The organism is Blastococcus sp. VKM Ac-2987, assembly GCF_026967805.1.
In the GTDB taxonomy this organism is placed as follows: Bacteria; Actinomycetota; Actinomycetes; order Mycobacteriales; family Geodermatophilaceae; genus Blastococcus.
In genome coordinates this window covers 455,547-512,303 of the sequence record NZ_JAPVBG010000003.1, presented here as the reverse complement: position 1 = coordinate 512,303, position 56,757 = coordinate 455,547, and the positions used below count along the sequence as shown (strand labels likewise).

At 75.5% G+C, this 56,757-nt stretch carries 52 protein-coding genes and 1 pseudogene (2 of these 53 running past the window's edge); 17 read left to right on the top strand and 36 right to left on the bottom strand.

Annotated elements, in window-relative coordinates; translation table 11 throughout:
* A protein-coding gene (locus O2W17_RS17685; RefSeq protein ID WP_269193758.1) for a GntP family permease crosses the window boundary here: on the bottom strand, nt 1-544 show its beginning. Its footprint begins 914 nt before the window's first position; the window shows 544 of its 1,458 coding nt (coding positions 1-544); its start codon is at nt 542-544; the stop codon falls past the left edge of the window.
* A gap of 15 nt (nt 545-559) precedes the next feature.
* Nucleotides 560-2,113: a gluconokinase gene (locus O2W17_RS17680; protein WP_269193757.1), complete on the bottom strand. Its 1,554-nt coding sequence runs from the start codon at nt 2,111-2,113 to the stop codon at nt 560-562.
* 134 nt (nt 2,114-2,247) lie between these two features.
* Between O2W17_RS17680 and O2W17_RS17675 the strand changes: the two genes are divergently transcribed.
* The gene (locus tag O2W17_RS17675; protein ID WP_269193756.1) at nt 2,248-2,970 is read left to right on the top strand and encodes a class I SAM-dependent methyltransferase; all 723 of its coding nucleotides are present in this window, start codon (nt 2,248-2,250) and stop codon (nt 2,968-2,970) included.
* Between the two features lie 4 nt (nt 2,971-2,974).
* Here the strand turns inward: O2W17_RS17675 and O2W17_RS17670 are convergent, their stop codons facing one another.
* Complete coding sequence (locus O2W17_RS17670; RefSeq protein ID WP_269193755.1) at nt 2,975-4,300, bottom strand: MFS transporter; 1,326 nt, start codon at nt 4,298-4,300, stop codon at nt 2,975-2,977.
* 97 nt (nt 4,301-4,397) lie between these two features.
* Here O2W17_RS17670 and O2W17_RS17665 point away from each other — a divergent pair, with 97 nt between their 5' ends.
* Complete coding sequence (locus O2W17_RS17665; protein ID WP_269193754.1) at nt 4,398-5,027, top strand: TetR/AcrR family transcriptional regulator; 630 nt, start codon at nt 4,398-4,400, stop codon at nt 5,025-5,027.
* Between the two features lie 22 nt (nt 5,028-5,049).
* On the opposite strand, the gene O2W17_RS17660 is transcribed toward O2W17_RS17665, so the two are convergent.
* Complete coding sequence (locus O2W17_RS17660) at nt 5,050-5,850, bottom strand: class I SAM-dependent methyltransferase (protein ID WP_269193753.1); 801 nt, start codon at nt 5,848-5,850, stop codon at nt 5,050-5,052.
* Entirely contained in the window at nt 5,847-6,587 is a 741-nt protein-coding gene (locus O2W17_RS17655; protein WP_269193752.1) for a class I SAM-dependent methyltransferase, read from the bottom strand. Before O2W17_RS17655 ends, O2W17_RS17660 begins: the two co-directional genes overlap by 4 nt.
* A gap of 142 nt (nt 6,588-6,729) precedes the next feature.
* Between O2W17_RS17655 and O2W17_RS17650 the strand changes: the two genes are divergently transcribed.
* Nucleotides 6,730-7,974 carry an acyltransferase family protein gene (locus tag O2W17_RS17650; protein WP_269193751.1) on the top strand — a complete coding sequence of 415 codons (1,245 nt, stop codon included), beginning with the start codon at nt 6,730-6,732 and terminating at the stop codon, nt 7,972-7,974.
* Nucleotides 7,975-8,894: 920 nt separating this feature from the next.
* On the opposite strand, the pseudogene O2W17_RS17645 reads toward O2W17_RS17650, so the two are convergent.
* Nucleotides 8,895-12,113 (bottom strand): annotated as a pseudogene (locus O2W17_RS17645) (alpha-(1->3)-arabinofuranosyltransferase domain-containing protein); the annotation flags it as partial.
* Nucleotides 12,114-12,156: 43 nt separating this feature from the next.
* A complete protein-coding gene (locus O2W17_RS17640) occupies nt 12,157-13,140 on the bottom strand; it encodes a DUF3068 domain-containing protein (RefSeq protein WP_269193750.1) in 984 nt (327 codons plus the stop codon).
* 415 nt (nt 13,141-13,555) lie between these two features.
* On the opposite strand from O2W17_RS17640, the gene O2W17_RS17635 reads away from it, so the two are divergent.
* Nucleotides 13,556-14,926, top strand: coding sequence for a glycosyltransferase family 4 protein (locus tag O2W17_RS17635; protein WP_269193749.1), 1,371 nt, complete (start codon nt 13,556-13,558; stop codon nt 14,924-14,926).
* On the opposite strand, the gene O2W17_RS17630 is transcribed toward O2W17_RS17635, so the two are convergent.
* Entirely contained in the window at nt 14,818-16,581 is a 1,764-nt protein-coding gene (locus O2W17_RS17630) for a hypothetical protein (RefSeq protein WP_269193748.1), read from the bottom strand. The two genes, O2W17_RS17635 and O2W17_RS17630, sit on opposite strands and share 109 nt — an antisense overlap.
* A gap of 65 nt (nt 16,582-16,646) precedes the next feature.
* Here O2W17_RS17630 and O2W17_RS17625 point away from each other — a divergent pair, with 65 nt between their 5' ends.
* The 5 genes from O2W17_RS17625 to O2W17_RS17605 all read left to right on the top strand — a co-directional run bounded on the left by O2W17_RS17625 (nt 16,647) and on the right by O2W17_RS17605 (nt 23,112).
* Complete coding sequence (locus tag O2W17_RS17625; RefSeq protein ID WP_269193747.1) at nt 16,647-17,933, top strand: hypothetical protein; 1,287 nt, start codon at nt 16,647-16,649, stop codon at nt 17,931-17,933.
* Between the two features lie 129 nt (nt 17,934-18,062).
* On the top strand, nt 18,063-18,464 hold the full coding sequence (locus tag O2W17_RS17620) for a cupin domain-containing protein (protein ID WP_269193746.1): 402 nt from the start codon (nt 18,063-18,065) through the stop codon (nt 18,462-18,464).
* A gap of 110 nt (nt 18,465-18,574) precedes the next feature.
* The gene (locus O2W17_RS17615; RefSeq protein WP_269193745.1) at nt 18,575-21,427 is read left to right on the top strand and encodes an FAD-binding and (Fe-S)-binding domain-containing protein; all 2,853 of its coding nucleotides are present in this window, start codon (nt 18,575-18,577) and stop codon (nt 21,425-21,427) included.
* A gap of 25 nt (nt 21,428-21,452) precedes the next feature.
* On the top strand, nt 21,453-21,938 hold the full coding sequence (locus O2W17_RS17610; RefSeq protein WP_163202673.1) for a cation:proton antiporter regulatory subunit: 486 nt from the start codon (nt 21,453-21,455) through the stop codon (nt 21,936-21,938).
* Between the two features lie 7 nt (nt 21,939-21,945).
* On the top strand, nt 21,946-23,112 hold the full coding sequence (locus tag O2W17_RS17605) for a cation:proton antiporter (RefSeq protein ID WP_269193744.1): 1,167 nt from the start codon (nt 21,946-21,948) through the stop codon (nt 23,110-23,112).
* Nucleotides 23,113-23,116: 4 nt separating this feature from the next.
* Here the strand turns inward: O2W17_RS17605 and O2W17_RS17600 are convergent, their stop codons facing one another.
* From O2W17_RS17600 to O2W17_RS17540, 13 genes are all read right to left on the bottom strand, one after another.
* Complete coding sequence (locus tag O2W17_RS17600; protein WP_269193743.1) at nt 23,117-23,740, bottom strand: GDSL-type esterase/lipase family protein; 624 nt, start codon at nt 23,738-23,740, stop codon at nt 23,117-23,119.
* Nucleotides 23,741-23,787: 47 nt separating this feature from the next.
* Nucleotides 23,788-25,371 (bottom strand): MDR family MFS transporter, encoded by a 1,584-nt coding sequence (locus tag O2W17_RS17595; protein ID WP_269193742.1) that lies wholly within the window; start codon nt 25,369-25,371, stop codon nt 23,788-23,790.
* Nucleotides 25,372-25,430: 59 nt separating this feature from the next.
* Nucleotides 25,431-26,039: an acyl-CoA-like ligand-binding transcription factor gene (locus tag O2W17_RS17590; RefSeq protein ID WP_269193741.1), complete on the bottom strand. Its 609-nt coding sequence runs from the start codon at nt 26,037-26,039 to the stop codon at nt 25,431-25,433.
* Nucleotides 26,040-26,104: 65 nt separating this feature from the next.
* Nucleotides 26,105-26,878 (bottom strand): crotonase/enoyl-CoA hydratase family protein, encoded by a 774-nt coding sequence (locus O2W17_RS17585; RefSeq protein ID WP_269193740.1) that lies wholly within the window; start codon nt 26,876-26,878, stop codon nt 26,105-26,107.
* A 98-nt stretch (nt 26,879-26,976) separates the two neighbouring features.
* A complete protein-coding gene (gene fabG / locus O2W17_RS17580) occupies nt 26,977-27,750 on the bottom strand; it encodes a 3-oxoacyl-ACP reductase FabG (RefSeq protein WP_269193739.1) in 774 nt (257 codons plus the stop codon).
* Nucleotides 27,751-28,092: 342 nt separating this feature from the next.
* Nucleotides 28,093-29,529, bottom strand: a complete 1,437-nt coding sequence (locus O2W17_RS17575) for an AI-2E family transporter (RefSeq protein ID WP_269193738.1) — start codon at nt 29,527-29,529, stop codon at nt 28,093-28,095.
* 57 nt (nt 29,530-29,586) lie between these two features.
* Nucleotides 29,587-29,985 carry an ankyrin repeat domain-containing protein gene (locus O2W17_RS17570; protein WP_269193737.1) on the bottom strand — a complete coding sequence of 133 codons (399 nt, stop codon included), beginning with the start codon at nt 29,983-29,985 and terminating at the stop codon, nt 29,587-29,589.
* Nucleotides 29,986-30,055: 70 nt separating this feature from the next.
* The gene (locus O2W17_RS17565; RefSeq protein WP_269193736.1) at nt 30,056-30,547 is read right to left on the bottom strand and encodes a GNAT family N-acetyltransferase; all 492 of its coding nucleotides are present in this window, start codon (nt 30,545-30,547) and stop codon (nt 30,056-30,058) included.
* A complete protein-coding gene (locus O2W17_RS17560; protein ID WP_269193735.1) occupies nt 30,540-31,253 on the bottom strand; it encodes a dienelactone hydrolase family protein in 714 nt (237 codons plus the stop codon). The genes O2W17_RS17565 and O2W17_RS17560 overlap by 8 nt, the downstream gene beginning before the upstream one ends.
* A 67-nt stretch (nt 31,254-31,320) precedes the next feature.
* On the bottom strand, nt 31,321-31,866 hold the full coding sequence (locus tag O2W17_RS17555) for a hypothetical protein (protein ID WP_269193734.1): 546 nt from the start codon (nt 31,864-31,866) through the stop codon (nt 31,321-31,323).
* 73 nt (nt 31,867-31,939) lie between these two features.
* Nucleotides 31,940-32,464: a hypothetical protein gene (locus tag O2W17_RS17550; RefSeq protein WP_269193733.1), complete on the bottom strand. Its 525-nt coding sequence runs from the start codon at nt 32,462-32,464 to the stop codon at nt 31,940-31,942.
* The gene (locus O2W17_RS17545) at nt 32,461-33,048 is read right to left on the bottom strand and encodes a hypothetical protein (RefSeq protein WP_269193732.1); all 588 of its coding nucleotides are present in this window, start codon (nt 33,046-33,048) and stop codon (nt 32,461-32,463) included. The genes O2W17_RS17550 and O2W17_RS17545 overlap by 4 nt, the downstream gene beginning before the upstream one ends.
* Before the next feature lie 38 nt (nt 33,049-33,086).
* A complete protein-coding gene (locus tag O2W17_RS17540) occupies nt 33,087-33,554 on the bottom strand; it encodes a PPOX class F420-dependent oxidoreductase (protein WP_269193731.1) in 468 nt (155 codons plus the stop codon).
* Nucleotides 33,555-33,631: 77 nt separating this feature from the next.
* On the opposite strand from O2W17_RS17540, the gene O2W17_RS17535 reads away from it, so the two are divergent.
* On the top strand, nt 33,632-34,951 hold the full coding sequence (locus O2W17_RS17535; RefSeq protein WP_269193730.1) for an AI-2E family transporter: 1,320 nt from the start codon (nt 33,632-33,634) through the stop codon (nt 34,949-34,951).
* A gap of 114 nt (nt 34,952-35,065) precedes the next feature.
* Entirely contained in the window at nt 35,066-36,019 is a 954-nt protein-coding gene (locus O2W17_RS17530) for a proteasome assembly chaperone family protein (RefSeq protein ID WP_269193729.1), read from the top strand.
* 288 nt (nt 36,020-36,307) lie between these two features.
* Here the strand turns inward: O2W17_RS17530 and O2W17_RS17525 are convergent, their stop codons facing one another.
* From O2W17_RS17525 to O2W17_RS17495, 7 genes are all read right to left on the bottom strand, one after another.
* On the bottom strand, nt 36,308-37,972 hold the full coding sequence (locus O2W17_RS17525; RefSeq protein WP_269193728.1) for a catalase: 1,665 nt from the start codon (nt 37,970-37,972) through the stop codon (nt 36,308-36,310).
* Nucleotides 37,969-38,442 (bottom strand): Fur family transcriptional regulator, encoded by a 474-nt coding sequence (locus tag O2W17_RS17520; RefSeq protein ID WP_269193727.1) that lies wholly within the window; start codon nt 38,440-38,442, stop codon nt 37,969-37,971. The genes O2W17_RS17525 and O2W17_RS17520 overlap by 4 nt, the downstream gene beginning before the upstream one ends.
* Nucleotides 38,443-38,545: 103 nt before the next feature.
* Complete coding sequence (gene purU, locus O2W17_RS17515; protein ID WP_269193726.1) at nt 38,546-39,427, bottom strand: formyltetrahydrofolate deformylase; 882 nt, start codon at nt 39,425-39,427, stop codon at nt 38,546-38,548.
* 64 nt (nt 39,428-39,491) lie between these two features.
* Nucleotides 39,492-40,424 carry a non-homologous end-joining DNA ligase gene (gene ligD, locus O2W17_RS17510; RefSeq protein ID WP_269193725.1) on the bottom strand — a complete coding sequence of 311 codons (933 nt, stop codon included), beginning with the start codon at nt 40,422-40,424 and terminating at the stop codon, nt 39,492-39,494.
* Between the two features lie 40 nt (nt 40,425-40,464).
* On the bottom strand, nt 40,465-41,949 hold the full coding sequence (gene ligD, locus O2W17_RS17505) for a non-homologous end-joining DNA ligase (protein WP_269193724.1): 1,485 nt from the start codon (nt 41,947-41,949) through the stop codon (nt 40,465-40,467).
* Between the two features lies 1 nt (nt 41,950).
* A complete protein-coding gene (gene ku, locus O2W17_RS17500; RefSeq protein WP_269193723.1) occupies nt 41,951-42,976 on the bottom strand; it encodes a non-homologous end joining protein Ku in 1,026 nt (341 codons plus the stop codon).
* 137 nt (nt 42,977-43,113) lie between these two features.
* A complete protein-coding gene (locus O2W17_RS17495; protein WP_269193722.1) occupies nt 43,114-43,701 on the bottom strand; it encodes a DUF1360 domain-containing protein in 588 nt (195 codons plus the stop codon).
* A gap of 191 nt (nt 43,702-43,892) precedes the next feature.
* Between O2W17_RS17495 and O2W17_RS17490 the strand changes: the two genes are divergently transcribed.
* Nucleotides 43,893-44,306 carry a hypothetical protein gene (locus O2W17_RS17490; protein ID WP_269193721.1) on the top strand — a complete coding sequence of 138 codons (414 nt, stop codon included), beginning with the start codon at nt 43,893-43,895 and terminating at the stop codon, nt 44,304-44,306.
* 261 nt (nt 44,307-44,567) lie between these two features.
* Nucleotides 44,568-44,966: an STAS domain-containing protein gene (locus tag O2W17_RS17485; protein WP_269193720.1), complete on the top strand. Its 399-nt coding sequence runs from the start codon at nt 44,568-44,570 to the stop codon at nt 44,964-44,966.
* A gap of 79 nt (nt 44,967-45,045) precedes the next feature.
* Here O2W17_RS17485 and O2W17_RS17480 read toward each other — a convergent pair whose 3' ends face one another.
* A complete protein-coding gene (locus tag O2W17_RS17480; protein WP_269193719.1) occupies nt 45,046-46,053 on the bottom strand; it encodes a DNA topoisomerase IB in 1,008 nt (335 codons plus the stop codon).
* A 58-nt stretch (nt 46,054-46,111) separates the two neighbouring features.
* Nucleotides 46,112-47,929: a SpoIIE family protein phosphatase gene (locus O2W17_RS17475; protein ID WP_269193718.1), complete on the bottom strand. Its 1,818-nt coding sequence runs from the start codon at nt 47,927-47,929 to the stop codon at nt 46,112-46,114.
* Nucleotides 47,930-48,154: 225 nt separating this feature from the next.
* Here O2W17_RS17475 and O2W17_RS17470 point away from each other — a divergent pair, with 225 nt between their 5' ends.
* On the top strand, nt 48,155-48,652 hold the full coding sequence (locus O2W17_RS17470; RefSeq protein WP_269193717.1) for an ATP-binding protein: 498 nt from the start codon (nt 48,155-48,157) through the stop codon (nt 48,650-48,652).
* Entirely contained in the window at nt 48,649-49,593 is a 945-nt protein-coding gene (locus O2W17_RS17465; RefSeq protein ID WP_269193716.1) for an RNA polymerase sigma factor SigF, read from the top strand. The genes O2W17_RS17470 and O2W17_RS17465 overlap by 4 nt, the downstream gene beginning before the upstream one ends.
* A gap of 83 nt (nt 49,594-49,676) precedes the next feature.
* Here O2W17_RS17465 and O2W17_RS17460 read toward each other — a convergent pair whose 3' ends face one another.
* Entirely contained in the window at nt 49,677-50,891 is a 1,215-nt protein-coding gene (locus O2W17_RS17460) for an SPFH domain-containing protein (protein WP_269193715.1), read from the bottom strand.
* A gap of 78 nt (nt 50,892-50,969) precedes the next feature.
* Nucleotides 50,970-51,407 (bottom strand): NfeD family protein, encoded by a 438-nt coding sequence (locus O2W17_RS17455; RefSeq protein ID WP_269193714.1) that lies wholly within the window; start codon nt 51,405-51,407, stop codon nt 50,970-50,972.
* A gap of 74 nt (nt 51,408-51,481) precedes the next feature.
* On the opposite strand from O2W17_RS17455, the gene O2W17_RS17450 reads away from it, so the two are divergent.
* Complete coding sequence (locus O2W17_RS17450) at nt 51,482-52,216, top strand: hypothetical protein (RefSeq protein WP_269193713.1); 735 nt, start codon at nt 51,482-51,484, stop codon at nt 52,214-52,216.
* 104 nt (nt 52,217-52,320) lie between these two features.
* On the opposite strand, the gene O2W17_RS17445 is transcribed toward O2W17_RS17450, so the two are convergent.
* The 4 genes from O2W17_RS17445 to O2W17_RS17430 form a co-directional block, all read right to left on the bottom strand.
* Nucleotides 52,321-53,469, bottom strand: a complete 1,149-nt coding sequence (locus tag O2W17_RS17445) for a ferrochelatase (RefSeq protein ID WP_269193712.1) — start codon at nt 53,467-53,469, stop codon at nt 52,321-52,323.
* Nucleotides 53,470-53,538: 69 nt separating this feature from the next.
* The gene (fabI, locus tag O2W17_RS17440; protein ID WP_269193711.1) at nt 53,539-54,312 is read right to left on the bottom strand and encodes an enoyl-ACP reductase FabI; all 774 of its coding nucleotides are present in this window, start codon (nt 54,310-54,312) and stop codon (nt 53,539-53,541) included.
* Nucleotides 54,312-55,016 carry a beta-ketoacyl-ACP reductase gene (fabG, locus tag O2W17_RS17435; protein ID WP_269193710.1) on the bottom strand — a complete coding sequence of 235 codons (705 nt, stop codon included), beginning with the start codon at nt 55,014-55,016 and terminating at the stop codon, nt 54,312-54,314. The genes fabI and fabG (O2W17_RS17435) overlap by 1 nt, the downstream gene beginning before the upstream one ends.
* Nucleotides 55,017-55,083: 67 nt before the next feature.
* A complete protein-coding gene (locus O2W17_RS17430) occupies nt 55,084-56,037 on the bottom strand; it encodes a diacylglycerol/lipid kinase family protein (protein WP_269193709.1) in 954 nt (317 codons plus the stop codon).
* 247 nt (nt 56,038-56,284) lie between these two features.
* On the opposite strand from O2W17_RS17430, the gene O2W17_RS17425 reads away from it, so the two are divergent.
* Nucleotides 56,285-56,757: the beginning of a SpoIIE family protein phosphatase gene (locus O2W17_RS17425; RefSeq protein WP_269193708.1), read on the top strand. It continues 1,282 nt past the right edge of the window; 473 of the gene's 1,755 nt are visible here — the first part of the coding sequence; the start codon lies at nt 56,285-56,287; its stop codon lies beyond the right edge, outside the window.

The window sequence follows — 56,757 nt, the reverse complement described above, 5'->3', positions numbered from 1 at the left end:
TGTCGGCACCGATCAGCCCGGCCGCCGCGACCGGCCCCGGGTGCGGCGGCACGAACGCATGCATGACGGCGAACGCGCCGGCCACCGGCAGCCCGTAGGTCAGCAGCGAGCCGCCCAGCCGGCGGGCCACGGTGAACACGATGGGCAGGAAGACGACGAGCCCGGCGTCGAAGAAGATCGGGAAGCCGAAGAGCAGCGCGGCGATGCCCAGGGCGAGCGGCGCCCGCTGCTCGCCGAAGCGCCCGATCAGGCTGTCGGCGAGCACCTGGGCGCCACCGCTGTGCTCGAACAGCCGGCCGAGCATCGCCCCGATGCCCACCAGCAGCGCGACACTGGCCAACGTCGCGCCGAAGCCGGTGGTCATCACCTCCACCACGTCCTCGAGCGGCACCCGTGCCGCCAGGGCCACCGCCAGGCTGACCAGGACCAGCGCCAGGAAGGCGTGCAGCTTCACCTTCATGATCAGGAAGAGCAGGACGCCGACCGCGGCCGCGGCGATCAGCAGCAGCGGTCCGGCACCCAGCGCCGGTTCGACGTCCGTCATGGCTCCTCCAGGAGGTCAGGTGGGTCGGGTCGGGGTGTCGTCCAGGGCGTCGAGGGTGGTGAGGACGTCGACCAGCGCCTCGGTGGACCGGTCGACGAGCGGGCGCAGCCGCCGGTAGACCGCCACGGCGTCGGGGTTGGGCAGCACGGGGTCGTGCACGGCGACCAGCGAGGTGGCGGCGTCCAGGTCGGGCAGCTCGCCGAGGGCGTGCCAGCCCAGCAGGCAGGCGCCGAGCCCGGTGCCCTCCGGGGACTCGGCGACGCGCACCGGCAGGTCGAGGGCGGCCGCCAGGGTCCGGATCCACAGCGGCGAGGCGACCGCGCCCCCGGTGGCCCGCACCTCCCGCACCGGCACGTCGGTGGCGTCGAAGGCGTCCCGCACCAGCGCCAGCTGCTGGCAGACCCCCTCCACCGCGGCCCGGACCAGGTGCGGGCGCCCGTGCTCGCGGCGCAGCCCGAGGTAGGCCCCGCGCATCCCCGACCGCCACCAGGGCGCCCGCTCGCCCAGCAGGTAGGGCAGGCAGATCAGCCCGGAGCTGCCCACCGGCACGGACCCGGCCTCGGCCAGCAGCCGGGCGTCGAGCTCGTCGGCCGCCTCCCCCTCGGGGGCGGGTGCGCCGTCCAGCCCGGCGGCCAGCGCCTGCGCTGCCCACCGCACGACCGATCCGCCGTTGTTGATCGCGCCGCCCACCACCCAGGCGTCGTCGGTGAGCGCGTAGCAGAACAGCCGGCGGCCGGGGTCCACCGTCGGGGCCGGGACGACGACGCGCATCGCCCCGCTCGTGCCGAGGGAGACCGCGGCGACGTCGGAGCGCACCGCGCCGATGCCGAGGTTGGCCAGCACCCCGTCGGAGGCGCCGATGACCACGGGCAGCCCGGCCGGCAGCCCGGTGGCCGCCGCCACCTCCGGCAGCAGCCCCGGCAGCACCGCCGTCGTCGGCAGCACCTCCCCCAGCTGACCGGCACGCACGCCGGCGATCTGCATCGCCTCCTCGTCCCAGCGGCCGGCCCGGATGTCGTACAGCCCGGTCGCGGACGCGCAGGAGCGGTCGACCAGGTGCGGCCCGCCGCACAGCGTCGCCACCACCAGCTCCTTGACCCCGCCCCAGCGCGGCACCGCGGCCAGCCGGTCGGCGTCCTGCGCCCGCTCCCACGACAGCTTCACCAGCGGCGACATCGCGTGCACCGGGGTGCCCGTCCGGGCGTGCAGATCCGGCGCCCGGCCGTCGGCGACCAGCGCCTGGGCCCACTGCGCGGCCCGGTCGTCGGCCCAGGTGACGAGTGGCCCCAGCGGGCGCCCCTCCCGGTCGAGGGGGACCAGGCCGTGCATGGCGGCGCACAGGGTGACCGCGACGACGGTGTCGCCGCGCTCCCGGGCGCAGGCGGTGATCTCGGCGAGCGCCGTCACGGCCGCGGACGCCAGGGCCTCGGACTCCAGCTCCGCCCGGCCGGGCGCCGGCACGAGCAGCGGGTAGGCCACGCTGACGACGTCGCGGACCCGCCCGTCGGACCCGGCCGTCACCGCCTTCGTCGCCGTCGTCCCGGAGTCGAGACCGACCACGACGTCCACAGCACCCCTCTCGACCGGCTCTTCGCGCTGGCCGCATCGTGCCCGCCCCCGGAGGTGGGCGGCAACCGCTCGGCGCACGACCGCGACGGCGGCTCCCGCGGCCGCGGTGGCCGGTGCCCCTAGACTGCGCCGCCGTGCAGCTCTCCACGATCACCGGTCGCGTCGTCCGGCACGCGCGTACCCGCGGCGCGGGCCCCGTCCTGGCCGACTGCGCGAGCTGGGGGGCCCGGTGGCTGGCCGGGCGGGCGCGGGCCGGGCGGCCGTCGACGGCGACCTTCGAGGTCGACGGCACCGCCCACGCCTACCTGCGGCACCCCTACAACTACACCTGGCTCAACGAGCGCGCGGTGGAGGTCCCGCTGGCCGCGGCGGTGCTCGCCGGCGCCGGGCCGGGTGCACGGGTGCTCGAGGTCGGCAACGTGCTCGCCCACTACCGGCCGGTGGACCACGCCGTCGTCGACAAGTACGAGCGCGCACCGGGCGTGCGCAACGTCGACGTCGTCGACATCGACCTGCCGGGGCCCTTCGACCTGGTCCTGGCCGTGAGCACGCTGGAGCACGTCGGCCTCGACGAGGCGGTGCAGGACCCGGGGAAGCCGGCCCGGGCCATCGCGCACCTGCGCTCCCTGCTGGCGCCCGGCGGGCGGCTGTGGTGCACGATCCCGGCGGGCTACAACCCGGCGCTCGACGAGCGGCTGCACACCGACGGCCTGGGCGCGACCCGCCTGACCGCGCTGCGCCGCACCGGCCGGGACAACCGGTGGGAGCAGGTCCCGCTTGCGCAGGTCCGGGACGTCCCCTACGACTGGCTGCTGTACACCGCCCACGCCGTGGTGGTGGCCGAGTTCGGGCGCTGACCCCTCAGCGGGGGGCCGACGTGCCGCGCAGCCGGGCGCGCACGGCCTCGTGCAGCGGCGCCAGGACGACGCCGTCGCGGGCGAGCCGGGCCCGGAGCTCGCGCCGGTGCCGCAGCACCCCGACCAGGCCGATCGCCCAGAAGACGTACTGGACGGCGAAGGCCGCCCGGAACGCATCGAGGCCGTAGTCGGCGGACGCTCCCGGGGTCTGCAGGTCCAGCACCGCGCCGATGGCCAGGATGGTCAGCAGCGAGGCGACGAAGCCGCCCACGTTGACCACCCCGCTGGCGCTGCCCAGGCGCTCCACCGGGTTCTCCGTGCGGGCGTAGTCGAAGCCGATCATCGAGCCGGGGCCGTTCGTGCCGAGCACCATCACGAGCGCGATCAGCACCGGCAGCGGTGCGCGGCCGGGCCAGAGCAGCACGACCGTCCACATCGAGACGGTGGCGCCCAGGATGGTGAAGACCAGGACCGACCGGCGCAGCGGCCAGCGCCCGCACAGCCGGCCCAGCAGCGGCCCCACGCCCATGCCGACCAGGACCAGCAGGGTGAGCAGCCCGGCCGCGGTGCCCGGGGCGAGCCCCTGCCCGACAACCAGGAACGGGTAGCCCCACAGCAGGGCGAACACGGTGCCGGAGAACTGGGTGACCAGGTGGGTGTAGAGGCCCATCCGGGTGCCCGGCTCCCGCCAGGTGTCGGCGAGGCTGCGGCGCACGGCGGCCAGCCCGACGGCCGGGCCGCGGACGCTGCCGTCCGGTGCGTCGCGCAGCGCCACCAGCACGAGGACGGCGACGAGCAGGCCGGTCGCGGCCGCGCCCAGGAACGTCGCCTCCCACGAGGTGCCGTGCAGCAGGGCGACCAGCGGGTAGGCGGCCGCGATCGAGCCGAGCTGGCCCAGGATGCCGGTCAGCTGGGTGACCAGCGGGACGGTGCGCCCGGGGAACCAGACCGAGACCAGCCGCAGCACGCTGATGAAGGTCATGGCGTCGCCGGCGCCCACCAGCACCCGGGCGGCCACCGCCGTCGGTACCCCGGTCGCCAGGGCCAGCGCCAGCTGCCCGGCGGCCATCGTGACCGCACCGGCCAGGATCATCCGGCGGGACCCGAACCGGTCCAGCGCCACCCCGACGGGCACCTGCAGCCCGGCGTAGACCGCCAGCTGCAGCACGAGGAACAGCGACACCGCCGAGGCACCGGCGGAGAACCGCTCCTGCGCGTCGACCGCCGCGACACCGAGCGAGGACCGGTGGAAGACGGCGACGACGTAGGCCAGCAGCCCCACCGCCCACACGGTGTACGCACGTGCGGTCGCCCGCTCAGGAGCCGTCATGTCCACCTCGTACCCGACACCGGGAGCACCCCGTGGCCTTCCCGCCTCCGGGAGTGAGTTCCCTCACCGAGGGGACCGCCCGTGAGATTCTGCCTGTGTGCACACCCTTGTCGACCCCACCGCGGACCCCGGGCTCGACGACGCGCACCGGCGGGGCCGGATCCTGTGGGCCCTCGCCGACTGCATGGCGGAGAAGGGCTACCAGGCGACGACGATCTCCGACATCGCCCGGGCGGCCCGCGTCTCCAAGACCGTCGTCTACGCGCACTTCCGGGACAAGGAGGAGTGCCTGCTCGAGCTCTACTCGCGCGCCAACGACACGGTGCTCGCCACCGTCCGCCGGGCGCAGGAGGACGCGCACGCGGCCGGGCTGCCGTGGCCGGAGCGCCTCCGGGCGGGCCTCGCCGCCTACCTGGGCACCCTCGCGGCCGGTCCCGCCGTCGCGTGGGCGTCCCTGGTGGAGGTGCAGGCGGCCGGCCGGCAGGCGCAGGCGCTGCGCCGGCGGGTGGTGGACACCTACGTCGACCTGCTCGTCGAGGTCGTCGGGGGGCTGGCCCGGGAGCACCCCGACGAGGTGCGCCCGCTCCCCCGCGAGCTGGTGCTGGCCGCCGTCGGCGGGATCAACGAGCTGATGCTGGCCCGCGTCGAGCGCGGCGAGGCCGAGCGGCTGCTCGAGGACGTCGACGCCGCCACCGCGACTCTCGTCGGCCTGCTGCAGCAGCGCTGATCCACCGCGCCGCCCGCGCCGGTCAGTAGGGGTCGTACGGCGAGTCGTGCCCGAACAGCCGGGCCAGCGGCCGCAGCCGGAGCCGGAGCAGCACCTTGAGGAAGACGTTGCGGGTCCACCACGGCAGCTCGCCGAGGATCCGCAGCCGGTCCTCGCTCGACGGCCGGCCCACCCGGAACAGCGCCATCGAGCCCACCCGCCGCTCGTAGCGCAGGTGCCGCCCCGGCAGCACGTGGCGCAGGATGCCGAGGGTCACCCCGATCGACGAGAAGCTGTCGTGCACCAGGACCGGCGCGCCCTCCGGCAGGTGGGCCCGCCAGGCGAGGTCGTCGGAGAAGGTCCAGTAGTCGTGCTTGCCGTCGATGTAGAGGAGGTCGATCGGCCGGTCCCAGGTCGGGCGGACCCGCGTCGAGTAGTCGTCCACCAGCTCGACGGTGTCCTCCACCCCGGCCCGCGCCACGTTCGCCCGGAAGTCGTCGCGGGTCCGGCGCCCGCCGAACAGCCGCCCGTCGACGAACGGGTCGATGGCCACCAGCCGGCCCCCGCGCGCCCGGAGCGCGCGGCCCAGCACCACCGTCGACCGTCCGCGGTGGCTGCCGATCTCCACCGCGGTGCCGCCGGCGGGGACCGACCGGACCTCCTCGCACAGCAGCTCGGCCTGGCCCCGGGTCAGCCAGCCGGGGATGTCGTCCGCGATCGCCCAGACATCCGGGAAGGCCTCGTCCGTGGACGCCGGTCCGGCCCCCGGCCCGGAGGCGCTCGGGGGACGGTCCGGGGCGCCGCGGTGGTGCGGCGGCGACGGGGACGGCTCGGGCCCGGTCACCCGCCGGCCTTGCGGACGACGTAGCGGCAGGCCCGCCAGTTCGTCGCCCGCTCGTCCATGGGCAGCGCGGCCAGGAGCTCCCCGCCGGCGGCGGTGACCAGGGCGGCCATCCGCTGCTCGGGCACCCCGGTCATGCGCATCGGCGCGGGGTACCCGAGGACGCGGCGCTGCAGCCAGGCCACCACCGGGAACGGTGCGGTGCGCCAGACGACCCCGCGGAGGGTCCACTGCGGCCGGGTGGGGCAGTGCAGGACGGCGACGCCCCCGGCCCTCAGCACCCGCAGGAACTCGCCGACGTAGGACTCCAGCGCCGGGCGCGGCAGGTGCTGCAGGACCCGCTCGCTGTAGACCAGGTCCACGCTGCCGGACCCGATCTCGCGCAGGTCGCTGTGCTCGGTGAGCAGGAAGGTGCAGCGGCCGCCGCTGCGGTCCAGGCGGCGGGCGGTGTCGAGCATCGGGGCCGAGACGTCCACGCCCACCACCTCGTCGGCGTGCTGGGCGAGGGCCTGGCTCAGCCGCCCGGCGCCGCAGCCGAAGTCGAGGACCCGGTGCCACCGCACCGGCAGCCCCAGCCGGGCGAGGTCCTCCCGCGAGCGGGCCACGTCCTTGCGGCCCAGGGCGAGGAACTCCTCGACGTCCCAGCGGCCGCCGCGCTTCCCGTCCTCGACCAGCACCGCCCAGAGCGGGTCCTCGGCCCCCAGCCGCGTCCAGTCCCGCCGGACCTGCTCCAGGCTCATCCGCCACCCTCCTCGCCGCCCCGCCGCGCCCTACCGCCGCGCCGGGGCGTCACCCGGCCGGACGACCGGGACGCCGCACGCTACCTGCCGGTAACCGGGCGTTCCATACTCTCCCTCGGACAGCCACCGAACGGAGGACCGAATGACCGCATCCGCCGCCCTGGAGGGCGGCCCGGAGGCGCGCGTCGAGCGGGCCTTCCCCTGCCTGGACGGGATGCGGGCGATCGCCGCCGGCGCGGTGGTGCTGACCCACGCCGGCTTCTGGACCGGCGGCTACACCCCCGACCTCACCGGCCACCTGCTGAACCGGCTCGGCGTCGGCGTGGCGATCTTCTTCGTGCTGTCGGGCTTCCTGCTCTCCCGGCCGGTGTTCCTCGCCGCCGTGGAGCGCCGTCGCGCGCCGGGGGCCGCCGCCTACCTGTGGCGCCGGGCACTGCGGATCCTGCCGGCGTACTGGCTGGCCGTGGCCGCCGCCCTGCTCCTGCTGCCCACCAACCGGGGGGCGGACGCCCGGACCTGGGTGGAGCACCTGACGCTCGTGCAGCTGTACACCGGGCGCTTCGGGGACGGCCTCAACCACACCTGGAGCCTGTGCACCGAGGTGGCGTTCTACGCCTGCCTGCCGCTGCTGGCCGGCGGGCTGGTGCGCCTCGCCGCACGCGACCGGTGGCGCCCGGCCCGCGTGCTGGCCGCGCTCGCGGCGCTCACCGCGCTCTCGCTCCTCGCGGTCGCCTGGAGCTCCGTCCTGGTCGGCGGCACGGCGGAGCTGTGGCTGCCCGCGCACCTGGGCTGGTTCGCCGCCGGCATGGCGCTGGCGGTGCTCAGCGTGAGCCCGGCGGACTGGCGGCCGGTGCAGGTGGCCACCGCCCTGGGAGCGGACGTGTGGACCTGCTGGGCGGGCGCCGGCGTGCTCTTCCTGGTCGCGGCGAACCCGCTGACCGGCCCGGTGCTCGTCCTGCCGTCCACGCCGGCGGAGGCGGTCCTGCGCAACGTGCTCTTCCTCGGCGTCGGCACGCTCCTCGTGTGGCCGCTCGTCCTCGGCGACCAGGGCGCCGGACGCACCCGGCGGCTGCTCGCCGGCCGCCCGGTCACGTACCTGGGCGAGATCTCCTACGGGGTGTTCCTCTTCCACCTGCCGGTGCTCGCGGGCGCCTACGCGCTGTTCGGGTGGCAGCAGTTCACCGGGAGCCTGGTCCTGGTCTTCCTCGCGACCTGGCTCGGTGGCGCCCTGGTGGCCGCGGTGGTCTACCAGCTGGTGGAGCGGCCGCTGCGCCGGTGGCGGTTCCTGGTCCCGGACCGGCCGGTGACCGACCGGGACCTCCCGTCCGGGAGCACGGGCAGCAGCGCGGCGACCACCGCCGCCAGGGCGACCGCCGCCGACGCCTGACGCCACGGCTCCGTCGCGACGCCGGGGGCCAGGAGCAGGACCGCGCCGGCGGTGAGCATCCCGGCCGCCGCGACACCGGCCAGCAGCGCCCCGCTGCGCCGGCGCGCCAGAGTGGCGGCACCCCCGAGGAGCACCGTGGCGCCGAGACCGACCGGCCCGGCCAGGAGCAGCATCGCGCCCAGGCCGGTCCCGGCCACGACCAGGCCGCGGCCGCGCCGGGACCCGGCGGGCGGTCCCGCGCCCCGGACCGGGAGGAGTACCAGCAGCACGAGGACGGCGACCGCACCGAGGCCGCCGAGCAGCACCGCCCGGTAGGCGGGCCCCGGGGTGAAGTCGAGGCGGACCTCACCCGGGGCCCCGGCCGGCAGGAGGTAGCCCTGCTGCCAGCCGTCGACGGTGACCTTCTCGAGCCGCTCGCCGTCCAGGCGCGCAGTCCAGCCCTCGTTGACGTTCTCCGGCACCACGAGCAGCGTCGGCTCCTCGCGCGCCGCCACGGGGACGACCCGGTGCTCGGCGTCCCACCGGGTCGGGCCGGCGGGGGTCCGGACGCCGGCGTCCGGAGCGCCGGCCACGTCGGTCAGCGTGGCCGCGTCGACCGCGAAGGCCGCCGTCGCGGTGGCGCTGAACGAGTGCTCCCCGGTGGCCAGCCGGCCCGTCTCCGGTGACCCCTCGCAGACGGTGACCGGCACCGGCGCGAGGGACCGCAGCCCCGCCAGCGTGGTGACGACCTCGGTCTGCCGGGCCACGCCGTCGACGCTCACCACCGGGCCCTCGCCGCACGGGACGGTGACGGCGGTGCCGGGGTCGGGCGGGGCCAGCCCGCCGATCTCGAGCTCGCTGACGCCGACCCCGAGCGGCGCCCGCATCCGGGTGTAGGGATCGAAGGAGTCCAGCCCAGCCGCGAGCGGGAAGGAGAGGGTCACCTCGTCGGTCACCACCGGGGCGAAGGTGGCGACGCCGTCCTCGTCGAGCGCGAGCAGCGCCTCGTAGAACCCCCCGGTGCGCAGGACGACCGCGGTGGGTGCGGCCGCGGCGGCGTCCTCGTCGAGCTGGACCCGGATGCGGTCCAGCGTCCGGGGACCGTCGAACCGCACCGTGATGGCCGGGGCGTCGTCGTCCCCGGCGGCGGTCCAGGTCGTGGCCGGGTCGCCGTCGACGGCGGCCAGCACCCCGCCGCGGGGGTCCGGCACCGCGGTGCTGGTCGCCGAGACCTCCGCGTCGAGGCCGGCGACCTCGGCGATCAGCGCGTCGAGCGGGTTCCCCGCCCGCGGTACGGCCGTCACCGCGAGCTCGTAGGCGGCGGGCTCGGCGACGGTGAAGACCCGGTCCAGCCCACCGGGCTCCTCGGCACCGGCGACCAGGGCGGCCCCGCAGCGCGGCCGGCCGGCTGGGTCCGCGACGCACCCCGACGTCGCCGGGTACGCCGTGTCGAAGGCGTAGGCGGCGACCGCGCCCGTCGGCGCCGGGGTCACCAGGGACCGCTCGACGACCAGGCCGGGCACCCGCACCTCCGCCAGCTGCAGCGCGGGTGGGAAACCGTCCTCGACGGTGGCCTCCAGGCGGAGCGTGCGGGTGGCCCCGGCCGGCAGGAGCAGCCGCTGGGGCTCGGCGGTGGCCGCCAACGGCACCGTGCGCTCCCCCGCGTCGGTGCGGACCACCAGGCTGTTCGGTGGCCGGTTCGACGGGTCGACGGCGAGCACCACGGTGATCTCGGTCGCGGTGATCGGCTCGTCGGCACGCACCTCCCACCACGCCGCCTCCGGTGGCCCCAGCCGGCCCGCCGGGCGCCAGGCCGTCGTCACGTCGCCGTCGAGGGCCGCGTAGGGCTGGTCCTCCGGGTGGACCGGCCCGTACGTGTCGGCGTCCGAGCGTGCGCTGGAGGCCCGCACGGTGCCGCCCGCCAGCCGGACGACGCTCTCGGCCCGCTCCAGCCCCTCGGTGAGGTAACCCCGCACGGGGGCGTCCAGCCGGAGCGGGGCGTCGGCGGTCAGCGCCGCCGAGGAGGCGTCGTCGATCCGCCCGAACGTGCGCTCGCGCCGGACGAGGGCGTCGCTGACCATCGTGGGGAGCTCCGCGGCGGCGTCCTCCTCCCCGGGCAGCAGCGCCGGCCGCCCGGGGAGGAGACCCCGCTCCTCCAGCGCCAGCACGCCCTCCGGGCCACCCAGCACCGTGACCGCCCGGTCGAGCGGCGTCGTCCACGCCACGGGAGCGGCGCCCTCGACGGCGTAGACCTCCACGGCGCGCCGCTGGAGGGGAAGGCCGGCGTCGAGCGTGACCCCGAGGACGGTGGTCTCGGCGGGCACCCGCGGCCCGAAGGCCGCCACCCGGTCGATCCCGGGTGAGTCGGCGAGCGCGCGGTGCACCAGCAGCGGCCGGGTGGCGCCGGCGGCACCGGCGTCCAGGTCGTTGCGGACGACCAGGTGGGAGATCCCCGAGCGGGCCAGGTACCGCGCGAGCCCGGCCGACCCCTCGCCCCGCTCGAGCGCCCCGCCCACCGCGTCGAGCATCCGGATGTGGCCGGCGGGGGTGAACGGGATGGCGTTGCGCACCTCCCACGGTGCGTCCGCCAGTGGCTGCATCGGCTCGTCCAGGGTGGTGCCCCAGGAGTAGACGGCGAACGAGGAGGCGGGGAGCAGGAGCGCCCGGCCGTCGGGATCGCGCTCCGCCAGCCAGTCGGCCGTCGCCTGCCAGTACCCGGGGACGGACACCGCCCCGCCGGGCGCCGTGAGCCGCCCCGCCAGCGCCGGTGACGCCGTGCCCAGCAGGGCCAGGACGAGGACGGCGGCGACCCCGCGGACCGCCCGGGCGGCCCACGCGTGCCGGGCCGGGCGCCGGGCCGAGGCCCGACCCACGAGCACCGCGCCCAGGTGGGTGAGGGCCAGCACGAGCGGCAGCCGCAGCACCGGGTCCCACTTGTGCACGTTCCGCAGCGGCGCCAGGACACCGTCCAGCGCGTCCTGGAGCGGGCCTGCGGCGACGCCCTGGACGGTGCCCACGTGGCCCGCCGTCACCAGCACCGCTCCCCCGAGCACGCCGAGCACCAGCCACCGGCGGTGCGGCAGGCCGCGCAGGGTCAGCGCGGCCAGCCCCGCCGCCGCGAGGACGACGGTCGCCACCACCGGCACCGGGTCCTTGACCAGCGACCACCCCGCCGGCCACTGCGGGCCTCCGGCGGTGGCCAGGTAGGCGACCCAGTGCGACGTCCCCCGCAGGGTCTGGGTGAGCTCCGTGGGGATCGTGGTGGTCGGCGCCGCCTCGATGAAGTCGAGGAACGGCGGGCTGAAGCGACCGAGGAGGAGGAGCGCGCCGGCCCACCAGGCGGTGGCCAGGCCCACCGCCACCACCCACCAGGCCATCAGCCGCCGCCGGCGCGGCCCGGCGGGCCGGGTCAGCAGCCAGAGCGCGGCGAGCGGGAGGACCGCGGCGGTCGCGACGGCGTTGACCCCGCCGACGCAGAAGACGGCGACCCCGGACAGGGCGGCCGCCCGCCGTGGGGACCCGCGGGTGGCCCCGGTGACCAGGGGGACCAGCACCCACGGCGCCAGCGCCATGGGGAGCACCTCGATCGAGACCGCCCCGAGCCCGGTGATCATGCGGGGGGCCAGCGCGTACGCCAGCCCGCCGAGCAGGCGCACGCCGGGCGTGCCGATGCCCAGGCGCTCGGCCAGGGTGACGCACCCGAGGAAGGCGGTGCACAGCAGCGCGGCGACCCACAGCCGCTGCACCACCCACGGCGGCAGCCCGATCGAGTCGCCCACGCCGAAGAACGGCCCCATCGGGAACAGGTAGCCGTACGCCTGGTTCTGCACCTGGCCGGCGAAGCCCTTCGGCTCCCACATGTGCAGGGCGCGGCCCAGGAAGCCCCACGGGTCGACGAACAGGTCCAGCTTGGTGTCCGCGACGATCCGGCCCGGCTGCTGGGCCAGCGCCAGCCCGACGAGGCCGACGCAGACGACGGCCAGCCGCGCCCGGTGCACCAGACCCGGCTCCGGCGGTCCGCCCGGCGCGCCGGTGGAGCGGCCGGTCCGCGGCGGCCCGCCTCGCCCGGCCCCGGGGACGCCCTCCGCCCGGCCTCCGGCGACCGCGCCTGCCAGGGCAGCGGACGACGGTGGTGCCGGGCGGGTCAGCGGTGCTGCCATGGGGAGCCGGGGCGGGGAGCGGGACGACCCCGCCCCCTACCGGTCAGCGGACCTCGGCCACCGGGTGGGACTGCTCCTCGACCGGCTCGTACCGGTGCTGCGGCTCCCGCCGGGGCCGCAGCCCGAGGACCGCCCCGGCGATCAGCAGCACGAGGCCGAGGACGGCGAGCGCGATCGGGCCGTAGACCTCGACCCACATGATCTGCGAGCGGGTGTCCTCGGCCCGCTCGACGCCGGCGGCGATCGTCTCGTCGGTGGCGGCCACGTCGGCGGCGAACCAGGTGACGCCACGGGTGCCGTCGGGCCCGGTGACGACGGTGTCGGGCTGCTCCTCGGCGGTCACGACGACGCCGCTGTCCGGCTCCACCCAGAGCGTGCGGGTGTTGGAGTAGACGAAGTCCGCCTCGACGCTGGCCTCGTCCGGGGACCCGGCGAGCGCGCCGGGTACCCGCTCGGTGCGCACGACGGTCTCGGGGATCTGCTGCTCGAACCGGTAGACGGTGAGCCCGCCGAGCTCCTCCTCGCCCACGTAGCGGGCCGGGAAGGTCTCGCCGGTGGTCGGGTTGAAGACGTCGTAGTCCCGCTTCTCGGTGCCGAAGGGGAAGGTCACCGTCAGGCCCTGCGGCTCCGCGGCGTAGTCGCCGTCGATGTTGGCCGTGTTGCAGTCGGAGAGCCCCTCGGCGGTCTTCCGGTCCAGGCAGGCGGTGTACTCGCCGATGTTGACCTGGTTGCCCTCGCTGTCGCTGATGACCGTGCCGACGTGCCAGACCGCGACGTCGTCGCCCGCCGCCTCGTCGGCGGGGTCGCCCTGCACCCGCTGCGCCACGGTGCCCGTGCCGCCCTCGACCTGCTCCATGTCCGCGAGGCTGAACCAGCTCAGGTCGCTCGCGACGGCGGTGGGCTCGGCGGTCTGGTCCAGCGGGAGCTTGACCAGGTCCGGGGCCAGGACCAGGCGCACGGCGACAGCTGCGGCGAGGAGGAAGGCGCCCAGGCCGATCAAGCTCAAACTGACGGCGCGACCACGCATGCGGGGGGCTCCTCAGGTCAGCGCGACGGCTCCGGTGGCGTCGCGGCGTCGACACCCTACTGGCCGGTAGGCCGACAGGGAACAGCTCGGTACGTACCCGTACCACGACCGTGTGACCGGCGTTCCGGACGACGCCGGGAATGGCCGGTACAGCGACGTACCAGCCGGCCGGTGCACCACCGGGGTATTTCCGGGCCCGGACGGTAACAGCGGGTACCGACCCGACCCCGCTCGTGCTCCTCAGCCGGGCCGACGGTGAAACACCTGGTGACGACGGCGGTCGGGGTCTCCGGACCCCGGACGGGGCGGGCGGCGGGCGAGCAGCGGCACTGCGCCGGCGGACGACGCATTTCCCGCGCACTCACGAACGGGTGACGACGGCGGAAGGGGGTTTACCGGCAGGTACTCTGCCGCGATGCCCATTCGGTCAGCGCCGATCGATGTCCTCTTCCTGAGCTGGCGCGACGCCTCGCACCCCGAGGGCGGCGGGTCCGAGCGCTACGTGCACCGCATGGCCGAGGGGATGGCGGCCCGCGGGCTGCGCGTCGTGCTGTTCTGCGCCGCCCACGACCGCGCCCCGGCCGACGAGGTCCTCCGGGGCGTCCGGATCGTGCGCCGGGGCGGTCGGCTGGGCGTCTACCCCCGGGCCATGCTGCACGTCCTGCGGTCCCGGCCGCGGGTCGTCGTCGACGTCCAGAACGGGCTGCCGTTCTTCAGCCGGCTGGTCACCCGCGGCGCCGTCGTGGTCCTCGTCCACCACGTCCACCGGGAGCAGTGGCCGATCGTGTTCGGGCCGAGGGCCGGCGCGCTGGGCTGGTGGATCGAGTCGGTGCTCGCCCCCCGGCTCTACCGGCGCAGCCGGTACGTCACGGTCTCCGGAGCGACCGCCGAGGAGCTCGCGTCGCTGGGCGTCGACCCGGCGCGCACGACGATCGTGCCGAACGGGCTGGACGCCCCGCCGGCCGTCGACGTCCCGCGGTCGGCGGCGCCGCGGCTGGTGGTGCTGGGCCGGCTGGTGCCGCACAAGCAGGTGGAGCACGCACTCGAGGTGGTGGCCCGGCTGCGCGGCCGGTGGCCGGGGCTGCGGCTCTCGGTGGTCGGCGAGGGCTGGTGGGAGGAGCGCCTGCGCGAGGAGGCGGACCGGCTCGGGATCACCGGGCGGGTGGACTTCCACGGCTACGTCGGGGAGCGGGAGAAGCACGAGCTGCTGGCGCGGTCGTGGGTCCACCTGTGCCCCTCGGTGAAGGAGGGCTGGGGCCTCGTGGTGAGCGAGGCGGGCGGCCACGAGGTGCCGACGGTGGGCTACCGCTCGGCGGGTGGCCTGCGCGAGTCGGTGCTCGACGGCCGGACCGGCATCCTGGTCGAGGACCTGGACGGGCTGACCGAGGCCGTGGACGGCCTGCTGCACGACGATGCCGCCCGGACCGCGATGGGCCGGGCGGCAGCGCGGTACGCGGCGTCGCTCACGTGGCCGGCCGGCGTGGCCACGTTCGCGGCCGTGCTGGACACGGCCGCGGGCGGCTCAGCTGCGGGAGCCGTAGTCCAGGACGTCGATGGGGGTGTCGTTCCCCTGCGTGGCGGTGCGGTCGGGGTCGGCGACGGCGGAGATGCCGGCGACGACGGCGATGCCGAGCCCGGCACCGACGAGCAGGGCGACCAGCGCACCCGTGAGCGACTTCATCCCGGTACCCGCTTTCGTAGAGGGGGACGACGGCGCGTAACCGTAGACGCCCCGGCCATGATCCACAACGCCGCTCCCCCGACGATGCCCAGCGCACCCGCGTGAGCCAGGGTCACCGCGGTCACCCGGACGGGGTGCGGGCGCGGCCCGTCCACGGCTCCGGGGACGCGGTGCAGCGTGAGCGCCGGCCCCTCGTGGACGACGGGCAGCGCACCGATCGCGCCGGGCACGGGTGGTCCGGGCGTGCCCTGCTCGACCAGCACCCAGCCGATGCCGAGAGCGGCCAGCCGCGGCGGGTCGTCGACCGCCGCGCCCGCCGTCCGCGCCCGGAGGTCCTCGCCGGGCACCGCACGCCCGTCGACGACCAGCGCGTCGTCGGCCACCGTCGGCCGGTCGAGCCAGCGCGAGGCCGGGTCGTAGAGCGTCCGGCCGTCGTTCCAGCCGAAGGCGCGGTAGGCCCCGAAGGGCAGCACCAGCACGTCACCGGGGCGCTCGTCGGCCGCGAGCAGGTCCCGGACCCGCTGCCAGTCCGCCGGGTAGCCGACCGGCTCGAGCCGGCCCGCCACGCCCCAGGCGAGGTCGGGCAGCGCCACCACGGGGAGCAGCAGCGCGGCGGCGAGCACGGCACGACCGGCCGAGGCCCCGCCCCGCTCCCCCGCCCGGTGGGCCAGCTCGCGGGCACCCGCGCCGGCGCCCACGGCCAGGGCGAGCGCCCACCAGGCCGCCCACTTCTGACCGTCCCGGAGCAGGCCCGCCCCGGGCACCTCCCGGACGAGGAGTTCGAGCAGCCCGGCCGCGGCCGGCGCCGCGGCGGCGCAGGCCAGCGCCAGGCCGACGGCGCCGAGCAGCAGCAGCCCTCGCCCGGCGCCGCGCCGCAGCAGCACCCGCCAGCCGACGGCGGCGAGCCCTCCGACGGCGAGGGCCAGCAGCGGCGCCGCGGGCGAGGACCGGCTCGCCGGGGCCGCGTCGGCGTTCCAGATGCCGCCGGTGCCCAGCACCGAGAGGACGGTGCCTCCCCAGCCCTCCGCCCGGGCCGCGAAGGCGGCCACGCCGGCCGGGTCGGAGGCCCCGCCGGACGGGTGCAGGAGGCCGGCGACGAGCCACGGGAGCGCCAGCAGGAGCAGCGCCGCGCACGCCAGGAGCAGCCGGCGCCCACGGAGCACGGCGACCACGACGCCCGCGGCCAGCAGCGCGCCGGTCGGCGAGAGCGCGGCCGGCGCGGCGCAGAGCACCAGCCGGGCGAGCGCCCGCGGCTCGCCGGCGCGCAGCCGGAACGCGGCCCGCGCGACCCAGGGCAGCGCGGCGAAGCCGAGCAGCAGCGTCCAGTGGCCCATGAGCAGGCGCTCGGCCAGGTACGGGCTCCAGCCGTAGACCAGGCCGGCGACCAGGCCCGCTGCGCCCCGCCGGCCGTCCGGGCCGGCCGGCACGAGTCGGGCCGCCCCGAGAACGGCGAAGTACACGATGCCGAGCAGGACCAGCTTCTGCACCAGGTCCCCGGGGACGACGGCGGTGAGCAGCCCCATGACCGCGTCGACCGGGACCGCACGCGGCAGCGTGCCGCCCAGCCCCAGGGCGTCGAGGTCGAGGTCCTGGCGCGGGACGAACACCATGTCCCGCAGCAGCACGAAGCCGGGCGCGAGCGCGGGCGCGGTGACCAGCAGCGCCACCGCCGCGGCGAGCAGGCGGGCCGGCCACGGCGCCGGGTCGGGACGCGTCCACCGGTCGGCGTCCGGGCGGGCGGGCGCGACCGTCGCGTCCATCGGCACCTCCCTGCCCTCCGGTGGCACGGCGGAGCCGACCGACGACGGAAGAGTAGGACCTGACCGTGGCCGAACCGCTGACCCCGGCGGGGACGTCCTCCGTCGCGCCGGGGACGTCCGGCCGGTTCCTCGCCTCCGCGGCCGTGGTGTCGGTCGCGTTCCTCGGCGTGAACGCGCTGAGCTACGTCTTCACCGTGGCGGCCGCCCGCGGCCTCGCCCCGGCCGCCTACGGCGAGCTCGCCGCCCTGCTCAGCCTGCTGCTCGTCGGCTCGGTGCCGGCGACCGGCGTCCAGACGGCGGCGGCGCTCCTCCTCGGGGGCCGGCCGGCGGCACCGGGCACCCTGGCGCGCCTGCACGCCACCGCGTGGGTGGTCGGGCTCGCAGTGTGCGCCGCCGGGCTGCTGGCCGCCGCGCCGGTCCGCGCCGCCCTGCACCTCCCGGGCGCGGCCGGGCTGCTGTGGCTCGTGGCGATGCTGCTCCCCCACACGCTCGTGCAGGGGTACCAGGGGCTGCTGCAGGGGTCGGGCCGCTACCGGCGGCTGGCGGTGGTCACCGTCGGCTTCGGCGTCGCCAAGGTGGCCGGTGGCCTGGCCGGGCTGCTGCTGGGGAGCACGCCGGCCGCGGCGCTGGCCGGGATGACCCTGGGCGCGTCCGTCGGCGCGCTGGCCGGGTGGGTGGGCGCCGGCCGCCCGGGCCTCGCCGGACGGCTGGGCGGCGCCCCGGCCGCCTCGGCCCGCGCGGCCGGCGCCCTCCTGGGCTTCGTCGTCCTGATGAACCTCGACGTGCTCCTGGCCCGGCACCACCTGCCGGCCGCGGCCAGCGGCGAGTACGCGGTGGCGGCCATCGTGACCAAGGTGGCGTTCTGGCTGCCGCAGGGCGTCGGGGTGGTGCTGCTGCCCCGGCTGGCCGACGCCGCCGGACGGCAGCGGGCGCTGCCGTGGGCCCTGGCGGCGGTGGCCGGCCTGGGCGCGGTGCTCACGCTGGGCGCGGCCGTCCTGGGCGGCGCCGCGCTGCCGCTGATCGGCGGCGCCGCCTACGCCGGCACGCTCGGGTCGGCCGTCTGGGTCTTCGCCGCGCTGGGCACCCTGCTCGCCCTCGCCCAGCTGCTGCTCTTCTCCGGCATCGCCACCGCCGACCGGCTCGCGACGGTCGCCGTGTGGACGGCCGCCGCCGCGGAGGCCGCCGTCGTCGCGGCGCTGGCCGCCTCCGGCCGGCTGTCCCTCGTGGCCCTGGCGGGCACCGCGATGCTCGTCGCGGGGGCTCTCGTCGTCACCGGCGTGGTGCGGCTCCGCCGGGCCCGGCGGGTCCCGGTCCAGGCCGGCCCGGGCGCGGTCCCCGCCGCGGGAGCGTGAGCCACCCCGCCGGGTGATCACGACTACTCCCGGGCCGAACAGGGCAGGAGCAGCGGCGTCGCCGGTCGGCCCCGCTGCCGCGGGGAGGCCGACCGCACCAGTCCACCCGAGACGAGAGGAGCGCCGTCCATGGCGTCCGTCATCCACTACACGATCGCCACCGAGGCCGAGAAGAGCCCCGATTTCCGCCGGGTGCTCTGGACCGGCAAGAACACCCAGCTGGTGATCATGACGATCCCGCCGGGCGGGGAGATCGGCGAGGAGACGCACGAGGACATCGACCAGATCCTCACCTTCGTCAGCGGCATCGGGAAGGCCGTCATCTCCGGCTCCGAGAAGAACGTCGCCCAGGGCGACCTGGTCGTCGTCCCGGCCGGCACGAAGCACAACTTCCTCAACACCGGCCAGAACCCGCTGGTCCTCTACACGGTCTACGGCCCGCCCGAGCACGCCGACGGCGCGGTGCACAAGACCAAGGAGGAGGCCGACGAGGCCGAGGAGTCGGGCGAGGACGAGCCGCCGACGTCCTGACCTCCCTGCGCCACCTCCGGCCGTGGCCGGGCACCACCGGTGCCCGGCCACGGCCGTTCCCGGACCACCCGGGCGTGCCCGCGCGGGGGACGGGGACCAGACTCGGCGGCATGAGCGCACCGGCCGCGAACCCGACGACGCGCACCGACGACGGCCGGGCGGTCGCCGAGGAACTCCGCCGCGCCGGGATCGGCGACGTCGACGACTCCGGGCTGGCCCGGGCCCTCTACTCCTCCGACGCCTCGCTCTACCGCGTCCTGCCGCGCGCGGTGGTCCGCCCGCGCGACCCCGACGAGATCGTCGCCGCGCTCGAGGTGTGCCGGTCGCTGGGCGTCCCGCTGACCCCGCGCGGCGCGGGCACGTCGATCGCCGGCAACGCCGTGGGCCCGGGCGTCGTGCTGGACACCAGCCGGTACCTGAACCGGGTGCGCGCCGTCGACCCGGGGGCCCGGACCGCCACGGTCGACCCCGGGGTGGTCCAGGCGGCGCTGCAGACGGCCGCCCGCCCGCACGGCCTGCGCTTCGGGCCCGACCCGAGCACGCACAACCGGTGCACGGTCGGCGGGATGATCGGCAACAACGCCTGCGGTTCCCGGGCGCTCGGCTACGGCCGCACCTCGGACAACGTGGTGGCCCTCGACGTGGTCACCGGCACCGGCGCCCGGCTGACGGTCGGCCCGGGCACCACGCCCCGGGATGGCGTCCTCGCCGATCTGCACCGCCTGGTCGGCGCGGAGCTCGCGACGATCCGCACCGAGTTCGGCCGCTTCGGCCGGCAGGTGTCGGGCTACTCGCTGGAGCACCTGCTGCCCGAGCGCGGCTTCGACGTCGCCCGGGCGCTCGTCGGCAGCGAGGGCACCCTCGCCGTCGTCCTGGGCGCCACGGTGCGGCTGGTCGCCGACGCCCCGGTCCGCGGGCTGGTCGTCCTCGGCTACCCCTCGATGGCCGACGCCGCAGACGCCACCCCCGGACTGCTCCCGCACGAGCCCACCGCGGTCGAGGGGCTGGACCAGCGGATCGTGCAGCGGCTGCGCGACGTGCCGGCCGCCACCGTGCCGGACCTGCCGCGCGGCGACGGCTGGCTGATCGTGGAGCTCACCGGGGACACCGTGGCCGAGGTGCAGGACAAGGCCCGCGGGGTGCTCGCCGACGCCGGCGCCCTGGACTCCCTGGTCGTCACCGACCCGGCAGAGGCGGCCGCGATCTGGCGGATCCGCGAGGACGGCGCGGGTCTGGCGGCGCGCACCTCCGACGGGCGGCCCGCGCACGCCGGCTGGGAGGACGCTGCCGTCCCCGTCGAGCGGCTCGGCGACTACCTGCGCGGGTTCGAGGCGCTGCTCGACGGCCACGGGCTGCAGGGCGTGCCCTACGGGCACTTCGGCGACGGCTGCGTGCACGTGCGCATCGACTTCCCCTTCGGGGCCGGCGACGACGGCGGGCGCAGCGCCTACCGGGCGTTCGTCGAGGACGCCGCGCGGCTGGTCGCCGGCTACGGCGGCTCGCTGTCCGGCGAGCACGGCGACGGCCGGGCGCGCAGCGCGCTGCTGCCGCTCATGTACTCCCCCGCCGCCCTGTCCCTCTTCGAGCGGGTGAAGGCGGTGTTCGACCCCGACGACCTGCTCAACCCCGGGGTGCTCGTCCGCCCGGTTCCGGTCGAGGACGACGTGCGGATGGCCGTCGCCCCGCGCGTGCGGGAGAACCTGGCGCTGGCCTACCGGCACGACGGCGGCGACTTCTCCGCGGCCGTGCACCGCTGCACCGGCGTCGGCAAGTGCCGCGCCGACCTGCAGTCCACCGGCGCGGTGATGTGCCCGTCCTGGCCCGCGACCCGGGAGGAGAAGGACACCACCCGCGGGCGGGCCCGCGTGCTGCAGGAGATGGTGGCCCCCGGCGGCCCGGTGAAGGACTGGCGGGCGCCGGAGGTGCACGAGGCGCTGGACCTGTGCCTGTCCTGCAAGGGCTGCTCGTCGGACTGCCCGACCGGGGTCGACATGGCCTCCTACAAGGCCGAGGTGCTGCACCAGTCCTACCGGCGCCGGCTGCGGCCCCGCGCCCACTACACGCTCGGCTGGCTGCCGCGCTGGGCCGACCTCGCCGCCCGCGCACCCCGGCTGGTGAACGGCGTCCTGGGCTCGACGCTCGGCGGCCGGCTGGCGAAGTGGGGCGCGGGGATGGACCAGCGCCGCGAGGTGCCGGCCTTCGCCCCCCGCACGTTCCGCCGGCAGTGGGCGGCCGAGGGGCTGCCCGGCCCGGACGGCGGCCCGCGGGTGGCGCTGTGGGTGGACTCGTTCACCGACCACTTCGCCCCCGAGGTCGCCGTCGCCACGGCCCGCGTGCTCACGGCCGCCGGCTACCGCGTGGAGGTGCCCGGCGCCGACACCTGCTGCGGGCTCACCTGGATCACCACCGGTCAGCTCGACGCGGGGAAGCGCATCCTCGGCCACACCGTGCGCGCCCTGGCGCCGCTGGCCGCCGCCGGGGTGCCCGTCGTCGGCATCGAGCCCTCCTGCACCGCCGTGCTGCGCAGCGAGGCGCTGGAGCTGGTGGGGGGTCCGGAGGCCGAGCAGGTCGCCGCCGCCACCCGCACGCTGGCCGAGCTGCTCCGCGACACCCCGGGCTGGACCCCGCCGTCGCTGGCCGGGGTCGAGGTCGTCGCGCAGCCGCACTGCCACCACACGTCGGTGCTGGGCTGGGCGGCCGACGCCCGCCTCCTCCAGCAGGCCGGTGCCACCGTGACCCGGCTGGGCGGCTGCTGCGGGCTGGCCGGCAACTGGGGGGTGGAGAAGGGGCACCACGACGTCTCGGTGGCCATCGCCGAGCAGCAGCTGCTGCCCGCGGTGCGGGACCTCGCGCCCGACGCCGTCGTCCTCGCCGACGGGTTCTCCTGCCGCACCCAGCTCGACCAGCTCACCGACCGGCGCGGCCGCCACCTCGCCGAGCTGCTGGCGGACCGGCTGGGCTGACGGCGGGTCTGCGACGATGCCGGGCGTGGAGCTCGAGGAGACCCTGCTGCCCGGCGTCGGCGTGCGCTACCAGATGAGGACCCGGTCGGGTCAGCTGCTCGGCATCGTCGTGCAGCGCGAGGGCGGCGCGGAGATCGCGGTGTTCGACCGGCGCGACCCCGACCGCGCGCGGGAGACGTTCCGGCTCGACCCGGAGGAGGTCGACGCCCTGGCCGAGGTGCTGGGCGCCCCCCGCCTGACCCAGCGGTTCGCCGACCTCTCCCGCGAGGTCCCCGGGCTCGAGTCGGCCCGGATCACCGTCCGGGAGGGCTCCCCCTTCGCCGGCCGGACCCTGGGCGACACGCGGGCCCGCACGGTGACCGGCTGCTCGGTGGTGGCCATCGTGCGCGGCGCCGACGTCGTCCCCTCCCCCGCTCCCGCCGACGCGCTCTTCGCCGGCGACGTGCTGGTCGTCATCGGCTCCGCGGCCGGTCTGGAGCAGCTGGACCGGCGGATCGCCGGCCAGGTCTAGGTCCGCGGTGGACCACGTCGCCGCCCTGCTGGTCGAACTGGGCCTGCTCTTCCTCGGCCTCTCGCTCCTCGGGCTGCTGGCCCGGCGGCTGGGCCTCTCCCCCGTCCCGTTCATCCTGCTGGCCGCGCTGGCCCTCGGCGAGGGTGGGCTGGTGCCGGTGGAGAACGCCGCGCCGTTCCTGGAGGCGGCCGCGGAGATCGGCGTCGTCCTCCTGCTGCTGACCCTCGGCCTGGAGTTCTCCGCCACCGAGCTGTTCGCGTCGTTCCGCCGGCACGCGCCGTCGGGGCTGGTGGACCTGGTGCTCAACGGCCCACCCGGCTTCGTCGCCGGGCTGCTCCTGGGGCTGTCCTGGGAGGGTGCCCTGGCGCTGGGCGGGGTCACCTACATCTCGTCGTCGGGGATCATCGCGCGGTTGCTCGGCGACCTGGGCCGGCTGGCCAACCGGGAGACACCGGCGGTGCTCTCGGTGCTGGTGCTCGAGGACCTCGCGATGGCGCTCTTCCTGCCGCTGCTCGTCGTGGCGCTGGCCGGCGAGGGGCCGGCGCAGGCCGCCGGCGGCATCGCGCTGGCAGTGGGGGCGGTCCTGCTGGTGCTCCTGGCCGCGCAGCGGCACGGGCACCGGCTGGGCCGGCTGCTCACCCACGACGACGACGAGCAGGTGATGCTCCGGCTGATCGGGCTGACCCTGCTGGTCGCCGGTGCCGCGCAGGCGATGGGCGCCTCGGCGGCGGTCGGTGCGTTCCTGGTCGGGCTGGCGCTGCCGGCGTCCTTCGCCGAGCGCGCGCGGGCGATCCTCGGCCCGCTGCGCGACCTGTTCGCCGCCACCTTCTTCGTCGCGTTCGGCCTGGCCACCGATCCGGGGGCCATCCTGCCGGTGCTGCCCGCCGCGCTGGCGCTGGCCGCGGTCACCACCGTCACGAAGATCGGCACCGGCTGGTTCGCCGCGAAGCGGGACGGGGTGGCCGTCCCGGGCCGGCTGCGCGCCGGCACCGCCCTGGTCGCCCGCGGCGAGTTCTCCATCGTGATCGCCGGGTTGGCGGTCACCGCCGGGATCCCGGCCGTGGGCCCCGTGGCGACGGGTTACGTGCTGGTGCTCGCGGTGACCGGCCCGGTGCTCACCCGCTTCGTGGAGCCGCTGTCGGCCCGGTTGCTGCGCACCCCGGCGCCCGCGTGAGCGGTCACGCCGCGGCGTCGTCCCGCCGGGTGCGGGCCGCGGCCAGCACGGCGGGCGCGAGCAGCTCGGCGATGCGCGCGTAGCCGGCCGAGGACGGGTGGAACCGGTCCGCGGAGAAGAGCCCCGGGTCGGCCGCGAACGCGCGGGCCACCTCGGCGGCGACCAGCGCGACCGTCGCGCCGCCGCTGGTGGCCACCTGCGCCTGCCGCTGCTGGAGCACCGCGCAGGCCCCCCGGACCAGCATCCGCAGCGCCGGCGGCACGAACGGCACCATCGACATGTCCGGCGCCGGGACGACCACCACGTCGGTGCCGGCGGCCCGCAGCGTGGTCACCGCGGCCGAGAGGGCGGTCGCGGCCTGCTCGGCCGGCACGAACCGGGCAAGGTCGTTGGCGCCGACGACGACGACGGCGAGGTCGGCCGACAGCGGCAGCGCCCGGCGGACCTGGTCGGTCAGGCCGGCCGAGACGGCGCCGGGGACGGCGAGGACGTGCAGGTCGACGTCGAACCCGTCGTCGGCCAGCGCACGGGTGAGCCGGGGTCCGAGGGCGTCGGAGGGGCGGGCGGCGCCGGTGCCGAAGGCGAGGGAGTCACCGAGGAGGAGCAGGCGGAGAGCGGGGCGATCCACGTCCTGGGCAACGACGCGGACCGCCCCGGTATGCCTGGCATGGCGCCTCAGTGCGGCGGCACACCGGCCCGTTCCTCGGCCAGCCGCTGGCTGCCCGACGTCGTCTTGAGCGCCCGCTCCCTGATGAACAGGACGGTGACCAGGGCGAGCGCCGCCAGCGGCGTGGCGATGAGGAACAGCTCCGCCGTCGCGTCGCCGTAGGCGTTCTCCACCACCGCCCGCACCGGCTCGGGCAGCAGCGAGACGTCGGGGACGGCGCCGGCCTCCGACCCGCCCGCGGTGCCCAGGACGCGGAGGTCCTCGGTCACCCGCCCGGCCAGCAGGGCGCCGAGCGCGCTGACGCCGATGGTGCCGCCGAGGCTGCGGAAGAAGGAGACCACCGAGGTGGCCGCGCCGAGCTGCTGGGCCGGGACGTCGTTCTGGGCGGCGAGCACGAGGTTCTGCATGAGCGCGCCGACCCCGGCGCCCAGGACCACCATGAAGACGCCGAGCAGCCACGGCGACGTCTGCGCGTCGATGGTCGAGAACAGCCCGAAGCCGATCGTCATCAAGGTCGCGCCGCCGACGAGCCAGCCCTTCCACCGGCCGGTCTTCGTGATCAGGGCGCCGGCCACCGTCGACGACACCAGGAGGCCACCGACGAGCGGCAGGGTGAGCATGCCGGCCTCGGTCGGCGAGTAACCCTGCGCGATCTGCAGGTACTGCGCCAGGAACACCGTGCCGCCGAACATCGCGACGCCGACGAGGGCGCTCGCGACGACGGACAGGGTGACCGTCCGGCTGCGGAAGATGGCGAGCGGGATGATCGGCTCGGGCACCCGCGTCTCCACCAGCACGGCGAGCGCGAGCAGCAGCACGGAGCCCCCGACCATGAGCGCGGTCTTTCCCGACAGCCAGGCGAACCGGTCTCCGGCGAAGGTGACCCAGACGAGCAGCAGGCTCACCCCGCCGGTGAGCAGCAGGGCGCCGAGCCAGTCGATCGAGACGTCGCGGCGGGCGACCGCGGGCAGCTTGAGCGTGCGCTGCACGAGCACCATCGCCAGCAGCGTGAACGGCACGCCCAGCAGGAAGCACCAGCGCCACCCCAGCCAGGAGGTGTCCACGACGACCCCGCCGATCAGCGGCCCGCCGACGGTCGCGACGGCGAAGATGGCGCCGAAGACGCCGGCGTAGCGGCCCAGCTCCCGCGGCGGGATCATCGCCGCCATCACGATCTGCACCAGCGCGGTGAGGCCGCCGGCGCCCATGCCCTGCAGCGCCCGGGCGATGATCAGCATCGTGGTGTCCTGGGCGAACCCGGCCAGCAGCGAGCCGGCGACGAAGAGCGCGAAGGACAGCTGGAGCAGCAGCTTCTGGCTGACCAGGTCGGCCAGCTTGCCCCACAGCGGCACGGTGGCCGTCATCGCGAGCAGCTCGGCGGTGATCACCCAGGTGTAGACCGACTGGCTGCCACCGATCTCGGGGATGATGACCGGCAGGGCGTTGGACACGATCGTCGCGGCCAGGATGGCCACGAACATGCCCATGAACAGGCCGGACAGCGCCTGCAGGACCTCGCGCCGGGACAACGGCGCGAGCGCCGTCCCGTCCGGCCCCGCCGCGGTGGCGGCGGGCTCGGCAGTGGTGGACACGGTTCTCCTCGGGAAGGGGCGGACGACAGGGGCGGACACGGCGGCGCCGTGCCCGCGGCTCAGCTCGGGGAGGCGGGGTCGGGCAGCCCGGCGGCGAGGGCGTCGAGGGCCTCGTCGAGCAGCCGCGGGAGCGGTGCGCGCCCCTCGAGGCGGTGCCAGCGGGCGAGGGTGACGCGGACGGCGCAGCCGAGGACGGCCCCCACCAGCGCCGGGTAGAGGTCCCGCTCGGCGTCCTGCCCGGTGCGCGCGGCGACGGCCGCGGTCATCTCGCGCTCGCCGGTGGCCCCGAGCTCGACCAGCCGCGGGAGCAGGGCCTCGTCGTCGGCGATGAGGGTGAGCCGCAGCTGCCAGGCGGCCCGGTCGGACTCCAGGACCGCGAGCTCCTCGTGCAGCGCCGCACGGGCGGCGGCGAGCACCGGGAGGGCCGGGTCCTGGCCGAGCAGCCGCGGGCCGAAGGTGCCCGGCCCGGCGCCGCCGGGGCGCAGCAGCGCCTCCTCCTTGCCGGAGAAGTAGTTGAAGAACGTCCGGTAGGACACCCCGGCGCGGGCGGCGATCTGCTCGACGGTGACCGCGGCCAGCCCGTGCTCGGCGGCGAGCTCCAGGGTGGCCGCGGCCAGCGCCGCGCGGGTGTCCTGCTTCTTGCGCGCGCGCAGGCCGGGTCCGGTCACGCGCCTACTAGAGCACTTTTCTTGCACACAGTGCAATCTTGCGCGGTGTGCAGCCAGTCACGCGGTCAGCGGCCGCGCCACACCGGTGGACGGCGTTCGGCGAAGGCGGTCGAGCCCTCCCGGGCGTCCTCGGAGCCGAACACCGGGCGGACGACCTGCTCCTGGCGCTCCCACGCCTCCTCCGCCGGCCACGAGGGTGCGGCGAGCACGACCTGCTTGGTGGCGGCGACCGCCAGCGGGCCGTTGGCGGCGATCACCTCGGCCAGGACGACGGCCGCCTCCACCGCGGCCCCCTCGTCGACCACCCGGTTCACCAGGCCGACCGCCGCCGCGCGCTCGGCGTCGATCGGCTCACCGGTCAGCAGCAGCTCCAGCGCGACGGCGCGCGGCACCCGCTGCGGGAGGAGCAGCGCGGCCCCGCCGGCCGCGACCAGCGAGCGCTTCACCTCCGGCACCCCGAACCGGGCCCCGCGGCCGGCGACCACCAGGTCGCAGGCGAGGACGAGCTCGAAACCGCCGGCCAGGGCCCAGCCCTCGACGGCGGCGACCAGGGGCTTGCGCGGCGGCGTGCGGGTGATGCCGCACAGCCCCCGGCCCTCGATCGACGGGCTCTCGCCGCGCAGGAATGCCTTGAGGTCCATGCCGGACGAGAAGGTGCCCCCCGCACCGGTGAGCACCCCCGCCCGCAGGTCGCCGTCGGCGTCGAGCTCGTCGACCGCGGCCGCGACCGCCCGGGCGACGTCGCCGTCGAGGGCATTGCGCGCGGACGGCCGGTTGATGGTGATCACCTGGACGGCGCCGCGGCGCTCCACCAGGACCTTGTCGTCGTCGTCGACCATGACGCCTCCTCGCGGGTGGGATGACGCGGGGCCGGGCAGCCGGTGCGGCTGCCCGGCCCCGCGGGATGCGCCCCGTCCGGTGCGGACGGGGTCCGTGCTCAGGCCTTCGGGCCGCCGGCGGCGTAGACCACCTGGCCGGAGACGAAGCCGGCGCCCTCGCTGACGAAGAAGGACACCAGGTGCGCGATGTCCTCCGGCTTGCCCGTGCGGGCCACCGGGATCATCGCGGCGGCGCCCTTGATGAAGTCGTCGAACGGGACGCCCATGCGGTCGGCGGTCGCCTTGGTCATCTCGGTCTCGATGAAGCCCGGGGCGATGGCGTTGGCGGTGACGCCGAACTTGCCCAGCTCGATGGCGAGGGTCTTGGTGAAGCCCTGCAGGCCCGCCTTCGCCGTCGAGTAGTTGGCCTGGCCGCGGTTGCCCAGCGCCGAGGTGCTGGACAGGTTGACGATCCGGCCCCACTTCTGGTCGATCATGTGCTTCTGCGTGGCGCGGGTCATCAGGAAGGCGCCCTTGAGGTGCACGTTCATCACGATGTCCCAGTCGGAGTCGGACATCTTGAACAGCATGTTGTCCCGCAGCACGCCGGCGTTGTTGACCAGGACGGTCGGCGCGCCGAGCTCGGCGGCGATCCGCTCGACGGCGGCCTCCACCTGCGCGGAGTCGCTGACGTCGGCGCCGACGGCCAGCGCCCGGCCGCCGGCGGCCTCGATCGCCTCGACGGTGCCCTTGGCCTGGCCCTCGTCCAGGTCCAGGACGGCGACGGCGAAGCCGTCCTGCGCCAGCCGCTGGGCGGTCGCCGCGCCGATGCCGCGGGCCGCGCCGGTCACGATGGCCACGCGGGACGCGCCCGTGGTGCCTGCCTCGCTCATGAGAGTTCCCTTCGTCATGGATGCCGGCGGTCACCGGGGCGGAGGCCCCGGCGCGCGGCGAGCTGTGCCCGACACGTTACGGCCGCCGGTCGACGCGCCGGTCACAAGGTCCGGGCGGCCTCGTTCCCGTGCTGGTCAGGTGCCCCCGCGGACGACGTCGACCCGGTCGAACCCCTCGACGGTGGACGGGGGGCGACCACCCGCGGCTGGCGGGCCTCGCGGCGCCGGGCGTCGGGCCAGTGGTCCTTGCTCACCACGACGTGGGCACCGGCCGGGGAACGGGCGGTCCAGGTGCTCTTCCGCTGCCTTGCAGCCCGGCCAGGACGACCAGCTCCGGCCCGCTCAGGCCAGGCCCGCCGGGCTGCTGGTGGTCTCCTCCGCCGGCTCGCTGCCGCCGGCGCCCGCGGCGGGCTCGGCGGGGCCCGACCGGCGGTGCGGGTGGTGGTGCAGCCGCCGCACCGACGCCAGGGTGGCCCGGCGGGCGTCCATCCGCCGGCGCGCCCGGATGGTGCGTGGTTTCCGGGGCTCCTCGCGCAGCAGCGCGTCCAGCCAGTGGCCCCGCGGGTCGACGTCGACGAGCAGCGCCTTGACCAGCAGGGTGAGCGGGATGGCCAGCAGGGCCCCGAGCGCGCCGAGCACCCAGCCCCAGAACAGCAGCGCCACGAAGGTGACGGTCATGGACAGGCCCACGGAGTCGCCGACGAAGCGCGGCTGGATCAGCGTCTGCACGACGAAGTTGAGCAGCGAGTAGACGACGATGATCGCGATCAGCTCGCCCCAGCCGCCGGCGAGCAGGCCCAGCACGGCCGGGGGCGCGACGCCGAGCAGGAAGCCGATGTTGGGCACGTAGTTGGTGATGAAGGCCAGCAGCCCCCACAGCGGCGCGGCCGGGACCTCCAGCCACGCCAGGGCGATGGTGTCGCCGACGGCGACGATCGCGCCGAAGACGGTGCTCACCAGCAGGTAGCTGCGGGTCCCGCGGGTGAAGAGGGTCATCGCCACGGGCAGGTGCGGGCGCTCCGCGCCGATCAGCGCCATCCGGCGGCCGAAGCCGCTGCTCTCGATGGACATGAACACCAGCGCCGAGAGCAGGAGCACCAGCGTCGTCGCCGCGTCGGTGAGCCGGCTGAGCAGGTCGGTGGCGAGGCCGACCAGCGAGCCGTAGTCGATCTGCTGGACGAGGTCGGAGAGCTGGCCGGAGACGATGCCGCGGCTGTTCAGGTCGGCGACGACGTCGTTGATCAGGACCTCGGCGCGATCGGCGTAGTCGGGCAGCAGCGCGGCGAACTGGGCGACGGCGACGACCAGCAGCCCCACGAAGGCGAGCAGCACCGCCCACACCAGCAGCAGCAGCACCGTGGTGGCCAGCCAGCCGGGGGTGCCGATCCGGCGCAGCCACCGCTGCACCGGGGTCAGCGCGATGACGACGACGAGCGCCAGGAACACCGGCGCCACGAGCCAGGCGACGGCCCGCAACCCGGCGATGGCGATGGTCGCGGCGGCCACTCCGCCGACGAGCAGCAGCCAGCGCGGCAGGCTCGACGACGGGGCCAGCGCCGACGGCTCCGCGGCGGGCGGGTCGATGGGCGCCGAGGCGGGCAGGTCGACGGGCGGTGCGTCGGCGGGCAGGTCGTCGGGCGGTGCGTCGGCGGGCAGGTCGTCGGGCAGCGCGTCGGCGGGCACGTCGGTGGCCGGGCCGGGACCGCCCGGGTCCCCGGCGGGCTGCTCCGCAGCGAGCGGCGGCGGCCCGGCCGCCGGCAGGTTCCCTCGTGCCGCCATGCCCTCCCCCTCGGTCCCGCCTGGTCCGCACCGCACCGCCGCGGTGCGGCGTCCCGCTCAGCCCCGGGCGTCCAGCAGCGCGGTCATGGCCGGCAGGTCGAAGAACGTGGCGGTCTCCCGGGCGGTGGGGCCACCGCCGTCGGGATCGGCGCCGGCGTCGAGCAGCAGCTGCACGGTCTCCGCGGACTGCTTGAACACCGCCGCGGCGAGCGCCGTCTGGCCGCGGTCGTTGGCCCGCCGGTGGTCGGCGCCGCGCTGCAGCAGCGCGGCGACCGTGCCGGCGTGTCCGTAGTAGGCGGCGAGCACGAGCAGGGTGTCGCCCTTGTCGTTGGTCAGGTCCACCGGGACGCCGGCGTCGACGTACGCCGACAGCTCGTCGGTGTACCCGCTGCGGGCCAGGTCGAAGACCCGCCCGGCGAGTTCGATGACTCCGGGGTCGATCGGCTGGCCGCTCACGGCAACAGCCTAGGAGACCACCGCCAGCCGGGGCGGGCACCACCGCACCGGTCCGCTCCGCGCGGGCGCCTCACAGCTCCAGCTTGTAGCCGACGTGCGAGGCGACGAAGCCGAGCGCCTCGTAGAACCGGTGCGCGTCGGCGCGCGACCGGTCGGTGGTGAGCTGGACGAGGCCGCAGCCGCGCCGTCGGGACTCCGCGATCGCCCACCGGAACAGGGCGCTCCCCAGGCCGGCGGACCGCCGGTCCGCACGCACCCGCACCGCCTCGACCTGCGCGCGGAGGGCACCCCCGCGGGAGAGGCCCGGCACGAAGGACAGCTGCAGGGTCCCGACGACGCCGGACCCCTCGGCGGCCACCACGAGCAGGTGCGCGGGGTCGGCGTCGATCCGCTCGAACGCGGCCCGGTAGGGCGCCAGGTCGGCGCCCTGCTCGCGGTGCCGGCCGAGCGCGTCGTCGGCCAGCAGCGCGACCAGCGCCGGCAGATCGGCCGCCGTGGCCGGCCGCACGCGCGCGGCCACGCCGGTCAGCGGCCCCCAGGCCGGGTCGGGCGGCTCACCCACCGGCGCGCTGGTCCCCGGCGCGGTCGATGAGCGCGAGCACGTGCTCCCACGCGTCGCGGCAGGCGTCGGCCCAGTCCTGCGCGGACCGGTCGAAGAAGGAGTGCGGCGCCCCGTCGTAGACGACGGCGTCCACCTCGGCCCCGGCCGCGCGCATCCGGTCGGCCAGGGCCAGCTGCTCGGCCACCGGTGTCGCCGTGTCGGCGCCGGCGATCAGCATCACCGTCGGCAGGACGACCCGGTCGGCGGCGTCGCCCACCAGGGCCGGCCGACCGTAGAAGCCGGCGCAGCCGGCGAGGTCGGCCCCGCCGCCGGCCAGCCGCCAGGAGTGGCTGCCGCCGAAGCAGAAGCCGACCGCGACCACCGGCAGCCCGGCCCGGGTCCGCTCCCGGAGGTGGTCGATCGCCGCGGTGACGTCGGCGTCGATCCCCTCGGGCGTCGTGCGCGGGATGTGCGCCTGCCAGTCGAAGTCCTCGGGCCGGACGCCGTCCGCGCAGACGCCGGCGGTGCGCCCGAACCAGTCGATGGCGACCGCGGCCACGCCGGCCTCCGCGAACCGCTCGGCCAGGGCGACGTAGTACGGGTGCAGGCCGCGGATGTCCGGGAGGACGACCACCCCCGCCCGAGGCGCACCCTCGGGCAGGGCGGTGGCCGCCGAGAAGGCGGTGCCGTCGGCCGAGGTGAGCGTGGTGGTGGACCGCTCGCGCACCGGCCCGCTGCGCGGCGGGGCCGGCGGGCGGCTGTCGTGGCTGTGGCACACGGTGCGGGCCCCCGGCTCAGGTGTCGGCGGCGTCGCTGGCGGCCTCCGGCTGCCCGCCGAAGACCGATGCCGCCACGTCGCGCCGGGCCTCGGAGAGCCAGTGGTGCTGCCCGTCGGCCTGGTCGATCAGCCGCTCGAACAGCGCGGTGTCGATGCGGTCGTCGACCTCGCCGAGGGCGCGGAGGGTCTCGAACCCGGCCCGCTTGGCCAGCACCGCGGTGGCGATGAACTCGAACTCGACCAGGTCGCTGAGCGGCGACCGGGTGACCACCCGCCCGTTGAGCTTGCCGCGGGACAGCTTCTCGGCCACCCATACGCCGACCTGCTTGTACTGGCGGACCGGCAGCCCCAGGGTGGCCAGCGTCGTCCGCAGCGCGACGCGCTCCTCGCGCAGCTCGTCGAGCAGCTGCTCCAGCGGACCCTCGTACCGGCTGCCGCGGTGCCGGCCCAGCATCCGGACGACGAGCTCGACGCCCCCGGTGGCCGCGGCCAGGTGGTCGTTGCAGTAGATGGTCAGCAGGTCGGGGTTGCGGACGACACCGGGGGCGGGCGTCTCGGGCACGGGGCCTCCAGGAGGGGCGGGAGCGGTCGTCCGCCATTGTGGTTCCCCGGTGATCACCCCGCTCGGTGTGCGGTCAGCCGCGGAGCAGCACCGCGACGCCCACGCAGGCCGCGGCCCACAGCCCGCTCGCCAGCGTGCCCACGATGAAGCGCTCGGCCGCCGCCGGGGCGCGCAGCTCGGAGAACCGGCCCAGCCCCTTGACGGCGAGCACGACGGCGAGCCCCTCCGGCCAGCCGACCAGCAGCGTGCCGGCGACCGCGCCGCGTTCCAGCACCCCGATCCAGGCGCCACCGCGGAGGATGTCGGGGTCCTGCGGGCCGCCGGACACCCCGGTGGCCGCGGGATCGGCGGCGTGCAGCACCGCCGTCGCCACCGGGCCGCCCCCGGTGACCGCCGCCAGCACGGCGAGGACGGCGCCGGCCTGAACCGGGCCCGGGCTCCCCTCCCCGGCCCAGGCGAAGGCGCCGGCCGCGGCCAGCGCGACGACCAGGGCCACGGCCCCGGCCCCGGCCGCGGCCCCCGACCGCTCGCCGCGGACGGTGGACGCGAGGCCCGCGAGGGCGACCAGCCCGAGCAGCACCAGGACGGCGGCGGTCATCCGGCGGCCCTCCCCAGCAGCCGCGCCGCCGTCGGCCGCAGCTCGCGCTCCAGCTCCCACGACGCGGCGGCCAGCCGCTGCCCCACCGCCTGGCGCGTGATGCCCAGAGCCGCGGCGGCCTCGGCCTGCGTCCGTCCGTCCTCGACCAGCTCGATCGCCTCCCACGCCTGCTCGCTGCGCCGCCCCACCAGCACGGTCAGGGCGCTCAGGACCGCCTGCGCATCCGCCGCCTCCGGGGGCACCGCGCCGCGCACGGCCAGCCTCACCGGCCGCTGCTTCGCGGCGTCGACGGCGCGCCGGGCGCAGAGGAAGGCCGGGCCGGCCGCGGCCCGGGTGCTCGACGGCAGCGGCGACTGGACGGCGCCCGCGCCGATCCCGATGCTCCAGCCACCGAGGCGGACCAGCCGGAGGGCGACGTCGACGGCGGCCTCCGGCGTGGCCAGCACGCCCTGGAACTCGTCACCAGCGGTCCGCTCGAAGGCGAGCACGGCGCGGACGTCGGCGTTCAGCCGGTCGAGCACCTCGGCCACCCGATCAGGGCCGCGCCGGCTGGCACGCTGGTCGACGGTCAGCACGAAGGGCATCGCGCAAGTCTGACATCTTTCCTGGCGCTAGGCAAGGATCAGGACTTGTCGGCCAGATCGGCGGGAAAACCCCCGGTGGCGACCGGCCCCCACCCGGTCACGGTGATGCGCAGCAGCGACTTGCCCTGCCGCGACATGGCCGCGCGGTACTCGTCCCAGTCGGGGTGCTCGCCGCTGATGGACCGGTAGTAGTCGACCAGCGGCTCGAGGGCGTCGGGCAGGTCGAGCACCTCGGCCTCGCCGTCGAGCTGCACCCAGGGGCCGTCCCACTCGTCGGAGAGCACGCACAGCGACACCGCGGCGTCCCGCCGGGCGTTGGCCACCTTGGCCCGCTGCGGGTAGGTCGACACGACGACCCGCCCCTCGGCGTCGAGCCCGCAGGTGACCGGCGACAGCTGGACGGCGCCACCGCGCCGCCGGGTCACCAGCACCGCGCGGTGGCGGGGGCGGAGGAACTCCAGGAGCGCGTCCCGGTCGACCCGGTCGGCGGTCGCGATCTTCGGCATGCCCGGAACGCTACGACGCGGGTGTGATGATCGTTTCCCGCCCGGTAGCGTCCGCGCATCTGTGCTGAGATCGGGGCATGAGGATCCGCCTGCCCGGTCGCACCGACCCGCCACCGGAGGAGGCGGCAGACGTCGAGCCCGACCAGTCGGCACCCGAGTCCGGAGTCCGGGCCGGGACGCACGCACCCGCCCCGACCAACCTGCGGGGGCAGCGGCTCCAGCGGGCGAGCCGGTCCGTGGCCATCGCCTCGGCCGAGCTGCTGCTGATCGTCGGCGGGCTGATCGTCGTGGGCTACGTCATCGGCAAGCTCTGGGTCGTCCTGCTCCCCGTCGTCCTCGGGCTGCTCTTCACCACCGTCCTGTGGCCGCCCACGCGCTTCCTCCGCAACCACGGCTGGCCGTCGGCGCTCGCGGCGCTCATCGTCCTGCTCACCTTCCTCGCCGCCTTCGTGGGCATCATCGCGCTGATCGCCCCGCCCGTTGTCGGCCAGGTCGAGGAGCTCGCCGCCGGCGTCAGCGTCGGCCTGCAGCAGCTGCAGGAGTGGCTGACCGGCCCGCCGTTCAACCTGGGCCAGGAGCAGATCGGCGGCGCCGTCGACCAGGCGATCGACTCGATCCAGGGCAACGCGCAGAACATCGCGCAGTACGCCGTCACCGGCGCCACGGCGATCGGCGGCCTGCTGATCAACCTGGTGCTGGCGCTCGTGCTGACCTTCTTCTTCCTGAAGGACGGCCCCCGCTGGGTCCCGTGGCTGGCCGCCCAGACCGGCCCGCCGGCCGCCCCGCACGTGGCGGCGCTGTCCTACAAGACGTGGTCGACGCTCTCGGAGTTCATCCGCCAGCAGGCGCTCGTCGGGTTCGCCGACGCCTTCTTCATCGGCCTCGGCCTGTGGATCCTCGGCGTACCTCTGGTCCTGCCGCTCGCGGTGCTCACCTTCTTCGGCGCGTTCATCCCGATCATCGGTGCCTTCGTCGCCGGCGGGTTCGCGGTGCTGATCGCACTCGTCGACAGCGGCCTCACGACGGCGCTGATCGTGCTGGGCATCGTGATCCTCGTGCAGCAGCTCGAGGGCAACGTCCTGCAGCCGATCCTGCAGGGCCGCGGGCTGAACCTGCACGCCGCCGTGGTCATCCTGGCCGTCACCGCGGGTGCCAGCCTGGCCGGCATCATCGGCGCCTTCCTCGCCGTCCCGGTGACCGCGCTGATCGCCGTCTCCTACCGCTACGCGCGGGACCAGCTGGACGGGAAGTCGCCGGAGATCCTCCCCGACGGCACCCGCGCGCAGATCAGCGCCGACGAGGCCGGCGCGCACCTGGTCCGGGAACCGGCGGCGACGCCCGGGGACGAGCACGAGGACGAGCGCGAGGACGAGCGGGCGGACGAGACGGCGCGCTGAGCCGCCCCTCCGGGGGACGGCGCCGGCGCCGGCGGGAATGCGAGGACACCGGACGGGGCTGTACCGGCAGGCGCGGTCCGGTACCGCGCCGACCGAACCCCCAGGAGGACCACCGTGCCCCAGCGACCGGAGGATCTCGTCGAGCTGCTCCCGGCGGCGGAGCGCTTCCTCGACCGCGAGTCCGCCACCGGCGACCCGTCGCGACGCCGCGGGCTCGTGCTGGTGCACGACCTCGCCGGTGACTTCGACGCCGCGTCGGCGGGCACGCTGGCCGGCGCCCACCTGCTGGCCGCGCTGCCGCACGAGGTCGTCGCCCGCTTCGACGCCGACAGCCTCGTCGACTACCGCGCCCGCCGCCCCCGCATGACGTTCAACGCCGACCGGTACGAGAGCTTCAGCGTGCCGGAGATCGCCGTCTACGCGGTCGAGGACGACGCCGGCGAGACGTTCCTGCTGCTGCACGGGGCGGAGCCGGACTACTCCTGGGAGCGGTTCGTCGCCGCCGTCGGGCAACTGGTCGAGCGGCTCGGCGTCACCTCCGTCATCGCTCTGCAGGCCATCCCGATGCCGGTGCCGCACACCCGGCCGGTCACCGTCACCGCCCACGCGACGCGGCGGCAGCTGATCGAGCCCTATCCGGTGTACTGGGGCGAGATGCGCATCCCCGGCAGCGTCTCGGCGCTGCTGGAGCTGCGCCTGGGCGAGGCCGGCGTGGACGCCCTCGGGGTCGCCGCGCACGTCCCCCACTACCTCGCGCAGGCCACCTACCCGGCCGCGTCGGTCACGCTCATCGAGCACCTGGAGCGGCTGAGCGGGCTCCGCCTGCCCACGGAGTCGCTCCAGGAGGCGGCCGAGGCCAACCGCACCGAGATCGACGAGCAGATCGCGCGGTCGACCGACAACACCGCCGTCGTCGCCGCCCTGGAGCAGCAGTACGACTCGTTCGCGGCCGCCCGGGAGGGCAGCGACCTGCTCGGCAGCGGCGGCGAGGTGCCCAGCGCCGAGGAGATCGGCGCGGAGTTCGAGCGCTTCCTGGCCGACCAGGACCGCAACCGCCCCCGCGACTGAGCCCAGCACGCACGCCCCCGTCCCGCGCCGGGACGCGATCGAGGCCGGTTCCCGCACCCGTGGGAGCCGGCCTCGTCGGTGTTCCGGGCGGCGCCGGGACCGCTCCCGTGCGCATCCGGGCGGCAACGGGCCACCCCGGACAGCGCGACGGGCCGCGACCGGAGATCCCGGTCGCGGCCCGCGCGGTCCTGCTGTGTGCCTGCTGTCAGGCGACGGTGTCGCTGGTCGCCTTCCGCGCCACGATCCGCTCCTCGGTCGCCGGCGCTCCCTGCGATGCTCCCGTGGCTGTCAGGCGACGGTGACGTGCTCGTTGGGCACGCAGTGCGTCATGACCAGCCCGGTCACGTCACGCGGACCGTTCTTGCCGAGGTTCGCAGCGCGCTGCTGCTCCTCCTCGGAGAGGGTCTGCGTCTGCAGCGGCGGCAGGCCACGGACGTCGTCCGCGGTGATGCCCAGGCCCTCGCCCACCCGCTGACCGAACTCGTCCTCGGCCATGAACAGGTGCCAGACCATCCGCTCCTGGATCGGCCGGTCGCACTGGGAGAGCGCGTCGACGAAGTTGGCCACCACGTCGTCCCGCTCCCACTGCTCCGACAGCAGGTAGCGCTCGCCGGCCTGCTTGTAGTCGTTGGTCCGCGGGATCCGCTTGCGGGTCAGCCGGCCGGTGATCTCCGGGCCCTGCTCGTCGTGCGTGGGGTAGGTGGCCTCGCGCAGGCCGCCGGTGATCGACGGCTCGTAGTTGACGTGCGGGTTCTGCCCCGGGCCCAGGTCCACCGAGTAGGCCATCTGGCCGTCCCGCTGGTTGGTGGCCACACGCGCGTTCTTGGCCTGGTTGACCGGCAGCTGCAGGTAGTTCGGGCCCACCCGGTAGCGCTGGGTGTCGGAGTAGGAGAACGTCCGGCCGACCAGCATCTTGTCGTCGGAGAAGTCCAGGCCGTCGACCAGCACGCCGGTGCCGAAGGCGATCTGCTCGTTCTCCAGGAAGAAGTTCTCCGGCGCCCGGTTCAGCGTCATGGTGCCGACCTTGCGCAGCGGGAAGTCGTTCTCCGGCCACACCTTGGTGTCGTCGAGCGGGTCGAAGTCCAGCTCCGGGTGGTCGTGGTCGTCCATGAGCTGCACGTGCAGGTCCCAGGACGGGAAGTCACCGCGGCCGATGGCGTCGTAGAGGTCCTTGGTGTGCGCGCCGAGCTCGTTGGCCTGCACCGCCGCGGCGTCCTTCGCCGTCATCGACTTGACGCCCTGCTTGGGCAGCCAGTGGTACTTGACGAGCTTGGTCTCGCCCTCGGCGTTCACCCACTTGTAGGTGTTCACCCCGAAGCCCTGCTGGGTCCGGTAGTTCGCCGGCAGGCCACGGGGGCTGAAGACCAGCGTGAACATGTGGATCGACTCCGGCGTCTGCGACGCGAAGTCGAACACCCGGTTGGCGACCTGGCGCTCGAAGGTGACCGGGTCGGGCTTCTGCGAGTGGATGAAGTCGGGGAACTTGATGGCGTCACGGATGAAGAAGACGCCCAGGTTGTTGCCGACGAGGTCCCAGTTGCCGTCCTCGGTGTAGAACTTCACCGCGAAGCCGCGGGGGTCGCGCGCCGCCTCGGAGGAGTCGCGGCCACCGGCGACGGTGGAGAAGCGGACGGCGACCTCGGTCTCCTTGCCCTTCTCCTGGAACAGCTTGGCGCGGGTGTACTTGCTGATCGGCTCGTCGCCGACGGTGCCGTCGGCCACGAAGACGCCAAACGCCGTGGCGCCGCGGGCGTGCACGACGCGCTCCGGGATCCGCTCCCGGTCGAAGTGGCTGATCTTCTCGAGGAACTGGTAGTTCTCCAGGGTCGCCGGGCCACGAGCGCCCACCGTCCGCTGGTTCTGGTTGTCGTAGATCTGGTGGCCCTGACGGTTGGTCAGGACGGCGCGGTCGGCCTCGCTCGGAGCGGGGCCCTGCGATGCGACGTCGGTCATGCGGATGCTCCTTCTCGGATTTCGTGCTCCTCGAACTGCACGGACTGTGCTGCTGCCTTCGCCTGGCAGGCGCCGCACGACCCCCAGAACACGACCTCGGCCTCGTCGACGACGAAACCGGCTGCGTCCGAAGGGGTCAGGCACGGGGCGGCGCCCACGGCGCAGTCGACATCGGCGACCGCGCCGCACGAGCGGCAGACCAGGTGGTGGTGGTTGTCGCCCACCCGCAGCTCGAACAGCGCCGGCGCACCGGCGGGTTCGATCCGGCGGGCGAGCCCCACGGAGACCAGCGCCTCGAGCACCCCGTAGACCGTCTGCGGGGACAGGGTGGGGTGCTGGGCGCGGGCGCCGGTGACGATGGTCTCGGCATCGGCGTGGGGCCGGGCGGCGAGGACGTCGAGCACCGAGAGCCGCGGTCGGGTGACCCGCAGACCGGCCTCGCGCAGCTGGTGCGCCCACGTCGTCTCCATCGGGACCCACTCAACACCGTTGTTTTGAACTAGTCAAATGAACAGCGGGCTACCGTTCCCCTGCCGCCCCCGTGTCGATCGGGTGCCCCGATCGTCGGCGAGGTCAGGCGAAGACGATGGTGCGGTCGCCCTCGACGATGACCCGGTCCTCCACGTGCCAGGTGACCGCCTGGGCCAGCACCTGGCGCTCCACGTACCGGCCGACCCGGCGCATGTCCTCGACCGTCGCCCGGTGGTCGACCCGCGCGACCTCCTGCTCGATGATCGGCCCGGCGTCCAGCTCCGCCGTCACGTAGTGCGCGGTGGCGCCGATCAGCTTCACGCCCCGGTCGTGGGCTGCCCGGTAGGGGTTCGCGCCCACGAACGCCGGCAGGAAGCTGTGGTGGATGTTGATCAGCCGCTCGGGGAACCGTGCGCAGAACTCCGGCGAGACGATCTGCATGTAGCGGGCCAGCACGACCAGGTCGACACCGCCCACGATCTCCAGCGCCCGCGCCTCGGCCTCGGCCTTGGTGCCCGGCGTGACCGGCACGTGGTGGAACGGGATGCCGGCGGCGGCCGCGACCGGCTCCAGGTCCGGGTGGTTGGACACGACGGCGACGATGTCGGCGCGCAGGTCACCGGCGCGCACCCGGTAGATCAGCTCCTGCAGCACGTGGTCGGTGCGGCTGACGAAGACCGCCACCGTCGGCCGGTGGGCGGCCTCGGTGAGGCGCCAGGTCAGCCGCCACTCCCCCGCCAGGTCGGTGAGCCGCCGCTCCAGCTCCGGGCGCCGGTCGACGAGCCCGGCCAGCACGAACTCCAGCCGCAGCGTGAACGTGCCCCCGCTGGGGTCCGAGGAGTGCTGCTGGGACTCGGTGATGTTGGCGCCGACCTCGGTCATCAGCCCGCTGAGCACGGCGACGATGCCGGGCCGGTCGGGGCAGCGGACGACCAGCCGCCCGACGTCGGCGGTGCGGGGATCGGTCGGACCTGCGGCGGGCATGCCCGGCATCGTCCCAGGCAGTGCCCGCGCGGCCGACCGACGGGTCCGGCCGGGGGCCGGTGCCTCAGACCTCCGGCAGTGGGGCGCGGGTGGCCCCGGCGACGTCGAACAGGTCGCCGTACTGCTCGACCCGCGCCAGGACGTCGCCGGTCGTGAACCGCAGGGCCGCCGGGTCCAGCGACCCCTCCCGCACCGCGTCGACCTCGTCCCACCCGATCGGCGTGGAGACGGTGGCCCCGGCGCGCGCCCGGAGCGAGTAGGGGGCGACCGTCGTCTTGGCCGGGTTGTTCTGGCTCCAGTCGATGAGCACCTTCCCCGGGCGCAACGCCTTCTCCATGCGCCAGACGACGTCGTCGGGCGTCTCGGCGGAGAGCTCCTGCGCCAGCAGCTTCGCGTACCGGCTGGGGTGCTCCCGGTCGGCCGGCCGGTCGATCGGCGCGTACACCTGCATCCCCTTGGACCCCGACGTCTTGACCACCGGGTCCAGGCCGTCGGCCTCCAGCCGCTGCCCGAGCCGCTCGGCGACCTCGCAGCACTCGGCGATGCCGGTGTCCGGGCCGGGGTCGAGGTCGAGCACCAGCAGGTCGGGCAGCTGCGCCGCACCGTCGTCGTCCACCTGCCACTGGGGCACGTGCAGCTCCAGCGCCGCGAGGTTCGCCGCCCAGGCCAGGTCGGCGACGTCCTCCAGCACGACCATGTCGAGGGTCTCCCGCCCCGTGGAGCTGCCGGGGCTGGGCAGCGTCACCCGTCGCACCCACTCCGGCGCGTGCCGGGCGCTGTTCTTCTCGAAGAAGGCCTGCCCTTCCAGGCCGTCGGGCCACCGGGTGAAGGTGACCGGCCGCCCGGCCAGGTGCGGCAGCAGCACCGGGGCGATGCGCACGTAGTAGTCGATGACCTGCGCCTTGGTGAACGCGACCTCGGGGAACAGCACCTTCTCCAGGTTGCTGACCGCCAGCTGCCGCCCGGCGATCTCCACCCGCTGCCTGGCCGGGCTCACGCTGCTCCCCGCCCACGGCGCCGGCCGACGACGGAGCCGCTCACGGTTCCTGCACCACGTCGTCGGGCTCCAGGTCGTCGCGCACCCCGCGCCACGCCGGGTGCCGGAGCCGCCCGTCCGCCGTCCACACGGCGTAGGCGACCTCGCCCACGAGGTCCGGCTCGACCCAGTGCGCGTCCCGGGTCACCTCGCGCGGCAGGGCGCCGGCGAAGGGCGGCGTGGTGCGCGCCGTGAGGGTGCGCTGCAGGTCGCGCAGGTCCTGGTCGCTGAAGCCGGTGCCGACGTGCCCCACGTACACCAGCGCGCCGTCGTCGTCGGGCACCCCGACCAGCAGCGAGCCGATGGTGCCCGACCGCCGTCCCTGACCGGGCCGCCAGCCGCCGACGACGACCGCCTGGGTGAAGAAGTTCTTGACCTTGCGCCAGTCGGGGCTGCGGACACCCTCCCGGTAGGGCGAGGTCAGCCGCTTGGCGACGACGCCCTCCAGCCCGTTCTCCTCGCTGGCTGCCTGCACGTCGGCGCCGCCACCGCGGAACCACGGCGTCAGCACCCACCGGCGCCCGGCCGGCGCGAGCTCGTCGAGCAGCTCCCGCCGCGCGGCGTAGGGCCGGGACCGGAGGTCCTCGCCGTCGAGCTCGAGCAGGTCGAAGACCAGGTACGTCACCGGCGCGGCCGCCGCCATCCGCGGGACCTCGGGCCCGGTGCGGTGCATCCGGTTCTGCAGCGCGCCGAAGTCCGGGCGCCCGGCCGCGTCCATCATCACGATCTCGCCGTCGACGACCACGTCGTGGCCGGCCAGCGCGGCGGGCAGCCGGGTCACCTCCGGGTAGCGGACGGTGATGTCGGTGCCCTTGCGCGAGGACAGCGTCGGGACCCCGGACCGCACGGTCGCGACCGCCCGCACGCCGTCCCACTTGAACTCGTAGGCCCAGCCGCCGTCCTCGGCGGCGGTCGGCAGCTCCCCCGCGCTGGCCAGCATCGGCAGCGGCGCGGGCGGCGCCTCCGGCGGTGGGCCGGCGTCCAGCTTCCGCACGTTCCAGGTGCCGTCGGCGAGCGGGAAGAGCGCGTACCGGCCGGTGAGCCGGCGACCGGCGAAGGTCACGATGACGTGGCGCTCGTCCCACTTCTCGGTGGCGTAGCGGCCGGCGTCCCAGATGGTCACCTCCCCGCCGCCGTACTCACCCGCAGCGATGGTGCCGGCGAAGGACGCGTACTCCAGCGGGTGGTCCTCGGTCGGGACGGCGAGCCGGTTGCTGCCCGCTTCCAGCGGCGGGCCCTTGGGCACCGCCCAGCTCTTGAGGACCCCGTCCCGCTCGAGCCGGAGGTCCCAGTGCACCCGCTCCCCCGTGCGGCCACGGGGCGTGCGGTGCTCCTGGACGACGAACGTGTCGTCCCCGCCCGTCGGCAGCGGTTGCCCGGCAGGCGGGACCGGTTCGGCGGTGCGGGCCGGGTCCCGCTTGGCGCGGTACTCGGCCAGCGGGTCCGCACCTGGGTCAGGGCGCCGGCCGCCGGGGCGGGCGGGCACGTCAGGCGCTGCGGCGGGCGCGCTTGGCCGGCGGCTTCTCGGCGCCCGCGGTCGTGCCCGCGGCCGTCGTCTTCTTCGCCGCGGTGGTCTTCTCCGCCGCGGGCTTCTTCGCGGCGGCCTTCTTCGCCGGGGCCTTCGCGGCCGCCGTCTTCCGCGCGGGCGCCCGCTTGGCGGGGGACTTCGCGGCGGGTGCCGCGTCCTCCCCGGTGTCGGTGTCGTCGGCGTCCGGGGAGGCTGCGCCGGCGTCCTGGGCCCCGCCGCGGGCCCGCTCGACGCTGCGCCGCAGCGCGCTCATCAGGTCGACGACGGCGGCACCGTCGTCGGGGGTCTCCGCCGGCGGGGCGACCTCGCCACCGCTCTGCTTGGCCTCCAGCAGGGCGGTCATCGCCTCGCGGTAGTCGTCGGTGAACTCGCCGGGGTCGAACTCCGCCGTCATCGAGCCGATGAGCGCCTCGGCCATCTTCAGCTCCTGCGGCCGGACGGAGATGTCCTCGTCGAGGAAGGCGAAGTCCGGACGGCGGATCTCGTCGGGCCAGCGCATGGTGTGCAGCACCAGGACGCCGTCGCGCACCCGGAGGGCGGCCAGCGACTCCCGCTGGCGGATGGCGATCTTCGTGATCGCCACCTGCCCGGCGTTCTCCAGGGCGTCGCGCAGCAGCACGTACGGGCGCGCGGCCGGGCCGTCGGGCTCCAGGTAGTAGGTCTTCTCGAACATGATCGGGTCGATCTCGTCCTGCGCGACGAACTCGAGGACCTCGATCTCCCGGCGGCTGGAGAGCGGGAGGTCCTCGAAGTCCTCGTCGGTGAGGATCACGACCTCGCCGCTGGGCAGCTCGTACCCCTTGGCGATGTCGGCGTACTCCACCTCTTCGCCGTCGATGGAGCAGACCCGCTTGTACTTCACCCGGCCGCCGTCGACGGCGTGCACCTGGTGGAAGCGGATGTCCTTGTCCTCGGTGGCGGAGTACAGCTTCACACCGATGCTGACCAGGCCGAACGACACGGCACCGCGCCAGATCGATCGCATGCCGACCCTCCCTCGCACCCGGTTACCCGAGCGGTCCCGGTCCCGGACCCGGGTCAAGATCACAGGATAGGTGCCCAGACGTCCCCGCGGCAGCGCGAACGACGCCCCACCTCCCCCCGTCGGAGGACGGCAGCCGGTCAGGACGGCGGCTGGTCCTCGCCCTCGGCCCCGTTCTCGCCCGGCTTCAGCGCGCCGTTCTGGATCGCGTCGTACACGAACTGCAGCACGTCGGAGCCCGCGACCGTGGTCATGGTGAGCGCGGCCAGCCGGGTCGCCCGCGGCGCGGTGACGTAGCCGAAGACGAACGCCGTCCCCACCCACTGCGCCAGGCAGAACGGGCAGGTGAGGAGCTCCCCGACGGCGTGCTTCACCCCGCCGTGCTCGCGCACCTCCTCGGCCACCTCGGCGTGGCCGGAGGGCCCCTGGAAGGAGGTGAACGGGGCGCGGAGCGGTGCGGTCACCGGGTCCTTGGCCAGCCGGCGGGCGAGCCGGAACGTGGCGACGGTGAGCAGCGCGGCGTCCCCGAAGGGGATCCGCTCCGGCAGCTCCCGGCCCGAGGCGCGCACCGCGACGGCGCCCGCTGCCACGAGGCTGCCGTACACGCCCATGGCACCCAGGTCGCTGCCCAGCGGCCGGGCCTCGCCGTTCGTGTACTCGCGCTTCTGGGTCCGCGCCCACCGGAAGATCGGTGCGCCGACCCGCTGCACCTCGTCTGCGATCGCCATGGCCTGCGGCTACCCCCGCCGTGCGACCGCCATGCCGCCACGCCGCAGGGAGTGCGCCGACGCACACCGGCGCATGCCCGCGCAGCCGCCGGGTAGGGCGGTGGTCCGACGCCGGTCCCCCGACCGGCTCCGCGTCCCCGCCGGACGCCCGCACAGCACGCGCGCACGCCGCGCAGAGACGGAGGCACCGCATGACGCAGCCCGAGGGCCAGACCGCGCGCGACATCTTCCCCGAGGACGACGGCGTCCCCGAGGTGGCCCAGGACGACTCGCCCACCATGGAGCGGGCCGAGGACCCCCAGTTCGAGCCGATGCCCGGCGAGCACGCCACCGCGACCACCGACTTCGGCACCACCGCCTTCGAGCAGGCCGAGGGTGAGTCGCTGAGCGGCCGGCTCGACCGGGAACTGCCCGACGACGTCCCGGACGTGCGCCCGGCCGAGGACCCGCAGCGGGCCGAAGCGCAGCTGGAGCAGGACACCTCCACCACCCCGGAGAGCGACTCCGGCACCAACCGCACCGCCGACGACGTCGAGGCGACCGCGGACGTGGCCATCGGTGGCGAGGGCCCCGAGGAGAGCGCCGTGCACGTCATCGACGGCTGATCGCCGCCTGCGTCCCGCTCCCCGGCCCACCCCTCGCAGCCACCCCCTCGGGTGGCTCCCGGGGGGTGGGTTGGCGCGCGCCCGCCAGGTTGTCTACGTTTGGTCCGCGGTTCAGCAGGTAGCCGCACGTGCCGGACCGGTGGTCCGGCACGCACCACGTTCGACCACCGGCGCTCCGGGGACGACGAGCCCCCGGATGCAGCAGCGGTAGATTGTCCGGGCGGGCAGCCGTCCGGGTGCCGCCGAGAGGAGCAACTGTCCGTGACCACTTCCGACCTGCCTACCGAGGGGCAGCCCGACGTGTCGACCGAGGGCACCGAGGCGCCCTTCGACGACGTGATCACGCTGTCGACCTCCACCGACGAGGACGGCACGGTCACGGTGACGGTCGTCGGCGAGGTGGACACCTTCACCGCCCCCGTGCTCCGTTCGACGCTGGACAGCCAGCTCGAGCAGCAGCCGCGTGAGCTGGTGATCGACCTCTCCGGTGTCCAGTTCCTGGGCTCCGCGGGGCTGGCCGTGCTGGTCGAGACGCAGAAGTCGGCCCGCAGCCGCGAGGTCGCCCTGCGGCTGATCGCCACGACCCGCGCCGTCACCCGGCCGCTCGAGGTCACCGGTCTGATCGACCTGTTCACGATCGCCGACAGCCCCGCGCGCTGACGGCGGGCCCCCCGGGGCCCACGACGACGAGGCCCCCGCCGCACCGCAGCGGGGGCCTTCGTCGCGCTCGGACCCGCCCCTAGGCCTGCAGCATCGCGCAGACGGCCTGCTCGAGCGTGCGCTGCGCGTCCCGGTCGGCCTCCGCGTCGGCCGCCGCCCGCAGCGCGTCGGCCACCGTCTCGCCGTGCTCGAACCGGTCGACCACCCGGGGGTCGACGTAGCTGGCCTTGCACACGGCCGGGGTGTTGCCCAGCTGCTCCGAGACGGCCTTGTAGGCCGCGGTGACGACCTTCTTGCGCGCGGTCTTCGTCGCCGGCGGCGGCGCCTCGGCGAGCGTCGCGGCCATCATCACGGTCGCGTTCCAGGTGCGGAAGTCCTTGGCCGTGATCTCCGCTCCGCTGATCTCCTTGAGGAACGAGTTGATCTCGTCGCTGGTGACGTCCCGCCACCCGCCGTCGTCGGTCCGGTAGGCCAGCAGCTCCTCGCCGGTGCCCTCGGGGCGCTCCAGCAACTGCCGGACGACCGTGGCGGTGGGCCGGTCGGTCAGCTCGATCTCGCGCTCGATGCCGCCCTTCGCGATGTAGGAGAAGAACGTCCGCTCACCGCGCACCCGCACGTGCTCCCGGCGCAGCGTCGCCAGCCCGTAGGTGCCGTTCTCCTCGGCGTACTGCTCGCTGCCCACCCGGAAGGCGCCCAGGTCCAGCAGCCGGACCGCCGTGGCCAGCACCCGTTCCCGGTTGAGCCCACGCGTCCGCAGGGCGGAGACGACGGCGTCCCGGACGTCGGGGAGCTGCTGGGCGATCTCCAGCACCCGCTCGTGCTTCTCGGCGTCGCGCCGGGCCCGCCAGGCGTCGTGGTAGCGGTACTGCCGCCGCCCGGCCGCGTCCACGCCGGTGGCCTGGATGTGCCCGTTGGGCCACGGGCAGATCCACACGTCCTTCCAGGCCGGCGGGACGGCCAGCGCCCGGATCCGGTCGAGCCGGTCGTCCCTGAGGAGCGTCCCGTCGGTGTCGTAGTAGGCGAAGCCCCGCCCTGCCCTCCGGCGCCGGTAGCCGGGGCCGTGCACGTCGCTGCGCCGCAGTCTCACGGGCGGTGCATGAGCACCGGAGGCGTTGCGCAAACCCCCCGGGACGGAGAGTCACGCCTCAGCGCAGCTCGACCAGCCCGTCCAGGCCGCTGATCTCGAGCACGTGCCGGGTGACCCCACCCTCGGGTGCGTGCACCACCAGCCGCCAGGACTCGTCGCGGGCGATCCGCGCCATCGCCAGCACCACGCGGACGGCGGCGCTGCTGAACAGGCCGACGCGGGCCAGGTCGAGCTCCATCGGCGTCGCCCCGCCGTGGCTGGCCTCCAGCATCCGGATGCGCAGCTGCTCGGCGGCCGCCACGTCCACCGCGCCGCTGGCCCGGACCACGGGGCGCTCGCCGTCCCGGTCGACCACCACGTCGGCGTTGTCGGACGGGCGGAGCTGGTCGAGGTCCTCGTCCGGGGTGCGGCGGAGCCGGAAGCCCAGGGTGACCGTCGTCCCGTGGTCCTCCTCCAGCGTCACGCCGTCGACGAGCTGGCGCATGATCAGCAGCCCGCGCCCGCGGTCGCCGGGGTCGCGGGCCGGCGGCCGCCAGGTGCCCTTGTCGTGGACGGTCACGGTGAGCACGCCGTCGACGTCGACCCGGGCGGCCACCGACATCGGCCCGGGTTCGCTGCCCCGGTAGGCGTGCTCGGCGGCGTTGGCGCAGGCCTCCCCGACGGCGACCATGATGCCGACCCGGTCCTGCTCCCCCATGCCGAGCCCGGTGAGCCAGGCGTTGAGCCGGCGGCGCACCCCGGGCAGCGCCGACGGCACCGCGAGCAGGTCCAGCCGCAGCGCCCCCTGCGTGGTGGCCCGGCGGTGGGCCACCAGGACGGCGACGTCGTCCAGCCAGCCGTGCGGCCGGCGCACGCCCTCGGCGATGGCGCCCGCCAGCCCCGCGACGGCGTCCACGTCCAGTGCGCCGGGCGCGCCGAGCACCGCGCGGGCGGCCTCACCGAGGCTCTCCAGCGCCTCGGCGGGCACGGTCGCACCGGCGACCGCGCCGTTGGAGAACAGCACCAGCGTGGCGCCGTGCGGCAGCACGTCCTCGTGCACCGGCGCCGGCGCCCCGGGGAGGCTGCCCAGCGGGGGGCGCGGCGTGACCTCGAGGAAGGAGGTGACCCCGTCGGCCTGCACCACGAGGGGCGCCGGGTGACCGGCGGCGCTGTACACCAGCCGCCCGGTCGCGGCCTCCAGGACGCCGTAGAAGACCGACGTGCCCTCGATGTCGTCCATCTGCGCGGCGAAGGCGTCCAGCGCGGCGAGCACCGCCGCCGGCTCGGGATCGCGCAGCAGCGTGGAGCGCATCGCACCGCGCAGCCGGCTCATCGCACCGGCCGCGGGCACGCCGTGCCCGACCGCGTCGCCCACGACGAGGGCCACCCGGCCCTTGCCCAGCGGCACCGCGTCGTACCAGTCGCCGCCGGCGACCGCCAGATCGCTGGCCCGGTGGTAGCTACCCGACAGCCCGACGTCGGGGAGCATCGGCAGCGACGCCGGGAGCAGCGACAGCTGAGCGCGCTGGACGTCGTCGGTGGCCGACGCCTCGACGACGACGATCGCGCCGGGCCCTCCGGCGACGGTCATCGGGCGCGCGGTCGCCGTCGCCACCGGCCCGTCGGGCTCCAGCGTGCCGTGCAGGACCTCCGGCCGGCCGCTCTTCACCGCGGCCTCGACCAGGTCGGCGACCGGTCGCCCGGAGATCTCCGGCAGGCCGTTGCGCCCGGCGTCCAGCCCGCGGGCGCGGGCGTTGGCCCACAGCGGCGCGGCGGCGCCCGCGCCGAGGCAGAAGACGGCGTCCGGCGCGTTCTCCAGGGCAGCGAGCAGCGCCGCGGCACCCTCGTCCAGGGTGCCGTCGGATGCGGGTGGCAGACTGCCGGAACTGGCGCTCATCTCGGGCCAGGAAACAACAGGGTCCCGGCCGCGGCAACCGCGTCCAGGGGGCCGTCGCGCACGTGGTGATCACCACGTTTTGCGGGGCCCCACCAGCGGGTAAGCCGCGGTCTTGTGCACCGTCCGGGTGCCGGTCCGCACCCCTCCGGTGGCCGGGCCGCCCGGCAGGATGGACCGCCGCGACTCGAGGGTCGAGCGCGCCGGCAACGAAGGAGCGGACGACGGATGGTCGACTCGAGGGGCACCCTCGCGCAGGACGGACGACGCGCCGAGCGTCTGGAGCTGCGGGTGCCCACCACCGCCACCCAGCTGCCCGCGGTGCGGGCGATGACCGGTGACCTGGCGATGCGCATGGACTACGACCTGGACGCGGTGGAGGACCTCCGGCTCGCCGTCGACGAGGCCTGCGCGACCCTGACGCCCATCGCCCTGGGCGACGCGCCGCTCACCGTGGTCTTCGAGACCACCCGCGCCGGGCTGCACATCGACGCCTGGGTGCCCACGAGCGACGGCACCGAGGTGCCCACCGACGGCTTCGGCTGGGCCGTGCTCGCCGCCCTCGTGGACGCGGTGGAGGGCCGCCGGTCCACCGAGCGCGACGTGCCCGGCGGCGACGGCTCCGACGGCCCGGTCGCCGTGATCTCGCTGGACAAGTACCTGCCCGGCCAGCATCCGACCGGGGTGAGCGGCGAGCCGGGGCAGAACCTCACGGTGGCCCGGTGAGCCAGTCGGCTGCCACCGACTCCCGCGAGGAGGAGCCCCTGAACGCTGCAGACGGCACGCCGGTCGACCCCGCGGCAGAGGCCCCGGTCGACACCCCGGACGCGCCCGCGGCCGACAGCCCGGACGAGCCCGCGGTCGAGGTCGCCCCCGTTCCGGAGCCTGACGCACCGCCGCTGTCGGAGAACCGGAAGCGGGCCGAGCGCACCGCGCCGCTGTTCGCCGAGCTGGCCACCCTGGAGAAGGACGACCCCCGCCGCGAGCGGCTCCGGGAGATCCTCGTCGAGGAGCACCTGCCGCTGGTGCGGCACTTCGCCCGCCGGTTCAGCAACCGGGGCGAGCCGTTCGACGACCTGCTCCAGGTGGGCACGCTCGGCCTGATCGCCGCCATCGACCGGTTCGACCCGACCCGCGGGGTGGAGTTCCTCTCCTTCGCGGTGCCGACGATCACCGGTGAGATCAAACGGCACTTCCGCGATCAGGGCTGGTCGGTGCGCGTCCCGCGGCGGCTGCAGGAGCTGCACCTGTCGCTGAACGCCGCCGTCGGCGAGCTGGCCCAGAAGAACGGCCGCGCCCCGACCCCGTCGGAGCTGGCCGAGCACCTGGGCATCCCGCGGGCCGAGGTGCTCGAGGGCCTGGCCGTGGCCAACGCCTACCGCAGCAGCTCGCTGGACGAGCGGCTCTCCGGCGAGGACGACTCCCCCACCCTGGCCGCGACGCTGGGCGAGGAGGACGCCGCGCTGGAGGGCGTGGAGTACCGCGAGTCGCTGCAGCCGCTGCTGGCCACCATCCCGGCCCGCGAGCGGCGCATCCTCATCCTGCGGTTCTTCGGCAACATGACCCAGTCGCAGATCGCCGCCGACATCGGCATCTCGCAGATGCACGTCTCGCGCCTGCTCAGCCAGACCCTCGCCAAGCTCCGCGAGGGCCTGCTCAAGGACTGAGCGACCCGCCCCGCTGGGGGCGTTCACGACGGTGGCCCAGGACCTCGCGGTCCTGGGCCACCGTCGTCCGGTACGGGTGCTGCCTACTGCTGCTGCCCGTCCTCGGTGCCGAACTGCTCGCGGACGACCGGGTCGGCGGCCGGGCCGCTGTCCCGCACGTCCTGGGTCACCTCCGACAGCGGCGGCGGGGTCGGGATGGCAGGCGCCGAATCGGTGATGCTCGACAGCTCGATCCGGGCCTCGGGCTGGTCGGCCGCGGCCGGCAGCTGCGACTCGAACCAGCTGCTGGTGTCCAGACCGCCGCCCGACGAGCCGCCGTTGCCGGCGGCCTGCGCGGGGTCGACGTCCATCCAGGACTTGCCGCCCTCGGCGCCGCCGAGGCCGGCCAGCCCCTCCAGCGCCTTGCTGAACTCGCTGGGGACGATCCACATCTTGTTGGCGTCGCCCTGCGCGATCTTCGGCAGCGTCTGCAGGTACTGGTAGGCCAGCAGGCCCTGGTCGGGCTTGCCGTCGTGGATGGCCTGGAAGACCGTCTCGATGGACTTCGCCTGACCCTGCGCCTGGAGGTAGAGGGCCGCGCGCTCACCCTCGGCGCGCAGGATCCGGCTCTGCCGCTCGGCCTCCGCCTCCAGGATCGCGGACTGCTTCTGGCCCTCCGCCGACAGGATGGCGGCGGCCTTCTCGCCCTCGGCGGAGGTGATCGCCGCCTGGCGCTGACCCTCGGCGGTGAGGATGATCGCGCGCTTGTCGCGGTCGGCGCGCATCTGCTTCTCCATCGAGTCCTGGATGGACAGCGGCGGGTCGATCGCCTTGATCTCGACGCGGGCGACCCGCAGACCCCAGGGCCCGGTCGTGCCGTCGAGCACCGAGCGGAGCTGGCTGTTGATGCCGTCCCGGCCGGTGAGGGCGCCCTCGAGGTTGAGCCCACCGACGACGTTGCGCAGCGTCGTCGTGGTCAGCTGCTCCATGCCGGTGATGTAGTTCGCGATCCCGTACACCGCCAGCCGCGGGTCGGTGACCTGGAAGTAGACGACGGTGTCGATGCCGACCTGCAGGTTGTCGGCGGTGATGACCGGCTGGGGCGGGAACGAGATGACCTGCTCGCGCAGGTCGATCGTGGCCCGCACGCGGTCGATGAAGGGCACCAGGAGCGAGAGGCCGGGCGACAGGGTCCGGCTGTACCGACCCAACCGCTCGACGACCTTGGCCTGGGCCTGGGGGACGATGGTCACGCTCTTGGCGATCACGACGATCACCAGGACGGCGATGACGAGCAGTGCGATGAGCGCCGCATCCACGGCTGGCTCCCTTCGTCGGGGGTCAGCCTCGATCCTCCCCCGCCGGGGACGCCCACGTCAGCACCCGGCGGACGACGTTCACTCCAGTGCGTCGCCGACGACCGCCGTCGCGCCGTCCACCTGCAGGATGCGCACCGTCTCGCCGGCGGTGAAGGACTCCCCGCCGTGCTGGCTCCGCGCCGACCACTCGTCGGCGCCGATGCGGATCCGGCCCCCCGAGACGTCGACGTCCCGGGTGACCTGCGCCGTCTTCCCGATGAGCGTGTCGACGCCGTCGAGCTGCAGCGGCGTGCGGTCGGTGAGGTGCTTCTGCGCCAGCGGTCGCACCAGCGCGAGGAGCACCCCGGAGACGACGATGAAGGTGACGATCTGCAGCACCGCGGCCCCGCCGAGCAGCGCGACCGTCATCCCGCCGACGGCACCACCGGCGAGCATGAGCAGCACCAGGTCGAGGGTGAAGACCTCACCGATCGCCAGGAGTCCCGCACCGATCAGCCAGAGCAGCCAGGCAGCCATGACCCGAGTCTGGCAGAGCGGGGGCGCCCGGGTGGGCACACGGCCGCCCGGCCGCGCCGTCGTAGCCTCGGCCGGTGCACGACTTCCCCGCCGGCCGCCTCGCGGTCTGGTCCACCGCCTGGCTCGCCGGGCGCACGTCCTACGACGAGGCGCTGGACGCGCTGACCGGCGCGCACGCGCACCTGGTGACGGGCATGGCCGGGGAGCCCGGGGCCGTGCCGCTCGGGGCGGCGCTGACGGCGTTGCGCGGGCTGGGCGAGCGGCGGCTGCGGCTCGTGCTGCCGGTGCCCGGCGACGTCCGGGGGCTCCCGGCGCTGCCGGGGCTGGCGCCGGCGGCACTGGAGGCGGGTCAGGCCGCCGTCGGTGACCGGGTGGTGCTCGTGCCGCGGCCGGGCCCCGAGGTGGTCACCTGGACGGCGTTCCCGCTCGACGGCGCGGCTCCGCCACCGCCACCCGTGGAGGGCACGCTGCGGGCGGTGTCCGGCGCCCTCGACCTCGCCGTCGGCGACGCGGCCCGCACCCTGGTGGGCCTTGACCTCGCGCGCTGGCACCCGGAGGTACCCGGGCTGCTGGCGGACCTGGCCCGCCCGAAGCCGGCCCCCGGCCTGCCGTTCGACCACGACCCGCTGGCGCTGTCGGTGCTGGGCCGAGCGCAGCGGCTCGCGGCCGTGCTGGACCTCGCCGCGACCGACGCACCCGGGGCGGCGGTCAACCACGCGCAGGCCGCCGCCCGCGACGCCGCCCTGCGCCCGCTCTCCGACGCGGTGCGCGAGGCGGTCGTCGCCGCCTACAACGCCGTCCCGCGATAGCGGGACGGCGCTGTAGGCCAGCGGGAGCCACGCTCTGGGAGTGTTCCTCGCGCTTCCGGGGCCCTGCAGCACCCGGGAAGCGCGAGGAACACCCCGCAAGCGGGTTAGCTGCTCGCCGGCCGGCTCGGGCGCGGCGGGACGAAACAGCAGGACGCGGGGCAGTTGGTGCCCAGCCGGGGCTCGCCCCCGGCGCGGCGCTCCTCGAGCAGCTCGCGCAGCGCGGTCACGAACGCCGGGTGGGTGCCGGCGGTGGCGGCCCGGGCGAACGCGAGACCGACCTCCTCGGCGGTCTCCTTCGCCTCGTTGTCGAGGTCCCAGATCACCTCGAGGTGGTCGCTGACGAAGCCCACCGGGAACAGGACGACGGCCTTCTCCCCCGCCTGCGCGAGCGCCTTCAGGTGGTCGTTGACGTCGGGCTCCAGCCACGGCACCGACGGCGGGCCGCTGCGGCTCTGCCACACCAGGTCGACGGGGCGCCCCGGGGCAGCGCGGTCGACCACCTGCCGGGCGGCGGCCACCAGCTCCGCCTCGTACGCGTGCCCCTCGGGCCCGGCGACGGCGGCCATCGTGTCGGGGATGCTGTGCGCCGTCGCGACCAGGCGGGCGGTGTCGCGCACGTCCTCGGGCAGCTCGGCCAGCGCCGCGGCCAGCGCATCGGCGTTGGCCCGCACGAAGCCGTCGGCGTCGAAGTAGTGCGGCAGCTTCTCCGCGGTCGGACCGCCGGGCGCGGCGGCGTCCCCGGTCATCCCGGCCCGGGCACGGGCGATGTCCTCGTGGTACTGCCGGCAGCCGGAGAAGGAGGCGTAGGCCGACGTCGCCAGGACGTAGGCGTGCTGGATGCCGTCGTCGGCCATCTGCCGCCAGACGTCCTCGACGTAGGGCGCCCAGTTGCGGTTGCCCCAGTAGACCGGCAGGTCGATCCCGACCGAGCGGAGCTCGGCCTCGAGCGCGGCGATCAGCGCCTTGTTCTGGTCGTTGATCGGGCTCACGCCGTCGAAGTGGTGGTAGTGCTCGGCGACCTCCTCGAGCCGCTCGCGCGGGATCCCGCGGCCGCGGGTGACGTTCTCGAGGAAGGGCATGACGTCGTCGTGGCCCTCCGGGCCGCCGAACGACAGGAGCAGCAGCGCCTCCCGCCGGCCGGGCGGGGCGGGCTCGGCCGACGGCGCGACGCCGCCGTTGTTGCGGACGGCGAGCGAGGGGTCCTCGTCGGGTCGCTGACCGGCAGGGGTGATGTCGACGATTGCGCGGGGCACGTGGGTTCTTTCCGGTTGCGGGGCGTCGGCGGATGCACTCCCCCGCCGACGGCGGAGCTCGAAGGGGTGTCACACGCCGACGGCGTGGAATCCCCCGTCGACGTGGACGATCTCGCCGGTGGTGGCGGGGAACCAGTCCGACAGCAGGGCGACGACGGCCTTGCCGGCGGGCTCGGTGTCGGTGACCGACCAGCCGAGCGGGGCGCGGCCCTCCCAGGCCTCCTCGAACTGCTTGCTGCCGGGGATGGACTTCATGGCCATGCTGCGCAGCGGGCCGGCGGCGACGATGTTGGACCGCACGCCCTCGGGCCCGAGCTCGCGCGCCACGTACCGCGAGGTGGACTCCAGCGCCGCCTTGGCCGCGCCCATCCAGCCGTAGACGGGCCACGCGACCGAGGCGTCGAAGGTGAGCCCGACGACGGAGGAGGGGTTGGTCAGCAGCGGCCGGCAGGCCTGGGCGAGTGCGGCGTAGGACCACGCCGACACCTGGAACGCCGTCGCGGCGTGCTCCCAGGCGACCTCGGGGAAGCCCTCCCCCATCGCCTCCTGCGGCGCGAAACCGATGGAGTGGACGACGCCGTCGAGGCGGTCGACGCCCTGCTCCCGCAGCCGGTCGGCGAGCGTGGCCAGGTGCTCGGCGTCCGTGACGTCGAGCTCGACCACCGCGGCCTCCTGCGGCAGCCGCTTGGCGATCCGCGTGCACAGCGACAGGGCACGGCCGAAGTTGGAGAGGACGACGGTGGCGCCCTGCTCCTGGGCCAGCCGGGCGGTCGCGTACGCGATCGACGCCTCGGTGAGGACGCCGGTGATCAGGACCTTCTTGCCCTCGAGAATGCCGCTCATCAGTGCCCCATCCCCAGTCCGCCGTCGACCGGGACGACCGCCCCGGTGATGTAGCCCGCCGCGTCGGAGGCCAGGAAGCGCACGACGCCGGCGATCTCGTCGGCGTCGGCGTACCGCCCCAGCGGCACCTGCCCCAGGATCTCCTTCTGCCGGGCCTCCGGCAGCTCGGCGGTCATGTCGGTGGTCACGAACCCGGGCGCCACCACGTTGGCCGTGATGCCGCGGCTGCCGAGCTCGCGGGCGATCGAGCGGGCCAGGCCGACCAGACCGGCCTTGCTCGCCGCGTAGTTCGCCTGCCCGGCCGAGCCCAGCAGCCCCACGACCGAGGAGACGAAGACCATCCGGCCCGAACGGGCCCGCACCATCTTCGCGGTGGCCCGCTTGGCCACCCGGTAGGCGGCGGTCAGGTTCGCGTCGAGGACGTCGGTGAAGTCCTCGTCCTTCATCCGCATCAGGAGGCCGTCGCGGGTGATGCCGGCGTTGCTGATCAGCACCTCCACCGGCCCCTGGTGCGCCTCGACCTCGCCGAACGCGCGGTCGACGTCCTCGGTGCTGGTGACGTCGCACCGCACCCCGAAGAGACCGTCGGGGGCGCCGCTGCCGCGGTGGGTCACCGCGACCGAGTCGCCCTGCTCGGCGAAGGAGTGGGCGATGGCCAGCCCGATCCCCCGGTTGCCGCCGGTCACCAGCACCGACCTGCCCACGTGCACTCCCCTGCGCCGACGTCCCGGATCCCCGTCGAACCTATCCCCTGGCCGCAGGTCGCACCGCCTACCGGTCGGTACGGGCACCCGGGGAGCTCGGCTGTCCAGGTGCCTGCACCGACCAGCCGGCGGGCTGCACCCGCCACGTCCGGGCGACGGCCACCTCGCCGAGCTCGCCGTCGGCGTCGATCGCGACAGCGCTGCCCGAGAGGCGCACCTCGCGGGCCCGGGTGACCAGGACGTCGGCGCGCTCCCCGTGCCGGCCTCCGGTCAGCGCGGCCCCGAAGGCGACCCGGGCGACCGGGCCCGTCGCGGAGCTGACGACGACGTCGAGCCAGCCGTCGTCGGGCCGGGCGTCCGGGGCCAGCGGGGTGCCGCCGCCGATCGTCGGGCCGTTGCAGACGCCGACCATGAGGAGCCCGGTCGTGCCGTCGGCCGCCCAGCCCTCCGCCTCGGCGGTGGCGACCCGGCCGTCGATCTCCACGCACAGCTCCCAGCCGGTGCCGGTCATCCCGGCGATCGCGGCGCCGAGGGGGTAAGCGGCCGCGCCGAGCCGGCCCTTCAGGCGCACGGCCTCGGCCGCGGCCTCGGCACCGACGCCGGCGTGGACCGCGTTGACGACGATGCCGCCGGCGTCGTCGCGGACCAGGTCAAGGGAGCGGGGCACCCCGGCCAGCACCGCGGCGGCGCCGTCGACCGGGTCCAGCGGCAGCCCGAGGGCGCGGGCGAGGTCGTTGCCGGTGCCGCGGGCGATGATGCCGACCGGCTCTGCCGGGGTCAGCCGTCCCGCCCGGTCGAGGGCGGCCACCACGGCGTGCACCGAGCCGTCCCCGCCGAGCACGACCACCCGGCGGTCGGCGTGCGCGCGGAGCGCCTCGTCGAGCTCCGCGGCCCCGGCGGTCGCCGCGACGGCGACGTCGGCGCCGGTGCGCAGCTCCGCCAGCGCGGCCTCGACCGCGTCGTCCCCGGCCGTCCCCGCGGACCGGTTGACGACCAGCAGCAGCTCGGGGCGGTCGGGCACGGGGACTCCTGGCGTCGCGGTGGCAGCGTCGTGAACGGCTCAGTCTCTGCCGACGGAGGCCGGGCACCGCTACCCGTGTCACCCGCTCGGGCACCGCGACCCGGATCACCCGACCGGGCACCGCCGGGAGGCCGGTGCCCGCCGTCTGCTAGAAGGATGACGTGCAACCGAATCCCGTGGCAGCCGTCTCGGCGTCGGCCTCGTGAGCGGCCGGCAACGCGCCGGGGACCCAGCACGGCTGACAGCGGTGCGCGCCACCGACCTGCTCGACGCGGACGCCGGCGCCTCGTTCGACCGGCTGACCGCGCTGGCACGGCGGCTGACCGGCGCGCCCCTGGCCTTCCTCACCGTCGTCGACGGCGAGCGCTCGTACTGGCTCAGCCGCCAGGGGCTGCCCGAGGACGGCCCGGTGCAGAACACCGTCGACGAGTCGTTCTGCCAGTACGTCCTCGGCGGGGACCGGCTGGTGCTGCCGGACGTGACCGAGGACGACCGGACCCGCGACAACCCCTCGATCGACGGCATGGGGGTACGGGCGTGGGCCGGCTTCCCGGTGCACACCCCCGACGGCCAGGTGCTCGGCAGCTTCTGCGTCGTGGACACCGACGTGCACGAGTGGAGCCGTGACGACGTCGCGCTCCTGGAGGACCTCGCGGCCATCGCCACCCGGGAGGTGGCCCTGCGCGTGGCCACCACGCAGGCCGAGCGGGCGACGGCGGC

What these genes read in the sequence shown, in the direction of transcription:
- O2W17_RS17670 (WP_269193755.1), bottom strand. Translation starts at nt 4,300, where the DNA reads ATGACGGCTCCTGAGCGGGCGACCGCACGTGCGTACACCGTGTGGGCG.
- O2W17_RS17655 (WP_269193752.1), bottom strand. Translation starts at nt 6,587, where the DNA reads ATGAGCCTGGAGCAGGTCCGGCGGGACTGGACGCGGCTGGGGGCCGAG.
- O2W17_RS17650 (WP_269193751.1), top strand. Translation starts at nt 6,730, where the DNA reads ATGACCGCATCCGCCGCCCTGGAGGGCGGCCCGGAGGCGCGCGTCGAG.
- O2W17_RS17640 (WP_269193750.1), bottom strand. Translation starts at nt 13,140, where the DNA reads ATGCGTGGTCGCGCCGTCAGTTTGAGCTTGATCGGCCTGGGCGCCTTC.
- O2W17_RS17635 (WP_269193749.1), top strand. Translation starts at nt 13,556, where the DNA reads ATGCCCATTCGGTCAGCGCCGATCGATGTCCTCTTCCTGAGCTGGCGC.
- O2W17_RS17630 (WP_269193748.1), bottom strand. Translation starts at nt 16,581, where the DNA reads ATGGACGCGACGGTCGCGCCCGCCCGCCCGGACGCCGACCGGTGGACG.
- O2W17_RS17620 (WP_269193746.1), top strand. Translation starts at nt 18,063, where the DNA reads ATGGCGTCCGTCATCCACTACACGATCGCCACCGAGGCCGAGAAGAGC.
- O2W17_RS17615 (WP_269193745.1), top strand. Translation starts at nt 18,575, where the DNA reads ATGAGCGCACCGGCCGCGAACCCGACGACGCGCACCGACGACGGCCGG.
- O2W17_RS17585 (WP_269193740.1), bottom strand. Translation starts at nt 26,878, where the DNA reads ATGGTCGACGACGACGACAAGGTCCTGGTGGAGCGCCGCGGCGCCGTC.
- fabG (WP_269193739.1), bottom strand. Translation starts at nt 27,750, where the DNA reads ATGAGCGAGGCAGGCACCACGGGCGCGTCCCGCGTGGCCATCGTGACC.
- O2W17_RS17575 (WP_269193738.1), bottom strand. Translation starts at nt 29,529, where the DNA reads ATGGCGGCACGAGGGAACCTGCCGGCGGCCGGGCCGCCGCCGCTCGCT.
- O2W17_RS17550 (WP_269193733.1), bottom strand. Translation starts at nt 32,464, where the DNA reads ATGACCGCCGCCGTCCTGGTGCTGCTCGGGCTGGTCGCCCTCGCGGGC.
- O2W17_RS17545 (WP_269193732.1), bottom strand. Translation starts at nt 33,048, where the DNA reads ATGCCCTTCGTGCTGACCGTCGACCAGCGTGCCAGCCGGCGCGGCCCT.
- O2W17_RS17540 (WP_269193731.1), bottom strand. Translation starts at nt 33,554, where the DNA reads ATGCCGAAGATCGCGACCGCCGACCGGGTCGACCGGGACGCGCTCCTG.
- O2W17_RS17535 (WP_269193730.1), top strand. Translation starts at nt 33,632, where the DNA reads ATGAGGATCCGCCTGCCCGGTCGCACCGACCCGCCACCGGAGGAGGCG.
- O2W17_RS17525 (WP_269193728.1), bottom strand. Translation starts at nt 37,972, where the DNA reads ATGACCGACGTCGCATCGCAGGGCCCCGCTCCGAGCGAGGCCGACCGC.
- O2W17_RS17520 (WP_269193727.1), bottom strand. Translation starts at nt 38,442, where the DNA reads ATGGAGACGACGTGGGCGCACCAGCTGCGCGAGGCCGGTCTGCGGGTC.
- purU (WP_269193726.1), bottom strand. Translation starts at nt 39,427, where the DNA reads ATGCCCGCCGCAGGTCCGACCGATCCCCGCACCGCCGACGTCGGGCGG.
- ku (WP_269193723.1), bottom strand. Translation starts at nt 42,976, where the DNA reads ATGCGATCGATCTGGCGCGGTGCCGTGTCGTTCGGCCTGGTCAGCATC.
- O2W17_RS17495 (WP_269193722.1), bottom strand. Translation starts at nt 43,701, where the DNA reads ATGGCGATCGCAGACGAGGTGCAGCGGGTCGGCGCACCGATCTTCCGG.
- O2W17_RS17490 (WP_269193721.1), top strand. Translation starts at nt 43,893, where the DNA reads ATGACGCAGCCCGAGGGCCAGACCGCGCGCGACATCTTCCCCGAGGAC.
- O2W17_RS17475 (WP_269193718.1), bottom strand. Translation starts at nt 47,929, where the DNA reads ATGAGCGCCAGTTCCGGCAGTCTGCCACCCGCATCCGACGGCACCCTG.
- O2W17_RS17470 (WP_269193717.1), top strand. Translation starts at nt 48,155, where the DNA reads ATGGTCGACTCGAGGGGCACCCTCGCGCAGGACGGACGACGCGCCGAG.
- O2W17_RS17455 (WP_269193714.1), bottom strand. Translation starts at nt 51,407, where the DNA reads ATGGCTGCCTGGCTGCTCTGGCTGATCGGTGCGGGACTCCTGGCGATC.
- fabI (WP_269193711.1), bottom strand. Translation starts at nt 54,312, where the DNA reads ATGAGCGGCATTCTCGAGGGCAAGAAGGTCCTGATCACCGGCGTCCTC.